Origin of the sequence: Bradyrhizobium sp. CCBAU 45389 (assembly GCF_028128625.1) — a bacterium.
In the GTDB taxonomy this organism is placed as follows: Bacteria; Pseudomonadota; Alphaproteobacteria; order Rhizobiales; family Xanthobacteraceae; genus Bradyrhizobium; species Bradyrhizobium liaoningense_B.
The window spans coordinates 144,509-186,451 of the sequence record NZ_LBIY01000086.1; the positions used below are offsets into that span (position 1 = coordinate 144,509).

The 41,943-nt window shown below is 65.1% G+C and carries 40 protein-coding genes (1 of these 40 running past the window's edge); 20 read left to right on the plus strand and 20 right to left on the minus strand.

Annotated elements, in window-relative coordinates:
* Positions 1–465: the final stretch of a CHASE domain-containing protein gene (locus tag XH79_RS16690; RefSeq protein ID WP_271582314.1), read on the plus strand. The gene continues 1,194 nt to the left of window position 1, outside the view; 465 of the gene's 1,659 nt are visible here — the last part of the coding sequence; its start codon lies beyond the left edge, outside the window; its stop codon occupies positions 463–465.
* Here the strand turns inward: XH79_RS16690 and XH79_RS16695 are convergent.
* From XH79_RS16695 to XH79_RS16715, 5 genes are all read right to left on the minus strand, one after another.
* A complete protein-coding gene (locus XH79_RS16695; RefSeq protein ID WP_271582337.1) occupies positions 462–1,070 on the minus strand; it encodes a TetR/AcrR family transcriptional regulator in 609 nt (202 codons plus the stop codon). The genes XH79_RS16690 and XH79_RS16695 overlap by 4 nt on opposite strands.
* 198 nt (positions 1,071–1,268) lie before the next feature.
* Entirely contained in the window at positions 1,269–2,411 is a 1,143-nt protein-coding gene (locus tag XH79_RS16700) for an OpgC domain-containing protein (RefSeq protein WP_212348724.1), read from the minus strand.
* A gap of 186 nt (positions 2,412–2,597) precedes the next feature.
* Positions 2,598–3,053: a hypothetical protein gene (locus XH79_RS16705; RefSeq protein ID WP_212348727.1), complete on the minus strand. Its 456-nt coding sequence runs from the start codon at positions 3,051–3,053 to the stop codon at positions 2,598–2,600.
* 87 nt (positions 3,054–3,140) lie between these two features.
* A complete protein-coding gene (locus XH79_RS16710) occupies positions 3,141–3,512 on the minus strand; it encodes a DUF883 family protein (RefSeq protein ID WP_212348730.1) in 372 nt (123 codons plus the stop codon).
* A gap of 79 nt (positions 3,513–3,591) precedes the next feature.
* Positions 3,592–4,704 (minus strand): AI-2E family transporter, encoded by a 1,113-nt coding sequence (locus tag XH79_RS16715; RefSeq protein WP_212348733.1) that lies wholly within the window; start codon positions 4,702–4,704, stop codon positions 3,592–3,594.
* 209 nt (positions 4,705–4,913) lie between these two features.
* Here XH79_RS16715 and XH79_RS16720 point away from each other — a divergent pair, with 209 nt between their 5' ends.
* Positions 4,914–5,702, plus strand: a complete 789-nt coding sequence (locus XH79_RS16720; RefSeq protein WP_212348737.1) for a L,D-transpeptidase — start codon at positions 4,914–4,916, stop codon at positions 5,700–5,702.
* A 19-nt stretch (positions 5,703–5,721) separates the two neighbouring features.
* The gene (locus XH79_RS16725) at positions 5,722–6,366 is read left to right on the plus strand and encodes a DUF2865 domain-containing protein (RefSeq protein WP_271582315.1); all 645 of its coding nucleotides are present in this window, start codon (positions 5,722–5,724) and stop codon (positions 6,364–6,366) included.
* Between the two features lie 171 nt (positions 6,367–6,537).
* On the opposite strand, the gene XH79_RS16730 is transcribed toward XH79_RS16725, so the two are convergent.
* Together XH79_RS16730 and XH79_RS16735 are read right to left on the minus strand one after the other, a co-directional pair.
* Positions 6,538–8,631 carry a methyl-accepting chemotaxis protein gene (locus XH79_RS16730; RefSeq protein ID WP_271582316.1) on the minus strand — a complete coding sequence of 698 codons (2,094 nt, stop codon included), beginning with the start codon at positions 8,629–8,631 and terminating at the stop codon, positions 6,538–6,540.
* Between the two features lie 249 nt (positions 8,632–8,880).
* Positions 8,881–10,974, minus strand: a complete 2,094-nt coding sequence (locus XH79_RS16735) for a methyl-accepting chemotaxis protein (protein ID WP_271582317.1) — start codon at positions 10,972–10,974, stop codon at positions 8,881–8,883.
* Between the two features lie 272 nt (positions 10,975–11,246).
* Here XH79_RS16735 and XH79_RS16740 point away from each other — a divergent pair, with 272 nt between their 5' ends.
* A complete protein-coding gene (locus tag XH79_RS16740) occupies positions 11,247–11,402 on the plus strand; it encodes a Thivi_2564 family membrane protein (protein ID WP_130363252.1) in 156 nt (51 codons plus the stop codon).
* Between the two features lie 56 nt (positions 11,403–11,458).
* Here XH79_RS16740 and XH79_RS16745 read toward each other — a convergent pair whose 3' ends face one another.
* From XH79_RS16745 to cysD, 4 genes are all read right to left on the minus strand, one after another.
* The gene (locus XH79_RS16745; protein WP_008546815.1) at positions 11,459–11,659 is read right to left on the minus strand and encodes a CsbD family protein; all 201 of its coding nucleotides are present in this window, start codon (positions 11,657–11,659) and stop codon (positions 11,459–11,461) included.
* A 147-nt stretch (positions 11,660–11,806) separates the two neighbouring features.
* On the minus strand, positions 11,807–13,972 hold the full coding sequence (locus XH79_RS16750) for a malate synthase G (RefSeq protein WP_271582318.1): 2,166 nt from the start codon (positions 13,970–13,972) through the stop codon (positions 11,807–11,809).
* A gap of 395 nt (positions 13,973–14,367) precedes the next feature.
* Positions 14,368–16,284, minus strand: coding sequence for an adenylyl-sulfate kinase (gene cysC / locus XH79_RS16755; RefSeq protein WP_271582319.1), 1,917 nt, complete (start codon positions 16,282–16,284; stop codon positions 14,368–14,370).
* A gap of 19 nt (positions 16,285–16,303) precedes the next feature.
* Entirely contained in the window at positions 16,304–17,098 is a 795-nt protein-coding gene (gene cysD / locus XH79_RS16760; protein WP_212344701.1) for a sulfate adenylyltransferase subunit CysD, read from the minus strand.
* 236 nt (positions 17,099–17,334) lie between these two features.
* Here cysD and cysG point away from each other — a divergent pair, with 236 nt between their 5' ends.
* The 12 genes from cysG (at position 17,335) to XH79_RS16820 (ending at position 28,645) form a co-directional block, all read left to right on the plus strand.
* Positions 17,335–18,759 carry a siroheme synthase CysG gene (gene cysG / locus XH79_RS16765; protein WP_271582320.1) on the plus strand — a complete coding sequence of 475 codons (1,425 nt, stop codon included), beginning with the start codon at positions 17,335–17,337 and terminating at the stop codon, positions 18,757–18,759.
* On the plus strand, positions 18,756–19,064 hold the full coding sequence (locus tag XH79_RS16770; RefSeq protein WP_211402763.1) for a DUF2849 domain-containing protein: 309 nt from the start codon (positions 18,756–18,758) through the stop codon (positions 19,062–19,064). Before cysG ends, XH79_RS16770 begins: the two co-directional genes overlap by 4 nt.
* Positions 19,065–19,094: 30 nt before the next feature.
* Positions 19,095–20,750, plus strand: a complete 1,656-nt coding sequence (locus XH79_RS16775; RefSeq protein ID WP_271582321.1) for a nitrite/sulfite reductase — start codon at positions 19,095–19,097, stop codon at positions 20,748–20,750.
* The gene (locus XH79_RS16780) at positions 20,737–21,252 is read left to right on the plus strand and encodes a DUF934 domain-containing protein (protein WP_271582322.1); all 516 of its coding nucleotides are present in this window, start codon (positions 20,737–20,739) and stop codon (positions 21,250–21,252) included. The genes XH79_RS16775 and XH79_RS16780 overlap by 14 nt, the downstream gene beginning before the upstream one ends.
* Entirely contained in the window at positions 21,249–21,974 is a 726-nt protein-coding gene (locus tag XH79_RS16785; RefSeq protein ID WP_271582323.1) for a phosphoadenylyl-sulfate reductase, read from the plus strand. Before XH79_RS16780 ends, XH79_RS16785 begins: the two co-directional genes overlap by 4 nt.
* A gap of 108 nt (positions 21,975–22,082) precedes the next feature.
* Positions 22,083–23,096, plus strand: coding sequence for a sulfate ABC transporter substrate-binding protein (locus XH79_RS16790; protein ID WP_433996660.1), 1,014 nt, complete (start codon positions 22,083–22,085; stop codon positions 23,094–23,096).
* Positions 23,097–23,133: 37 nt separating this feature from the next.
* Positions 23,134–23,970 (plus strand): sulfate ABC transporter permease subunit CysT, encoded by an 837-nt coding sequence (gene cysT, locus XH79_RS16795; protein ID WP_271582324.1) that lies wholly within the window; start codon positions 23,134–23,136, stop codon positions 23,968–23,970.
* Between the two features lie 11 nt (positions 23,971–23,981).
* Entirely contained in the window at positions 23,982–24,893 is a 912-nt protein-coding gene (cysW, locus tag XH79_RS16800; protein ID WP_212344719.1) for a sulfate ABC transporter permease subunit CysW, read from the plus strand.
* Complete coding sequence (locus XH79_RS16805; RefSeq protein WP_212344720.1) at positions 24,883–25,917, plus strand: sulfate/molybdate ABC transporter ATP-binding protein; 1,035 nt, start codon at positions 24,883–24,885, stop codon at positions 25,915–25,917. Before cysW ends, XH79_RS16805 begins: the two co-directional genes overlap by 11 nt.
* A gap of 166 nt (positions 25,918–26,083) precedes the next feature.
* Entirely contained in the window at positions 26,084–26,584 is a 501-nt protein-coding gene (locus XH79_RS16810; RefSeq protein WP_212344721.1) for a CAP domain-containing protein, read from the plus strand.
* Positions 26,585–26,679: 95 nt separating this feature from the next.
* On the plus strand, positions 26,680–27,855 hold the full coding sequence (locus tag XH79_RS16815) for a DUF3734 domain-containing protein (RefSeq protein WP_271582325.1): 1,176 nt from the start codon (positions 26,680–26,682) through the stop codon (positions 27,853–27,855).
* A gap of 1 nt (position 27,856) precedes the next feature.
* Positions 27,857–28,645: a 3-hydroxybutyrate dehydrogenase gene (locus XH79_RS16820; protein WP_271582326.1), complete on the plus strand. Its 789-nt coding sequence runs from the start codon at positions 27,857–27,859 to the stop codon at positions 28,643–28,645.
* 133 nt (positions 28,646–28,778) lie between these two features.
* Here XH79_RS16820 and XH79_RS16825 read toward each other — a convergent pair whose 3' ends face one another.
* From XH79_RS16825 to XH79_RS16845, 5 genes are all read right to left on the minus strand, one after another.
* Positions 28,779–29,603, minus strand: a complete 825-nt coding sequence (locus XH79_RS16825) for a sulfite exporter TauE/SafE family protein (RefSeq protein WP_212344724.1) — start codon at positions 29,601–29,603, stop codon at positions 28,779–28,781.
* Between the two features lie 163 nt (positions 29,604–29,766).
* Positions 29,767–30,093 carry a type II toxin-antitoxin system RelE/ParE family toxin gene (locus tag XH79_RS16830; RefSeq protein ID WP_271582327.1) on the minus strand — a complete coding sequence of 109 codons (327 nt, stop codon included), beginning with the start codon at positions 30,091–30,093 and terminating at the stop codon, positions 29,767–29,769.
* Positions 30,090–30,326 carry a hypothetical protein gene (locus XH79_RS16835; protein ID WP_271582328.1) on the minus strand — a complete coding sequence of 79 codons (237 nt, stop codon included), beginning with the start codon at positions 30,324–30,326 and terminating at the stop codon, positions 30,090–30,092. Before XH79_RS16835 ends, XH79_RS16830 begins: the two co-directional genes overlap by 4 nt.
* 11 nt (positions 30,327–30,337) lie before the next feature.
* A complete protein-coding gene (locus XH79_RS16840; RefSeq protein WP_271582338.1) occupies positions 30,338–31,738 on the minus strand; it encodes a flippase in 1,401 nt (466 codons plus the stop codon).
* An 843-nt stretch (positions 31,739–32,581) separates the two neighbouring features.
* Entirely contained in the window at positions 32,582–33,421 is an 840-nt protein-coding gene (locus tag XH79_RS16845; RefSeq protein ID WP_212344728.1) for a protein-disulfide reductase DsbD domain-containing protein, read from the minus strand.
* Positions 33,422–33,563: 142 nt separating this feature from the next.
* On the opposite strand from XH79_RS16845, the gene XH79_RS16850 reads away from it, so the two are divergent.
* Positions 33,564–34,208, plus strand: a complete 645-nt coding sequence (locus XH79_RS16850) for a YqgE/AlgH family protein (protein ID WP_212344731.1) — start codon at positions 33,564–33,566, stop codon at positions 34,206–34,208.
* 161 nt (positions 34,209–34,369) lie between these two features.
* Here the strand turns inward: XH79_RS16850 and XH79_RS16855 are convergent, their stop codons facing one another.
* Positions 34,370–35,257, minus strand: a complete 888-nt coding sequence (locus tag XH79_RS16855) for a TauD/TfdA dioxygenase family protein (protein WP_271582329.1) — start codon at positions 35,255–35,257, stop codon at positions 34,370–34,372.
* 98 nt (positions 35,258–35,355) lie between these two features.
* A complete protein-coding gene (locus tag XH79_RS16860) occupies positions 35,356–36,135 on the minus strand; it encodes an SDR family NAD(P)-dependent oxidoreductase (RefSeq protein ID WP_271582330.1) in 780 nt (259 codons plus the stop codon).
* A gap of 97 nt (positions 36,136–36,232) precedes the next feature.
* Between XH79_RS16860 and XH79_RS16865 the strand changes: the two genes are divergently transcribed.
* Both XH79_RS16865 and XH79_RS16870 read left to right on the plus strand, forming a co-directional pair.
* Positions 36,233–36,970 (plus strand): SDR family NAD(P)-dependent oxidoreductase, encoded by a 738-nt coding sequence (locus XH79_RS16865; RefSeq protein ID WP_212344739.1) that lies wholly within the window; start codon positions 36,233–36,235, stop codon positions 36,968–36,970.
* An 84-nt stretch (positions 36,971–37,054) separates the two neighbouring features.
* Positions 37,055–37,429 (plus strand): CsbD family protein, encoded by a 375-nt coding sequence (locus XH79_RS16870; protein WP_271582331.1) that lies wholly within the window; start codon positions 37,055–37,057, stop codon positions 37,427–37,429.
* Positions 37,430–37,587: 158 nt separating this feature from the next.
* On the opposite strand, the gene XH79_RS16875 is transcribed toward XH79_RS16870, so the two are convergent.
* On the minus strand, positions 37,588–39,285 hold the full coding sequence (locus tag XH79_RS16875) for an SGNH/GDSL hydrolase family protein (protein ID WP_271582332.1): 1,698 nt from the start codon (positions 39,283–39,285) through the stop codon (positions 37,588–37,590).
* A 181-nt stretch (positions 39,286–39,466) separates the two neighbouring features.
* Positions 39,467–40,852: a lytic murein transglycosylase gene (locus XH79_RS16880; protein ID WP_271582333.1), complete on the minus strand. Its 1,386-nt coding sequence runs from the start codon at positions 40,850–40,852 to the stop codon at positions 39,467–39,469.
* Between the two features lie 203 nt (positions 40,853–41,055).
* On the opposite strand from XH79_RS16880, the gene XH79_RS16885 reads away from it, so the two are divergent.
* Positions 41,056–41,934, plus strand: coding sequence for a UTP--glucose-1-phosphate uridylyltransferase (locus tag XH79_RS16885; protein ID WP_271582334.1), 879 nt, complete (start codon positions 41,056–41,058; stop codon positions 41,932–41,934).
* The last annotated feature ends 9 nt before the right edge of the window (positions 41,935–41,943 follow it).

Below are 41,943 nucleotides of genomic sequence, written 5' to 3' on the forward strand. Positions count from 1 at the left end.
CAGGGCGTCAAGCTGAAGGGCCTGTTCGAGGCGCGCGCGATTCCGCATGCCGATCGCATCGCCGTCACCGGTCCCGACATCGCGGTCAGCGCGCGCGCCGCGCAGAGCCTGTCGCTGCTGTTCTTCGAGCTCGCCTCGCATTCCGACGAGGGCCTGTCGCTGGTCGGCAAGCATCCGCATATCACCGCCAACTGGACGGTGACGGGCGATGCGCCCGAGGAGGTCTTCCATTTCCGCTGGGAGGAGTTCAACACCAGCGAGGCGACGCGCCGGCCCGATTCCGATTTCGGCCTGATTCTGCTCGACCGCGTCGCGCCCGAGGCGCTGGGGGGCACCGCCAAGCGCTTCTTCACCGACGTCTCCTACGTCTATGAATTGACTGCGCCGATGGAGACGGTGGTCGACATGACCGAGCGCGACCGCACGGACAAGATCTCGGCGCCGGTCCGGCCGGCGCGCGGCTAACCTTTCGGCCGCAACACCAGATCGACCAGATTGCGCGCGTAGCCAGGTGTGATCGGCGCGATGCCGAAGATGTAGCGGTAGAACAGGCTGCCATAGATCGCGTCGTAGAGATCCTCAGGGAGCCCCTCGGCCAGAATGCTGCCGTCCTTCTGGCCCGCGGCGATCATGTCCACCAGCGCGTCGCGGCGGAATTGTAAGTAGCGGGTGTAGAACAGCTCCGCCGAGCCGGTCTTGGAGATGCATTCGGAGATGACGGCGAGCTGGACCTTGCCGAACTCGCCCTGGAGCGCCTCGGCATAGGCGGTGGCGTGCCGCCGCGCCCGCGCCGCGGGCGTTCCGGTGCTCGCGGGCGGCAGCGGCAGCATCTGCGCGGCATGGTGGAGGAAGGCGTCGATCAGCAGCGCTTCCCGCGACGGCCACCATTTGTAGATCGTCATCTTGGAGACGCTGGAGTGGCGCGCGATCGCATCGATGGTGGTGGTGGCAAGGCCCGTGGCCGCCATCAGCGCATAGGCGCTTTCGAGGATCGCGTGGGTGGTCTCGATCGATCTTGGCCGGCCGCGCCGGGGCGTGCTCTCCGCCTCATCACCCCCGCCTTTCGCCATCGCCACGCCGGTCTCCTCACGCAGAGTCCCGGCATAGCGCAGCGGCTGCTTTCGGCCTAGCAGAATCGCACGATTTTGTAGCCGGAGCGATTTGGCTCCAAAGCATGGTCCGGAAAAGTGCGAAGCGGTTTTCCGGAAAGATCATGCGCAAACAACAACCTAAAGCGCGATGACGATTCGTCCAAATCTCATCGCGCTCTAGGCCTGCTGCCGCAGGGCGGCCGGCAGGTCCTGCCGTTTCGACCAGGCGATGTAGTAGGCGAGACCGGTCATCGCGGCGAAGCCAGTGATGCTCACCGCGACCTGCATCAGCACCAGGTTCGGCCCGGTGATCAGGATGAGGTGGCCGGCGAAGGACAGGAACACGGCGACGCAGAATACCGCGAGCCATTCCTCGCCGCATGCGATCACCGCCTGCAGCGGTCTCCATGTCAGGCCGGGATGATCGGCCGGGATGAGATGGGTCGCAATGAACGCGAGGGCGAGGAAGTGGAGCACGCGGTAGGGCGCGAGGTTTTCCTTGTCGGTCGGCGTGATGCTGTTGAGGAGGAAGTCGGGCAGGTAGGCGGACAGCGCCGGCGAATGGCGCATCAGGGTGACGGCCATCGCGAAGACCAGATAGGCGCCTGCGAGGATCCGCAGCCAGGACATGCCATGCAGCGCACGCCCCGGTGCGCCTGTGACGGCGAACCAGCCGCCCAGCACCATCAGCATCTGCCAGCACAGCGGATTGAAGGTCCATTCCTGATCCGGATAGATCCGGAAATTCCAGTCGAACCAGCGTGCCGCGACGTACAGGGCGACCGATGCCGCCAGCGTCAGGTTCGGCCGCCGCAGCAGCCCCCACAGCACGAACGGGAAGAACGCCATCAGCGGGATCATCAGCTGCAGCAGGTCGAGGTTCAGCGGCTCTTCCTGGAGCACGAGGCCGCGGATCAGGATGCGCAGCGGGTGCTCGAGAATCCCGGAGATGTTGTATTCGTGGATGATCTCCGGCGCCATCGACTGCGAGGCGACATAGGCGATGGCGTCGATATAGATCACGAACAGCACGACATAGGCGGCATAGAGCCGCCAGACCCGGCGAAAGATGCGCGTCGCCGCGACCACGTAGCCGCGCTCCAGCGCCATCCTGCCGTGGATGATGGCGACGCCGTAGCCCACCACGAACACGAACAAATCCGCCGCGCCGCTGAAGCCGAAATTCCGCAACGTCAGCAGGTTGACGACGTTGTTCGGAATATGGTCGACGAATACGGACCAATTGGCGATGCCGAGCGTCAGATAGAGCCTGGCGTCGTGCTGAAATGCGGCGAGGTTCGCCTTGACGGACGGTTTCATTGAGTAAAATAGCTTTGGGAATCAGGGTGATGCTTTTACCGGCAACAGCCTGCCTATCCGAGTAGCGATTGCGTGAGCAGGACCGGTTTGTCCCAAACAGCGCAGATACGCACAAGCTACCGTCTATTGAATTCCAATAGATGCGTTTGAGCGGCTTGCGACGAAATTATCTAACCTACCGCGCCGTTACTCGGCGGGCTCTGGCGACGCTTCGTCGGGGACGCCGGCGCGGCTCGCCATGATTCCGAGCGCGACGCCGCCGATGGCCAGGATCGGCAGCAGCCGCTTGACCCCGATGGCACGGACGATCTGCAGCCCGGTGGCGAGCAGCATGGGGTCGGTGAGCATGCTCTGCGCCGTCGACTTCGCGGCGCGCTCGGCCGCGATGCGGGCCTCCTTGCGCAATTGCCGCTTGTAGGCCCAGTAGCTCACCGCCGCGGTCAGGGTCAGCAGAAAGAAGATGCCGGCACCCGCGAGGCAGGCCTGCACCGGACCGTATTTCTCGAGGACTGCGATGAAGGCTGCGGCGCAGAGGAAGCATGTCGTGATGAAAAGCGCGAATGCAGCGCCCGCGGCAAGCGACGTCAGCCGGACCGTCGTGCCGGTCGATGCACTGATGCCGTCGATGATGCGCTGAAACATGGCCTTGCTCCTCGGGTCCCCACAAGCCTGGTCGTCACAAGCCCACATCGGCGGCGCCGCGGCGCCGCTTCAACTCGCTGGGCATCCTTACCGGCGCCAGGCGATTCCGATCAGGAAGCCGATGCCGAGTGCGAGCCCGACGGTCGCCAGCGGCCGCTGCGTGATCGCCTCTTCCAGCGTCTCCTCGATCGATCCATAGGCATCCTGTGCCGCACCCATCATGGCGCTGCCGCGGTCCGACATGTCGTCGATCGCCGAATCCATGTTCTCGCGCGCCTGGCGATAGCCACGCCTGGCCTGCTTGCTGGTGGAATTGGCAAAAGTGTTGAGCGCGTCGGTGATCTGATCGGTGAGGGCGGCGATATCGCTTTTCACGGCTGCTACATCCTTCTCGAGGCGTTCTCTGGTGGCTTTGTCGGTCCAGTCTCTCATCCCGGCTTCGGCATCGCTCGTTGACATCTGGGGCTCCGAACTGTTTGCGGCTGAGATCGCCGGAAAAACGTTTCGTCGTCGGGTAAGTTCCGATCGGGGAAACCGGTTACTCCTGCGGCAACTGCGGCGCATCCTCCGGCAAAAGATGTTCCTTCAGGATCAGCCCGACGATGAGTAGCGGCGACGACAGGAAGGCGCCCATCGGCCCCCACAGCCAGGTCCAGAATGCCAGCGCCAGCAGTACCGCCAGCGCATTCAGCGCCAGGCGGCGGCCGATGATGGTCGGCGTGACGAAATGTCCCTCCAGGAACGTGATGCCGCCGAAGGCGATGGCGGCAGCCAGGCCGCCGCCGATGGTCGGGAAGGCGACGAGCCCCACCACGACCAAAACGGCGAACATCGCGATCGGCCCGATGATCGGGATGAAGTTGAGAGTTGCTGCGAGTGCACCGAGCCCGGCCGGGTTGGGCATGCCGGTCACGGCGCAGACGAGGCCGGTGGCAATGCCGACGCCGATATTGATGACGGTCACCGTCAGCAGGTAATTGCCGAGATGGACCTCGATCTCATTGAGGATGCGCAGCGTGCGCAGCCGCGCATCGCGGTTGCTGAAGGTCATGATCAAGGCCCGCCGCAGATCGCGCCAGCTCGCGATGAACAGGATCAGCGTGACGAAGAACAGCAGGAATTCGGTGAAGGTGGGCGAGAGGAATTCCAGCGTCGGCTGCACCCATTCAAATTTCGGCAGCTGGAAGCTCGGCAGCCCCTCCGAGCCCCCGAGCATGGCTTGCAGCTCACGCCACAGCGCCAGCGGCCGGTCGAACACGTGCAGCTTGTCCTTCAGCTGCGCGCCGAGCTCCGGCAGGCGCGAGCTCCATTCCATGACGGGCGAGGCGATGAGGGCGACGACGAAGGCGACCATGGTGGTCACGGCAATCACGATTAGCACGGCGCCCGGCCCGCGCGGCACCTTGCGGTTTTCCAGGAAGGTCGCAGCCGGGGACAGCATCGTGCCGATGACAAAGGCCATCACCACGGGGAGGAAGAACGCCCTGGCAACGTAAAGCACCGCGACCACTGCGATCAGCAGCAGGCCGGCGAGCGCGAAGGCGACGAACTCGGTGCGGCGGATGACGGGCGGCAGGTCAGCATGGCTGCCGGGGAGCGGGTCACCTTCGCCGTTGCCGGCAATCAGACGTTCATTGGGAAGGACGCGCACAATACCTCTCCCGCACGGAAGTTCTTCCGCGCGCCCATTGATGATCTCACAACGTCCGAGGCGGCGGTGAGGTTCCATCGCGGCTTCGTGAAGCTGCGCTCGCTTGACTGTGACGTCGCCGCAGCACTGAGGCGCGGAACTTGAGTCGCTCCGGCTGCGTTTGTTGACGAGCCGCATCACCCTGATGCGCACATCCAACGGGGCAGCACATGACAATGGTCTCTTCAGCCCGCCGCCGCTTCTCGCCGCGCGCCGCCACCACTCTTGTCTTCGCGACCGCTCTGCTCACCGTGCCCTTCGCTCGCGCAAATGCGCAGATGCTGGGTTACACACCGATGCAGCCGCAGGCGTATCAACAAGATCCGAGCTATTCGCGTGGAGCATATGCGAGCGAGGCGCCGCAGACGGCCGACGAAGATGCCCAATTGCCCGACCGGCTGCGCAAGCAGATCGTCAGTTTCGACCGCAGCGAGCCGGCCGGCACGATCGTGATCGATACCGGCAATACATACCTCTATTACGTGCTCGGCAATGGCCGGGCGATCCGCTACGGCGTCGGCGTCGGCCGCGAGGGTTTTACCTGGTCGGGCGTCCAGAACATCAGCCGCAAGGCGGAATGGCCGGACTGGCACCCGCCCGCCGAGATGATCGCGCGCCAGCCCTACCTGCCGCGCTTCGTCGCCGGCGGCCCCGGCAATCCGCTCGGCGCCCGCGCGATGTATCTGGGATCGAGTGAGTATCGCATCCACGGCACCAACGATCCCACCACCATCGGCAAGTTCGTCTCCTCCGGCTGCATCCGCATGACCAATGAAGACGTCACCGACCTGTTCAGCCGCGTCAATGTCGGCGCCAAGGTCGTCGTGCTGCCGAAGAACGCCCCGCTGATGGCGAAAGGCGGCGACAAGGGGAGCGATTCCTGGCGCAAGCGCCCCGCGGCGGCGACGCTGCCGTCGGGCCGGCAGGCGCTGACCATCTCGACGTCTGCCGTGAACTGAAGAGCTTGAGTGAGGTGATATGAAGAGACGCCTGATTGGCAAGCTGGCTGGCGGTGCGGCAGTTCTGGTCGCTATCTCGGCCGGTCCAGGATTGGCGCCGTCGGCGCATGCGCAGGATTTTTTCTCGGCATTGTTCGGTGCGTTCGGAGCGCGGCCTCCACAGATCCGCACGCCGTTCCCGAATGACGACATGCCGCGCTACGACGCGCCGCGACAGCGGGCGGCCTATGGCGGCACGGCCTATTGCGTGCGCGGCTGCGATGGCCGGTATTTTCCGGCGCAAGGGAATGATGCCGAGAGCAAGGCGCAATCCTGCAAGAGCTTCTGCCCGGCTTCCGAGACCTCGCTGGTCTATGGCAGCAACATCGACGACGCCACGACCGAGAGCGGGAAATCATACTCCGACCTGCCGAACGCATTCCGCTACCGCAACGAGATCGTTGCGGGCTGCACCTGCAACGGCAAGGATCCGGTCGGGCTGGCCCAGGTCAAGGTCGAGGACGACCCCACCTTGCGCAAGGGCGACATCGTCGCGGGCAGCGACGGCCTGGTGGTCGCAAGCCGCAATGCCAACGACCGCCGCGGCGTCGCGATGAATTTCTCGCCGCTGCCGGCTTCGGTCCGAGCCAAATTCCGCCAGGTGCCGGTGGTGGCGAAGGAGTAGGGTTCTCCACGTCGTCCTGGCGAAAGCCAGGACCCATTACCCCGAATGCGAGTTTGGCGGCACGCAGATAACCGCCAGCCTGCCCATTGCAGAGGCCGGTGGCTATGGGTCCTGGCTTTCGCCAGGACGACATCGAGAGGTGGTTGCCGCCTCTACTCCAACCCCGCTTCCCTACGCCGCGCGGATCTTGCCCAGGAAGTCGCTGACCTGCCGGCCGAGTTGGCGGCTCTGCGTCTCCAGCGTCTCCGAGGCCTGCTTGACGTTCTCCGCGGCGCCGGCCGCGGTGTCGGCGTCGGCCTTGACGCCGGTGATGTTGTCCGAGACGTTCTTGGTGCCCTGCGCCGCGTATTGCGTGCTGCGGGTGATCTCTTGCGTCGCCGCGCCCTGCTCCTGAACGGCGGCGGCGATGGCAGTGGCGACCTCGTTGACCTCGCCGATGATGCCGCCGATCGCCTGGATCGCGTTGATGGCATCGCCCGCGACCTTCTGGATGTCGGCGATCTGCTCGGAGATTTCTTCGGTTGCCTTCGCGGTCTGGCTCGCCAGCGACTTCACTTCTGACGCAACCACGGCGAAGCCGCGTCCGGCCTCGCCGGCGCGCGCCGCCTCGATCGTGGCATTGAGTGCGAGCAGGTTGGTCTGCGCCGCGATGGTGTTGATCAGGCCGACGACCTCGCCGATCCGCCCGGCGGATTGCGCCAGCCCCTGGACGGTGCTGTCGGTCTCGCGGGCCTGGTTCACGGCGCGGCTGGCGATGCCGGCGGCATGTGCCGCCTGCTGGCTGATGTCGTTGATCGAGGCCGAGAGCTCCTCGGCGGCAGCGGCCACGCTGTCGACGCTCATGGAGGCGTCGTTGGAGGCCTTGCCGGCGATCTCGACGCGCTCATTGGTCTGGCGCGAGACCGCGGAGAGGTCGCCCGAGGTCTTGCGCATCTCGCCGGAGGCTTCGCTCAATTCGCCCAGCGACTTGCGCACCACGCCCTCGAACTCGCCGACATAGGCCTCCATCGCGCGCTGGCGCGCCGCGGCGCCGGCGTTGCGCTCGCGCTCCTGTTCCTCGATCTTGAGCTTGTCGATCGCCTGTTGCTTGAACGTCTCCAGCGCGCCCGCAAGCGAGCCAATCTCGTCGTGACGGTCGAGATAGCCGCTGTCGACCGTGAGGTCGCCGCCGGCAACCTTGAGCATGGCGTCGCGGATCCGGTGCAGCGGCGTGATCACGCGGCGGCTGACCGCCAGCATGGCGGCACCGGTCAGGACGATCGCGGCAACGAGCAGGGCGATGTTGACGAGCAGCCATTGCACGGCGCCCGCGCGTTGGGCGGCGGAATGATCCCTGGCCGCCTGCAGCGCCGCATCGGCAAGTCTCACCGCGCTCATCATGCGGGGCACCGAATAGGGGCTCCACTGGTTGGCGGTCATCGACGGCTTCTCGCCCTTGGCGATCGTCGTGATGACGCCGTCGCGCGTCGCGGCATATTGCTGGTCGAAATAGGTCGTCTTGGTCTCGCTGATCGCAGCCGAGAGCGCCGGGGGCAATTGCATGCCCGATGCGGCAAGCTCGATCGCGGTCCAGGCCGTGTCGGTGCCACCGACCAGCTTGGTATAAGTGAGCTGCACCTCGGGGGCGATCTTGCCGGCGTTGAGGGCATTGCCGACGATCTGCGAGGATTCGCCGGCGGTGTTACGCAGCAGCCAGGCCATCTGCTTGATGGTCAGGAGCTGGTCGATGGTCGCATCCTGGTGGTTGACGCTGGCGGCGAGCACGCCTGAGAGCTTTTCGAGCTGCGCCATCAGCGCGTCCTCGGTCGCGACATATTCCTTGGCAAGGCCTGCGCGGCGCTCGGCCTTCGGCTTGACCACCTCGGTCCAGAACTCGGCCTGCTTTGCCAGCAGCGTCGTGTTCAAGGTGCCGAGGTCGGCGAGGAACGTTTCACGCTGGGCGATGTCGGTCGTGGGCAGGATCTCGAGCGTACGCGCCAGCGCCGGCATCAGGGCCTCGCGAACCTCGCGGATGTATTTCTCGATGTCCTTGTCCATCGCGACATCGGAGTTGAGCTGGCGGCCGCTGGTCGAGCGGTCGGCGCGGATGTTCGCCATCGCCTTGAACATTTCGGCCGAAGCGCCGGACACCGCAACGATCCGGTTCGCCTGCTGCAGCCGGGTCCATGAGCTCCATGCGCTGATCGAGAAGCCGATGACCACAACGAGCGCGGTCGAGAGGATCACCGCTTTCAGCAGCGTGGATACGGTCAGGCGGTTGAGCATCGGACACCCCGGTACGCATTTCGAAGTTCGTGGCCCCGAACGGCAGCCCCCCAAACGAACTTCGAAAGACCAAAGGGTTGCACGTGATACATGCGCCGGCCTCGCAGCAGGCTTGAAGCGCATTTGGCCCGAAAAGGGTAAAAACTTAGACAGTGCCTCTGCCGTAAAATTACGGGCGCTGTGTTGGGGAGCGACCTATCAATCTCTGCCTTCGCCGGGACGACACCGAGCGAGTGGACCCTGCGTGCCCTACGCCGCGCGGATCTTGCCGAGGAAGTCGCTGACGTCGTGGCCGAGCTGGCGGCTCTGGCTCTCCAGCATCTCGGAGGCGTGCTTCACATTGTCTGCGGCCGCGGCGGCGGCATCCGCGTCGGCCTTGACGCCGGTGATGTTGTCCGAGACGTTCTTGGTGCCCTGCGCCGCATATTGCGTGCTGCGTGTGATCTCCTGGGTCGCCGCGCCCTGCTCCTGCACGGCGGCGGCAATCGCGGTCGCGACCTCGTTCACCTCGCCGATGATGCCGCCGATGGTCTGGATGGCATTGATGGCATCGCCAGCGACCTTCTGGATGTCGGCGATCTGCTCGGAGATTTCCTCGGTGGCCTTCGCCGTCTGGCTCGCCAGCGACTTGACCTCGGAGGCGACCACCGCGAAGCCGCGGCCGGCGTCGCCCGCGCGCGCGGCCTCGATCGTGGCGTTGAGCGCGAGCAGATTGGTTTGCGCCGCGATGGTGTTGATGAGGCCGACGACCTCGCCGATGCGCCCTGCGGATTTTGCCAGGCCCTGCACGGTGCCGTCGGTCTCGCGCGCTTGCGTGACGGCGCGGCCGGCGATGCCGGCGGCGTGGGCGGCCTGCTGGCTGATGTCGTTGATCGAGGCCGAGAGCTCCTCTGCGGCAGCGGCGACGCTGTCGACGCTCATCGAGGCGTCGTTGGAGGCCTTGCCCGCGACCTGAACGCGGTCGTTGGTCTGGCGCGACACCGCGGACAGATCGCCGGAGGTCTTGCACATCTCGCCGGAAGCTTCGCTGAGCTCGCCGAGCGTCTTGCGGACCACGCCCTCGAACTCGCCGACATAGACCTCGATCGCGCGCTGGCGCGCGGTGGCACCCGCATTGCGCTCGCGCTCATGCGCCTCAATCTTGAGCTTGTCGGTGGCCTGCTGCTTGAAGGTTTCGAGCGCACCGGCGAGCGCGCCGATTTCGTCCTGGCGGTCGAGATAGCCGCTGTCGACCGCAAGGTCGCCGCCGGCGACCTTGAGCATGCTGTCGCGAATGGTGTTGAGCGGACGGATGACACGGCGGCTGACCAGCATGATCGCGCCGACGGCAAGGGCGACGGCGAGCGCGAGCAGCACGAGCTGCACGACCAGCGCGCGCAGCGCAGCACCGCGCTGTTCCAGCGTATGGCTCTTGGCGGCGTCGAGCGCCGTCTCGGCGACGGCAACCGCGCTGGACAGGCGGCCCACCGTCACCGGCGTCCACTGGTTCGCGGTCATTTCGGCCTTTTCGCCATTGGCGAGCTTGTTGGCCAGGCGATCGCGAAGCGCCAGATATTGCGGATCGAAATAGGCGGTCTTGGCAGCAGTCATGGCGGACGACAGTGCCGGCGGCAGCTCCATGCCCGAGGCCGACAATTCCAGCGCCTTCCACATCGCGGCCGTTCCGCCGACGTATTGGGTGTAGGCGAGGCGCGCCTCCGGCGCGATGCGGCTACTGTTGAGTCCGAGGGAGATGATCAGCGAGGCTTCACCCGCGGTGTTGCGGAGCAGCCAGGCATTCTGCTTGATCGAGAGCAGCTGGTCGATCGCCGCGTCCTGGTGATTGACGGTCGCGGCCAGGGCGTTCGAGAGCTTGTCGAGCGTCTCGAGCAGGCCCTGCGTCGTCTCCATGTATTCCTTCGGCAGGCCGGCGCGGCGCTGGTCCTTGGGCTTGGCGACCTCCTCCCAGAACTGCTTCTGCTGCTCGCTCGCCGATTTGTAGAGGCGCGCGAGCTCCGGCACCAGCGTTGCGGACTGCGGAAACTCCATCGTCGGCAGCAGCTCCAGCGCATGTGCCATTGCCGGCATCTCGGCGTCCCGGATCGCGCGCAGATATTTCTCGATCTCGGCATCCATCGGCTCGGTGGCGTTGAGGAGCCGGTTGGTGGTCGAACGGTCGGTGCGCAGATTGTGCATCGCCTTGAACAGGTCGGCGGACGCGTCGGCGATCTGCGAGATGCGGTTGGCGGTCTTCAAGCGGTCCCAGGAGGCATAGGCCGTGAGCGAGAGCACAACGACCACGCAGATCGACGTGATCGCGATCACTGCCTTGAGCAGCGCGGATACGGTCAGACGATTCAGCATCGAGGTCCCCCAATTCCCATATCGAAGTTCGTGGCGGCGCCCCGGCAACATCGAAAAGGAGGGGCCCGCTAGAATCGGCAATCACATGCCGTTGGCGCCTCATGGCCAGACGGTTTCTGCATGTGAGAGGAAAAGGGTAAAGTTTTAGGCAGCCAGCCTGCTGGTAGAAATACGCATTTACTAGAAGTTGCAATGGGTTGCTGGAATGGAACCGGCGCGCGAGACGGGCGTTAGGACACCGTTAGCAATTTGCCAGAAGGGGGGTCCCTGCAATGCTGATCGGCGTCCTCGTCACCTTTCTCGTCGTCATCCTCGTGCTCTATCTCATCAACATGCTGCCGATGGACGGCCGCGCCAAGCAGATCGCGCGCGTCATCGTCATCATCATTGGCGTGGTGTCGCTGTTGAAATATTTGACGGTGTTCTAGCGACGGCTCCCTAAACAAAAAGCCCCGGCCTGAGCCGGGGCTTCGTTCGTGCCGTGCTAGTGCAGCGACTTCAGCCAGTCGTCGACGTCCTGACGAACCTGGTCCTTGGCCTTGCCATAGCGTTCCTGGAGCCGGCCCTCGAGTTGCTCGCGGCGACCCTCGATCAGTTGGAGATCGTCGTCAGTGAGCTTGCCCCATTTCTCCTTGGCCGATCCCTTGAACTGCTTCCAGTTTCCTTCGATCCGATTCCAGTCCATGACCATCTCCCATGGGTTGATGGCCGGACAACGCGAGGCGCGCGCAGCCGTTCCGCAAGCCGTCGCGACGTTTTCGCCCAACAAAAAAGCCCCGGCGCAGGCCGGGGCTTTTGACGTTTCTGTGACTTCGCTCAGCCCAGCGCCTAGTTATCCAAGAGCCTTGGCCTCGCGGCGGCGCGCGGTGAGGATGTATTCGGTGTAGCCGTTCGGTTGCTCGCGGCCCTTGAAGATGAGGTCGCAGGCCGCCTTGAAGGCGACGCCGTCGAAGGCAGGCGCCATCGGCTTGTAGATGGGATCGCCGGCGTTCTGCTTGTCGACGACGACGGCCATGCGCTTCAGCGATTCCATCACCTGCGCCTCGGTGATCACGCCCTGGTGCAGCCAGTTGGCGAGATGCTGGCTGGAGATGCGCAACGTCGCGCGGTCTTCCATCAGGCCGACATCGTGGATGTCGGGCACCTTGGAGCAGCCGACGCCCTGGTCGATCCAGCGCACGACATAGCCGAGGATGCCCTGGCAGTTGTTGTCGATCTCCTGCTTGACGTCATCAGGCGCCCAGTTCGACTTCGACACCGGAATGGTGAGGATGTCCGACAGCTTCGCGCGCGGCCCGCCCTTGGTCAGCTCCTGCTGGCGCGCGATGACGTTGACCTGGTGATAGTGCAGCGCGTGCAGCGTCGCAGCCGTCGGCGAGGGCACCCAGGCGGTGGTGGCGCCGGCCTGCGGATGGCCAAGCTTCTGCGCCAGCATGTCCGCCATCTTGTCGGGCGCGGCCCACATGCCCTTGCCGATCTGGGCGTGGCCGGGCAGGCCACAGGTCAGGCCCATGTCGACGTTCCAGTCTTCATAGGCCTTGATCCAGGCCTGCGCTTTCATTTCGTTCTTGCGGATCATCGGACCCGCTTCCATCGACGTGTGGATCTCGTCGCCGGTGCGGTCGAGGAAGCCGGTGTTGATGAACATGATGCGCTTGGAGGCGCGCTGGATGCAGGCCTTGAGGTTGACGGTGGTACGCCGCTCCTCGTCCATGATGCCGACCTTGAGCGTGTTCTCGGGCAGCGAGAGCATCTTCTCGACGCGGTCGAAGATCTCGCAGGTCAGCGACACCTCGTCCGGGCCGTGCATCTTCGGCTTGACGATATAGGCCGATCCGGTGCGGCTGTTCTTGACCTTGGAGTTGCCCTTGAGGTCGTGGATCGCGAGCAGGCCCGAGACGGCGGCGTCCAGGAGGCCTTCCGGCACTTCCTCGCCCTTCTCGTCCAGCACCGCATCGGTGAACATGTGGTGACCGCAGTTGCGCATCAGCAGCAGGCTGCGGCCGTGCAGCTTCACTTCGCCCTTGCCGTCAGGCGTCTTGTAGACGCGGTCGGTGTTGAGCGAGCGCGTCAGCGTCTTGCCGCCCTTCTCGAAATCGGCCGACAGCGTGCCGTTCATCAGGCCGAGCGTGTTGCGATAGACCAGCACCTTGTCTTCGGCATCAACCGCAGCGACCGAGTCTTCCATGTCTAGAATGGTGGAGACGGCGGCCTCCATGATCATGTCGGCGACGCCGGCCGGATCGTCCTTGCCGATCGCGCTGCTGCGATCGATCTTCACCTCGACATGCAGGCCGTTGTCGGCGAGCAGCACCGCGCTCGGCGCAGCGGCATCGCCCTGGAAGCCGGCGAACTGCGCGGCATTCTTCAGCGCGGTCGCATTGCCGCTCTTCAGCTTCACCGCGAGCTGGCCCGCGACGATGCTGTAGGCGGTGACGTCGGTGTGGCTGCCGGTCGCGAGCGGCGCGGCGGCGTCGAGGAACGCCTTGGCCTTGGCGATCACCTTGTCGCCGCGCGCCTTGTTGTAGCCCTTGCCGCTCTCGGACGGATCGTGCGGGATTGCGTCGGTGCCGTAGAAGGCATCATAGAGCGAACCCCAGCGCGCATTCGCCGCGTTCAGCGCATAGCGCGCATTGGTGAGGGGAACAACCAGCTGCGGACCGCAGATCTTGCCGATCTCCTCGTCGACATTGGCGGTCTCGACCTTCTGCGTCGCCGGCTCCGGGACGAGATAGCCGATCTCCTTCAGGAAGGCGGTGTAGGCATCGAGGTCGAACGCCTTGCCCTTGTTGGCGCGATGCCAGTCGTCGATCTTGGCCTGCAGCGTGTCGCGCACCGCCAGCAGCGCGCGGTTCTTCGGCCCCAGGTCCTTGATGATGGCGGCAACCCCGGCCCAGAACGCATCCGGCGCGATCCCCGTTTTCGGGGCCGCTTCCTTGGCGATGAAGTCAAACAGGACGGGAGCGATCTTCAATCCGTGGGCGTCGACGCGTTTCATGATGGGCTTTCTTGTTGGAAATGGCTGTTTTTGGCTGCTTTTGACCCGACAGCAGCAAAATGCGCCCACGAGGGGCGGCTTTCCGGACCTATTAGCCCCAAAATCGGGGCGGTGAGAAGACCCCCGGGGGTTTGTCAAAATGTCAAGGTGATGTGGGCTGGCGCGTTTTACAAAGCCGATTGAGCCCGACTTCGCGTCATGCGCACAACTGCGCTCCCTCCCCCCTTGCGGGGGAGGGTGGGGGAGGGGGGTAGCCCAGGAAAAGGTGTGTCGGAATTCGACGGAGCGGTGTGCTCATATTGATGGAGAGAGTCCCCGTGTGGACCCCTCTCCCTAACCCTCCCCCTCCCGCAAGGGGGGAGGGGACGCGGCGGTGCAAGCGGATGGAGCCTGCCTCAAATATTCGCAGCGAGGTCCACGAGTTCGTCGAACAGCACGCCGGTCGATTTCAGCATCTGCTCGATCTCGTCCGCCGCCTCGGCCACCGTCCGCTTCGACGTGTCGATCACGAGCTCGGCGGCCTGCGGCGCCTCATAGTCGTTGAGGATGCCGGTGAAGGATTGCAGCGTGCCGGCGCGCGCCTTCTTGTAATGGCCCTTGGGATCGCGGTCCTCGCAGACGCCGGCCGGCGTCGCGACATGGATCTCGCGGAACGCGGTGTCGGCGATGCGGCGTGCGGCGGCGCGGTCCTCGCGGGCCGGCGACACGGCCGCGACGATTGCGATGTGGCCGTTGCGGGCGAGGTGTGTCGCGACCTCGGCAAGGCGGCGGATGTTCTCGCTGCGATCGGCGGCGGAGAAGCCGAGATCGCTGTTGAGGCCTGCGCGCAGCGTGTCGCCGTCGAGCAGGATCGGCGAGCCGCCATTGGTGAAGAGACGTCGCTCCAGCGCCTTTGCCAGCGTCGACTTGCCGGAAGCCGGAAGGCCGGTGAGCCAGACCACGGCACCGTTGTGCTGATAGCGCGCGGAGCGCTCGTCGGGACGGAGTGCCGATTCCACCGGCACGATGTCGACGGGCACGGCGCGCTGGCCGGCATCGACCGACAGCACGAGACCGCCGCCGGCGATGCGTCCGGACACCTCGATCACGAGACGCCCGGTGCGCGGATTCTCGGTGTAGGGATCGGTTGCGATCGGATTCGAAAGAGAAATGTCGATCTCGCCGACATGGTTGCGGCCGATCGCCTTGTTCTCGCTGCTCGAGAGCTCGCCGGGATCGACCGCCTTCTCGATGGCGACGACGGTGGCGCGGCTTTCCTTCGGTCCGCAGCGCACCAGCAGCTGGTCGCCCTTGGCGAGCGGCTTGTCGTGCAGCCAGAAAATGCGCGCACGCAGGCGGCGCGTCTCGCGCGGGGCGGTGCCGGCATGCGCGACGATGTCGCCGCGCTCGATGAACAATTCGCGGTCGAGCGTGATGCCGACCGAGCGGCCGGCGCCCTGACGTCCCGCCACCGGCGTCGCCGGCCAGCTCTCGACCGTCTTGATCTTCGCGATCTTGCCGGCCGGCATGATCACGATCTCATCGCCGGCAACGAGGCTGCCGGATTCGATGCGGCCGGCGACGATGCGGCGGTCATCGAACTTGTAGATCGCCTGCACCGGCAGCCGCAGCGCCAGCGCTTCCAGCGGTCGCGCGGGTTCGAGCCGGTCGAGCGCCTCGACCACGGTCGGTCCCTTGTACCAGCCGATGCGGCCGGTGCGCTCGGCGACGCCGTCGCCGTCGCGCGCGGAAATCGGGATCACGGCCGTCGGCGTCACGCCGAGACCGCTCAGATGCGCGGAAATCTCGTCGCTGATGTCCTTGAAACGCTCGGCGGAGAAGTCGACGCGGTCCATCTTGTTGACGACGACAGCGACCTGCTTCACGCCGAGCAGATGCAGGAGATAGCCGTGCCGCCTGGTCTGGTCGCGCACGCCTTCCAGCGCGTCGATGATCAGCACCGCGCCGTCGGCCTGCGAGGCGCCGGTGATCATGTTGCGCAGGAATTCGGCGTGGCCGGGTGCGTCGATCAGCACGATGTCGCGCGAATTGGTGCGGAAGCGGATTTGCGTGGTGTCGATGGTGATGCCCTGGTCGCGCTCGGTCTGCAGCGCATCGAGCAGGAACGACCATTCGAACGGCATGCCGCGCCGCGCGCTGACGGCTTTGAGCATTTCGAGCTTGCCGTCGGGCAGGCTGCCGGTCTCGTGCAGCAGGCGGCCGACCAGCGTCGACTTGCCGTGGTCGACATGGCCGACGATGACGATGCGCACTTGCGGACGCGTGGTGCCGTTCGGAGTGGCCGGCGAAGCGGGAGTGACGATCATGTTCATAGCCACAAAGCGTCCTTGATCAGAGATAGCCGGCGACGCGAAGGCGCTCGAAGGCGTCCTCGGTCTCGTGGTCGAGCGCGCGCCCGGCGCGTTCCGGCACCTTGGTCTGTTCGAGCTCGATCAGGATCTCGTCGATGGTCGACGCCGTCGAGTTCACGGGATTGGTGATGTCCTGATCGCCCAGCGAGCGATAGCGCTTGCCGTTCTGCGAGAGATAGAGCGGGATGATCGGGATGTTCTCGCGCTTGGTGTAGGCCCAGATGTCGGCCTCGGTCCAATGCAGGATCGGGTGGATGCGCAAATGCGCGCCCTGCGGCGGCGAGGCGTTGAAATGATCCCAGAACTCCGGCGGCTGGTCGCGCACGTCCCAATTGCCTTCGAGGCCGCGCGGCGAGAACACGCGCTCCTTGGCGCGCGTCGCTTCCTCGTCGCGGCGGATGCCGGCGATCAGGCCGTCGAAGCCGTATTTGGCGAGTGCCATCTTGAGCCCTTCCGTCTTGCGCGCGGCGGAACGGGCGGCCGGCGGCAGCGTTGGGTCGACGGCATCGATGGGCGGGCAGGGCTCGACACGGAGATCGAGATCCCACTCCTTCCCGTAATGATCGCGAAAGCGATACATCTCCGGAAACTTCTTGCCGGTGTCGACATGGAGGGCCGGGAACGGCATCTTGCCAAAGAAGGCCTTCCGCGCCAGCCAGATCATGACGTTGGAGTCTTTGCCGAGCGACCACAGCAAGGCGATCTTCTTCAGGCGGGCGAAGGCCTCGCGAAAGATGTAGATGCTCTGCGCCTCGAGCTGGTCCAAATGGTCCATGCTGGGGGCGGTCAGCCCGATTGGAATTTGCTCGGAAACGGGGGCGCGGGAGTCGTGCCCATCTGCACCAGAATCGGTCCTGAGAAGATGCATCTCTGCCACTTTGCGTTTGGAGGCGAATTTTCTATAGTTGCGGTGCAGAAGAGAAGAAAAAATTTTCTCTTTGCGCGCTCGAAACGACACATATATAGAAAATAATTCCAGTCAACCCCGGATGTGGGGGAAGCGAGTATCGCATGCGGTTCTTGCCGGTGTTTCTCGATCTGAAGGCCGGTCCGGTGGTCCTCATCGGCGCGGGTGAGCTTTTGCGCGCCAAGTTGCGCGTGCTCGCCGCTGCCTGCGCGCGCCTCCGCGTGCATGCGATCGACGGCAATCATGACTTTGGTTTCGGCTCTGAGGGCGCGTCGCGTATCGAAATCGCGGCCGACGATCCGCTGACGGCTGATCTCTCCGGCGTCATCGCCATCGTCTGCGCAGGCGCGGGCGACGTCGGCGTTGCCATGTCGGCGCGCGCCAAGGCGCTCGGCCTGCCCGTCAACGTCATGGACGATCTCGAGCATTCCAGCTTCATCTTCCCGGCCATCGTCGACCGCGGCGATGTCGTGGTCGCCGTCGGCACCGGCGGCACCTCGCCGGTGGTGGCGCGGCGCGTGCGCGAGAAGATCGAGGCGCTGCTGCCGGCGCGCATCGGCGAGCTCGCCGAGTTCATCGGCGCCTTCCGCAAATCCATCAACGAGCGCATCGTCGAGTTTCCGCTGCGTCGCCGCTTCTGGGAGCGCGTCATCGACGGCCCGATCGGCGCCGCGGTGCTCGCCGGCCGCAAAGGCGAAGCCGACGCATCGCTCAAGGCGATTTCCGATCCGTCCGCATTCGCGCGTGCCGACAAGCCGGAAGGCTCGGTCGCGCTTGTGGGCGCCGGTCCCGGCGACCCGGACCTTCTCACCATCAAGGCGCTGCGCGCACTCCAGGACGCCGACATCGTCTTCCATGACGAATTGGTCTCGCCCGAAATTCTCGACCGCATCCGCCGCGACACCACGCGCGTGCCGGTCGGCCGCCGCGTCGGCAAGCCCGGTATCGGCCAGGACGCCATCAACAAGCGCATGATCGAGGCCGCACAAGCAGGCCAGCGCGTCGTGCGGCTGAAGGGCGGCGATCCCTTCGTGTTCGGCCGTGGCGGCGAAGAGGTCGAAGCCTTGCGCGCCGCCGGCATCGCCTATTCGATCATCCCCGGCATCACGGCGGGGCTCGGCGGCGCCGCCGATTTCGAGGTGCCGCTCACCTATCGTCACGAAGCGACCCGCATCACCTTCCTCACCGCGCACAAGGCGCGCGATGCCGAAGCCGTGGACTGGTCGACGCTGACCGACACCAAGATGACCGTTGTCGTCTACATGGGCATGACCGCTGCGCCAGCCGTGCGCGCAGGTCTGTTCGCGGCCGGCCGTTCGCCGGAGACGCCGGTCGGCGTGTTCGCCCGTGTCACGCGGCCCGATGCGCAAGGAGCGATCGGTACGCTGCGTGATTTGCCCGAGCTCGTGCGGCGGATCCATGGTGGTCCCGCCATCCTCATCATCGGCGACGTGGTCCGGCATGCCGGCTCGCTTCGCCGCCAGACACCCAAAGAAATCATCTCTGACCTATTGGATGCAGCTGAATGACCTCCCCTCTGCAACAAAAACTGAAAATCACGGGCCCGTCCGTTGTGACCGCCAACCGCACCTGGGACGGCGTGGTGGTCTATCGCACCGCCGCCAAGGGCTGGTCCGTGGAACTGACCGATGCCGCGATCGTGCGAAACTCGGATGAGGCGAAAGCGTTGCTTGCCGAGGCCGTTGCCGATGACGTCGGCGCAATCGGCCCCTATATCGCGCCGGTGCAGGTCGATGATGCCGGCAAGATCCTGCCGGGCAATCTGCGCGAGCAGATCCGCCGCGACGGCGTGACAATCGGCTTGCCGGTCTGATCGCAGGTCGAGCTGTAAGGCACTCTAATCATGTACGCTTACGACGAAATCGACCGCACGCTGGTCAACGAGCGCGTCTCTGAATTCCGCGACCAGGTGCAGCGCCGTCTCTCGGGCGAGCTCACCGAGGACGAATTCAAGATGCTGCGCCTGCAGAACGGCGTCTATCTGCAGCTGCACGCCTACATGTTCCGCGTCGCGATTCCCTACGGAACGCTGGCGTCGAACCAGTTGCGGGCGCTTGCCCATGTCGCGCGCAAATACGACCGCGGCTACGGCCATTTCACCACGCGCCAGAACATCCAGTTCAACTGGATCAAGCTGTCGGACCTGCCGGATGCGCTCGCCGATCTCGCCGAAGTCGGCATCCACGCGATGCAGACCTCCGGCAACAACATGCGCAACGTCACCTCGGATCAGTGGGCTGGCGTCGCGCCGGGCGAGATCGAGGATCCCCGCATCTGGTCGGAGCTGATCCGCCAGCATACCACGCTGCACCCGGAATTCTCGTTCCTGCCGCGCAAGTTCAAGATCGCGATCACCGCGTCGGATCACGACCGCGCCGCGATCAAGGTTCACGATATCGGCCTGCGTCTGATCAAGAACGAGAAGGGCGAGACCGGCTTCGAGGTTCTGGTCGGGGGCGGCCTCGGCCGCACGCCGTTCATCGGCAAGACCATCAAGCACTTCGTCCACGGCCGCGATCTGCTCAGCTATATCGAGGCCATTCTGCGCGTCTACAACCAGTACGGACGCCGCGACAACATCTACAAGGCGCGGATCAAGATCCTGGTGCACGAGCTCGGCATCGAGAAGTTTTCGCGCGAGGTCGAGGAGGAGTGGCAGCACATTCGCAACTCCTCGCTCCAGATCGACGACGAGGTGATCGAGGACATCCGCTCGCGCTTCATCTATCCGTCTTACGAGAAACTGCCGCATATGCCGGACGAGCTGCGGCAGGCCGCCGCCGATCCCGAGTTCGAGGCCTGGCGCAAGAACTCGGTCGCCGCTCACAAGAACCCCGGCTACTCCATCGTCACGATCTCGCTGAAGCCGATCGGAGCGCCTCCCGGCGATGCCACCGCCGAGCAGATGGATGCGCTGGCCGATCTCGCCGACAAATATTCCTTCGGCGAGATCCGCGTCGGTCACGAGCAGAATCTGGCGCTGCCGCACGTCGCCAAGCGCGACCTGCCGGCGCTGTGGAAGGCGCTCGACAAGCTCGGGCTGGCGACGCCGAACGTCAATCTGATCACCGACATCATCGCCTGCCCCGGGCTCGACTATTGCTCGCTGGCGAATGCGCGCTCGATCCCGATCGCGCAGGAATTGACGCGGCGCTTTGCCAATCACGAGCTGGCCAACCTGATTGGCCGGCTCCACATCAACATCTCCGGCTGCATCAATGCCTGCGGCCATCACCATGTCGGCCATATCGGCATTCTCGGCGTCGAGAAGAACGGCGAGGAGGTCTATCAGATCACCATTGGCGGCCGCGCCGACGAGAGCGCCGCACTCGGCAATCTGATCGGCCCCGGCGTCAAGTTCGACGAGGTCGCCGACGTCATCGAGGACGTCGTGGAGGCTTATCTTGCGCTGCGCGAGCGGCCGGAGGAGCTGTTCGTCGACACGGTGAAGCGCCTCGGTGTCGAACCCTTCAAGGAGCGCGTCTATGCCACTCGTTAACGGCGGAAAGATCGCCGACGACAGCTTCGTCAAGCTCGCCGTCGACACCCCGCTGCCCGAGGGCGGCGACATTCTGGTGCCGGCCGAGCGCTTTCTTGGCGAGGCCGTTGCGCTGCTCAAGCGTTCCGGCAAGGTCGGCGTGATCTGGCCCAACAATCGCGACATCGCCGAGCTCGTGCCGTATCTCGGCAGGATCGCCGCCGTAGCGCTGGTGTTCCCGAGCTTCCGGGATGGGCGCGCCTATAGCCAGGCGCGGCTGCTGCGCGAGCGCTACAACTACCGCGGCGAGCTGCGTGCGACGGGGCAGGTGCTGCGCGACCAGTTCGTCTTCATGCTGCGTGCCGGCTTCGACTCGTTCGAGGTCAAGAAGCAGGCCGACGCGGAAGCCTTCATGCAGACTGCCAAACGCTATTCGGTGTTCTACCAGCCGACCGGCGATGGCCGCATCACGGCGCTGCACCGGCGCATGCAGCTGCGTCACTCCGAAGGTGTCGGCACGTGAACGCGATCGCGCCTCAGGTCTCGTCCGTGTCTGCGCTGCCTTCGGCGGAGGAGCTCGCTCGCGCCTTGCGCGATGCCTCGCCCGCGGAGGTCATCGCCGCGGCGCTGGAGACGGTCGGGCGCGAGAAGCTTGCGCTCGTGTCGTCCTTCGGCGCGGAATCGGCGACGCTGTTGAAGGTGATGGCGGATGTCGATCCTGCGATCCCCGTGATCTTCCTCGACACCGGATGGCTGTTCGAGGAGACGCTGGCCTATCGCGATACGCTGATCGAAACGCTCGGCCTGAAGGACGTCCGCTCGATCAAGCCGGCCGAGGAGGCGCTGTCGCGCGACGATCCCGACCGCGATCTCTGGTTCTCTGATCCCGACGCCTGCTGCCGCATCCGCAAGGTCGAGCCGCTGGCGCGCGCGCTGAAGCCGTTCGACGCCTGGCTCAACGGCCGCAAGCGCTTTCAGGGCAATGCACGCGCCGATATTCCCGTCGTCGAGGACGACGGCGCGCGGTTGAAGTTCAATCCCTTCGCCAATGTCTCGCGCGAGGAACTCGAAGCGATCTTCGTCCGCGCCAAATTGCCGCGTCATCCACTGGCTGCCTCCGGTTTCCTGTCGGTTGGGTGTATGCCTTGCACCAGCAGAACGGCCGAAGGCGAGGATGCGCGCGCCGGTCGCTGGCGCGGCCGGGCGAAGACAGAATGCGGCATCCACACGATGAAGATTTCGTAGCACAGCTGCGCTGCCCGGCTTCGAACAAGAAAATCCGGTTCCGTTGACTTAAGCGCGTTTCGCCACGAGTTATGCCTGCCATCGATGACGCCGATGTCGTCGAGGTGAATGGAGATGGACATGATGCGCCGTATCGTTCCGCTCGCGGCAGGACTGCTCGTAACGGGATTCTTGGCAAGCTCGGCTCTCGCCGCTGACATCAATTTGTTGAACGTGTCGTACGATCCGACGCGTGAGCTCTATGCCGAGTTCAACAAGGCGTTCGCGACCGCCTATCAGAAGGAGACAGGCAAGAGCGTCGAGATCAAGCAGTCGCATGGCGGCAGCGGTTCGCAGGCGCGTAGCGTGATCGACGGCTTGCAGGCCGATGTGGTGACGCTGGCGCTCGCCTATGACATCGACGCCATCGCGAACAAGGGCCTGACCGCGGCCGACTGGCAGAAGCGGCTGCCGCAGAATTCATCACCCTACACCTCGACCATCGTGTTCCTGGTGCGCAAGGGCAATCCCAAGGGCATCAAGGACTGGGACGATCTGCTCAAGTCCGGCGTTGCCGTGATCACGCCGAACCCGAAGACCTCGGGCGGGGCGCGCTGGAATTATCTCGCCGCCTGGGGCTTTGCGCAGAAGAAGTACGGCTCGGCCGACAAGGCCAAGGACTTCATCGGAAAGCTCTATCAGCAGGTTCCGGTGCTGGATACCGGCGCACGTGGCGCCACCGTGACCTTCGTCGAGCGCGGCGTCGGCGACGTGCTGCTCGCCTGGGAGAACGAGGCGTTCCTCGCGCTGAAGGAGTTCGGCGCGAACAAGTTCGAGATCGTGGCGCCGCCGCAGTCGATCCTCGCCGAGCCGCCGGTCGCGATCGTGGACAAGGTTGCCGACAAGAAGGGCACCCGCAACGCGGCCGATGCCTACCTTCAGTACTGGTACACCAAGGAAGGCCAGGAGATTGCGGCGCGCAACTTCTACCGTCCGCGCGACGCCGAGATTGCCAAGAAGTATGAAAACTCCTTCGCGAAGGTCGAGCTGTTCACGATCGACGACGTCTTCGGCGGCTGGACCAAGGCGCAGAAGGAACATTTTGCCGACGGCGGCGTTTTCGATCAGATTTACAAGAACTGATCGGGCGCTGTCGTAGGAGGCTTTAGCAGGGGGCCTGGTGAGCGCACTCGCAGCACGACGACGGACATTGCCGGGCTTCGGTCTCACGATGGGACTGACGCTTTCCTGGCTGTCGATCATCATCCTGATTCCGCTCGCCGGCCTGTTCCTGCGCACGCTTGAGCTGAGCCCCGAGCAGTTCTGGGCCATCCTCTCCAGCCGCCGCACCCTGAATGCGCTCCGGGTCTCCTTCGGGCTCGCCTTCGCGGCGGCCTGCGTCAATCTGGTGATGGGCAGCATCATCGTCTGGGCGCTGGTGCGCTACCGCTTCCCCGGTCGGCGCATCTTCGACGCCATTGTCGACGTGCCGTTCGCGCTGCCGACGGCGGTGGCCGGCGTCGCGCTGACCGCGCTGTTCGCCGAGAAGGGCTGGCTGGGGGCGCCGCTCGCCGCGCTCGGCATCAAGGTGGCATTCACGCCGGTCGGCATCTTCGTCGCCATGATCTTCATCGGCATCCCCTTCGTGGTCCGCACCGTGCAGCCGGTGCTGCAGGACCTCGACCCTGAGATCGAGGAGGCTGCCGGTAGTCTCGGCGCGAGCCGCTGGCAGACCATTATCCGCGTGATCCTGCCCTCGCTCGCGCCGGCGCTGCTCACGGGTCTCGCGCTCGCCTTCGCCCGCGCCGTCGGCGAATACGGCTCGGTGATCTTCATCGCCGGTAATCTGCCCAACGTCTCCGAGATCGCCCCGCTCTTGATCGTGATCCGGCTCTCCGAATTCCGCTATGCCGATGCGACCGCCATCGCGGTGGTCATGCTCGTCGTATCTTTCGTCATCATCTTCGCCGTCAACCGGCTCCAGCGCTGGGCGCAGAGCCGGATTCCGGCGCGTTGAGGAGGGATGCGATGACGATGCAGATCGCAGATACCGTGTCGCTCTCGGCCTCCGACGCCAAGACGCGCGCGCATGCGGCGGCCGCGCGCGACAACCTGCGCACCGAGCCGCGCGCGGTGCGCATCGCCATCATCACGCTGGCGATCATGTTCCTCACCGTCTTCGTCGTGCTGCCGCTGGTCGTCGTGTTCGCGCAGGCGTTTTCGCGCGGCATCCTCGCCTATCTCGCTGCACTCGCCGAGCCGGAGGCGATGGCGGCGATCAAGCTGACGCTGATCGTCGCGGCGATCTCGGTCGGTCTCAATCTCGTGTTCGGCCTCGTCGCCGCCTGGGCCATCGCCAAGTTCGAGTTCAAGGGCAAGACCTTCCTGATCACGCTGATCGACCTGCCGTTCTCCGTGAGTCCGGTGATCTCGGGCCTCGTTTTCGTGCTGCTGTTCGGCGCGCAAGGCTATTTCGGCAGCTGGCTGCGCGACCATGACATCCAGATCCTGTTCGCGGTGCCCGGCATTGCGCTTGCGACCACCTTCGTGACCTTCCCGTTCGTGGCGCGTGCGCTGATCCCCTTGATGCAGGAGCAGGGCACGCAGGAGGAGGAGGCCGCGATCTCGCTCGGCGCCTCCGGCTTGCAGACCTTTTTCCGGGTCACGCTGCCCAACATCAAATGGGGCGTGCTCTACGGCGTCCTGCTCTGCAATGCGCGCGCGATGGGCGAGTTCGGCGCGGTCTCGGTCGTCTCCGGCCACATCCGCGGCGAGACCAACACCATGCCGCTCTTGGTCGAGATCCTCTACAACGAATACCAGTTCGTCGCCGCCTTCGCGATCGCCTCGCTGCTGGCGATGCTCGCGCTGATCACGCTGATCGCAAAAACCGTCCTCGAACGTCATCTCGACGAAGGAGAAGACGCAAGTGACCATTGAAGTCAGGAATCTCGTCAAGAAGTTCGGCAGCTTCGCCGCCCTCGACGGCGTCGACCTCAAGGTCGACAACGGCGAATTGCTGGCGCTGCTCGGGCCCTCCGGCTCCGGCAAGACCACCTTGCTGCGGATCATCGCCGGCCTCGACTGGCCTGATTCCGGCGAGGTCTCCTTCAACGGCGAGGATGCGCTGGCGCAGGGCGCGCGCGAACGAAATGTCGGCTTCGTGTTCCAGCACTACGCGCTGTTCCGCCACATGACCGTGTTCGAGAACGTCGCCTTCGGCCTGCGCGTGCAGCCCCGCGCGGTCCGCAAGGACGAAGCCACCATCCGTGCGCGCGTCAAGGAGCTGCTCGATCTCGTGCAGCTCGACTGGCTCGCCGACCGCTATCCGAGCCAGCTCTCCGGCGGCCAGCGCCAGCGCATCGCGCTCGCCCGGGCGCTCGCGATCGAGCCGCGCATCCTGCTGCTCGACGAGCCCTTCGGTGCGCTCGATGCGAAGGTGCGCAAGGAGCTGCGCAGATGGTTGCGCTCGCTGCACCACGAGATCAACGTCACCTCGATCTTCGTGACCCACGACCAGGAGGAGGCGCTCGAAGTCGCCAACCGCGTCGTGGTGATGGACAAGGGCCGGATCGAGCAGATCGGCTCGCCCGACGACGTCTATGAGACCCCGGCGACCGCCTTCGTGCACGGCTTCATCGGTGAGTCCATCGAGCTGCCGGTCCAGGTCGACGGCGGCGTCATCAGGCTCGGCGACCGGCCGCTTCAGCTCGCGGCCGAGGGCCTAGCGCCTGGCGCGTCAAAGCTGTTCGTACGGCGACATGACATGCTGGTCGGCCCGCCCGGCACCGGAGCCTTCGAGGGCGCGGTCCAGCATGTCCGCAATTTCGGCCCGGTGCAGCGGGCCGAGGTCGCGCTGTCAGGCGGCGAAACCATCGAGATCGACGCCCCCCGCGACAAGGAACTGCGCGCCGGCGACACCATCGGCCTCAATCCCCGCCGCTACCGGATATTTGCAGGCTGAGGTTGCTGTCATTCCGGGATGGTCCGAAGGACCAGACCCGGAATCTCGAGATTCCGGGTTCAGTGCTGCGCACTGCCCCGGAATGACAGCTACGATTTTCCTCAAAATTCACCTTTCAGCCACGGTTGGTATGCAACAACGGCCCCTCATTTGGGGGCCTCGATTCATGCGCGCTGCGGCCGCAATTCTCATCACTTTGCTGCTCGCCGGCTGTGCCGGCAACGAAGCACCGGTCCAGCAGCCGTCGATGTATACCGACATGGCGGTCCCGGGCGCCAAGCTCGACGCCCAGGCCGCCGCGGTGATGATCTCGCAATACCGCCAGAACAACATGCTCGGCACGGTCGTGATCGATCCTGACCTGATGCGGCTCGCCGAATCCCAGTCCCAGGCCATGGCTGCGGCCAACAAGATGGACCACGACGTCCGCGCGCCGCTGGCCAAGCGCCTTGCCACAGGCGCCTATCCGGCCACGGTTGCTGTCGAGAACGTCTCGGCCGGCTATCATACGCTGGCGGAAGCGTTTTCCGGCTGGCGCGACTCGCCTCCGCACCGCGCCAACATGCTCAAGAGCGGTGTCACAAAATTGGGCATTGCGGCCAGCTATGCTCCGGGCACCAAGTACAAGGTGTTCTGGACCATGATCCTGGCCTCGACCGAGCGATAAGCCAGACTTGATCCCGGGATGCATTGACGCCGCGGCCGACTGTCGCCACGGTGGCGCGCCATTTGCTATTGTTCCCGCATGACCGATGTTCCCTTATGACCGATCATAGCCCGGAATCCGCCAGCGTCCCCGCGAATGCACAACGCGTCCTGGTCCTGCAGGGCGGCGGCGCGCTCGGCTCCTATCAGGCCGGCGCCTATCAGGCGCTGTGCGGCTACGGCTTCGAGCCGGAATGGGTCGCCGGCATCTCCATCGGCGCCATCAACGCCGCCATCATCGCCGGCAATGAGGGCCACACCCGCGTCAAGCGGCTGAAGGAATTCTGGGAAATGGTGTCGGCGCCGGTGCCGTGGAAGCCGGTCGGCAAGAGCGATCACAGCCGCGAGCTGTTCAACTCGACCAGTGCCGCGCTGATCGCCACCTTCGGCGTGCCCGGCTTCTTCGTGCCGCGCGTCCCGCCCGCGCCGATGTGGCCGCCGGGCCATCGCGAAGCCGAGAGCTATTACGACACCGCGCCGCTCAAGAAGACGCTGGAGCGGCTGGTCGATTTCGACCGCATCAACGACCTCAAGACGCGCTTCTCGGTCGGCGCGGTCGGCGTCACCTCCGGCAACTTCAAATATTTCGACAATTACGAGTTCAAGAAGCTCGGCAAGAAGATCGGCCCCGAGCACATCATGGCCTCCGGCGCGCTGCCGCCGGGCTTCCCGTCCGTGATCATCGACGGCGAGCATTATTGGGACGGCGGCATCGCCTCCAACACCCCGCTCGACTACGTGCTCGACGCAGAGCTCGCGCGCGACATGCTGATCTTCCAGGTCGATCTGTTTTCCGCGCGCGGGGATCTGCCGAATTCGCTGCTCGAGGCCACCGAGCGCGAGAAGGACATCCGCTTCTCCAGCCGCACGCGCATGAATACGGACAAGAACAGGCAGATCCACAATGCGCGCCGGGCCGTGCGCGACCTCATTTCCAAATTGCCCGATTATCTCAAGAATGACCCTTCCGTCGAATTCCTCGCCAAGGCATCTCGTGAGAGCACCGTCACGGTCGTGCATTTGATCTATCGCAGCAAGAACTACGAATCCTCGTCCAAGGATTACGACTTCTCGCATGTCGCCATGGTCGAGCATTGGGAAGCCGGCGTGCGCGACGTGCATCTGTCGATGCGCCACAAGGACTGGCTCGAGAAGCCGCAGTCCGGCGAGACCATGGTGGCTTACGATCTCACGGGGGACGTCACCGCGCCCCCGGCAAAAAGGAGCGAATAACATGGGTATTCTGTCAGGCAAGAACGCCGTCGTGACCGGTTCGACCAGCGGTATCGGGCTCGCCTATGCGCGCGCTTTTGCCGCCGCCGGTGCCAACGTCGTCATCAACGGCTTCGGCTCCCCCGAAGACATCGAGAAGGAGCGCGCCAAGATCGAATCCGACTTCGGCGTCAAGGCGGTCTACTCGCCCGCCGACATGACCAAGCCGGCCGAGATCGCCGGCATGATCGCGCTCGGCGAGAAGTCGTTCGGCTCGGTCGACGTCCTCGTCAACAATGCCGGCATTCAGTTCGTCTCGCCGATCGAGGAGTTCCCGCCGGAGAAGTGGGACCAGATCATCGCGATCAACCTGTCCTCGGCCTTCCATGCCATCCGCGCCGCGGTGCCCGGCATGAAGAAGAAAGGCTGGGGCCGCATCATCAACACGGCGTCGGCGCACTCGCTGGTCGCCTCGCCCTTCAAGTCGGCCTACGTGTCGGCCAAGCACGGCATCGCCGGTCTCACCAAGACCGTGGCGCTGGAAGTGGCAACCCACAAGATCACCTGCAACTGCATCAGCCCCGGCTATGTCTGGACCCCGCTGGTGGAGAAGCAGATCCCCGACACCATGAAGGCGCGCGGCCTGACGCGCGAGCAGGTCATCAACGACGTGCTGCTCGACGCGCAGCCGACCAAGGAGTTCGTCACCTCCGAGCAGGTCGCGGCGCTGGCGCTGTTCCTGTGCAGCGACGACGCCGCGCAGATCACCGGCACCAACCTGTCGATCGACGGCGGCTGGACCGCGGAGTAAGCACTCGGTACCGTAGGTTGGGCAAAGGCGCGTCAGCGCCGTGCCCACCATTTTTCGCTATTGAGCAAAGAGCGGTGGGCACGCTTCGCTTTGCCCACCCTACGAGAGCGGGAGCGAGGCGGCAGCTTTCCGCCTAATGCGTCCAGGCCAGCGCCGTCACGATCGCCGACGACAGGTTCAGCTCCGCGAACATGATCTTGCCGGCGACCACGAACAGCACGCTGGCAAGCGTCAGGCGCAGCACCGTCTCGGGGACGCGCGTCGCGCTGTAGCTGCCGACGATGATGCCGGGCAGCGAGCCCAGCAGCAGCACGCCCATCAGGCCCCAGTCCACATCGCCGAGCGCCCAGTGCCCGATGCCGGCGACCAGCGTCAGCGGCACCGCATGGGCGATGTCGGAGCCGACGATGGTTGCCATCGGCAGGCGCGGGTAGAGCAGCAGCAGCACGGTGACGCCGACCGCGCCGGCACCGACCGACGAGATCGACACCAGCACGCCGAGCACGATGCCGGTGATGACGGTCGCAACCGCCGTGGTGCGTTCGTCGACGCGCTCCAGTGTCCTGCGGTAGCGCTCCATGATCGCCTTGCGGAAGATCAGCGAGGTCGCGGTCAGCAGCAGCGCGAAGCACAGCACGAGATTGACCAGGCTGCGCTCGGCATCGCTTCTGAGGTCGAGCTTCCACAGCAGCAGCAGCGTCAGCGCGCTCGCCGGAATGCTGCCGCAGGCGAGCCGCAGCACCGCCGGCCAGTGCACGCTGCGCGACCAGCCATGCACGAAGCTGCCGCCGGTCTTGGTGGCGGCGGCATAGAGCAAATCGGTGCCGACAGCGGTGGAGGGATGGACGCCGAACAGCAGGATCAGCAGCGGCGTCATCAACGAGCCGCCACCGACGCCGGTCATCCCGACAAGCAGGCCGACGCCAAATCCGGAGGCGACGTAGAGTGGATCGATCATGGTCTGGGGAAGCTTAGGTTTATCTCGTCGGTTGGGCAATACGACGTAGAATAAACTTTCCCTGGAGCGCAACTACTTGGGCGGAATAAGAAAAATCATGCTGCAACGGAAGGCTCGAGGGGTGTTTCACCTCTTTCCCGGGCCTGCTGCGAAACAGCCGTCCTCAGGTCCGAGGTGAAGCATATTGCCTTTCCGGCTCGTTCAGCCCCGCGAGGGGCCGCCGTGACGTGTGGCGGATGTGGACGATATGAATGACCTCGCCACTGACACGGTAAAATATCCGAAACGGATAGCGGACGACCGTTACCACGCGGACCTGGGAACGTTGTGTGACCCGTGGCGATGAGAAAGGCGCAGCCCGGATGCGCTCGATGACGCCAGAAAATCTTCGTCCGACGGCCTCGGCGATCGCTGGGCTGGCGTTGCTGGCAAAATAGGTCGCGATGTCTTCGAGGTCAGCAAGCGCCTCTCGGGTCCAGGCGACCCTCATCCGCGCCGAAATTTCGCGAAGACCTCCGCGACCTCGGCGTCCGTGGCGACCTCTCCGCGATCTATTGAGGCTAAGGCCGCGTCGATGCTCCGCAATTCTTCTTGCGTCGCCTCATATTCGCCGCCGAGCAGTTCGCTCTCGATTTCGCTAGCAATCGCAACCAGCTCGTTCTGGGCCTCTTCAGGCCAAGTCTGGGCACGTTCCAGAAGGTTTCGCAGATCGCTTGCAGCCATGCCTGACTATATCAGGTGCCGAATTGCTTTCCAATTGCCTCAAGTCGATGGCTGAACGCCAGCACGTGCAGTCCCAGCCGCTGCCGCACGATCCAGAACAGCAGGACCGTCTCGAAGCTCAGCGAGATCGAGGTCGCGGCCGCCGCGCCGTGGCCGCCGAAGCGCGGCACCAGGATCACGCAGAGCACGAGGTTCATCACGAAGGCGAGCGCATAGGCCAGCGCGCAGATCTTCTGCTGGCCGAGCATGTTGAGCAGGCGCTCGACCGGGCCGATCGCGGCGCGCACCACGAGGCCGATCGCGGCGACGAACATGATGTCGTAGCCGACCACGAATTGCGGCCCGAACAGCCAGAGCAGCGGCTTGCCGAGCGCGAGCAGCACGATGGTCGCCGCCAGCGACGGCCAGAACGTCCAGTTGATGGCGTGCGCGACATAGGCCGACAGCCGCGCCTTGTCGCCGCTGGCATTGTATTCCGCGAAGCGATGCGCCGTTGTCGCCGACATCGCGTAGTGGATGAACGAGACCAGCGCCAGCGTCTTCACCACGGCGAAATAGACGCCGACCTCGTCGGACGGGCGGAACTGCTGCAGCACCAGCACGTCGGTGTAGGAGAGGAGCAGGTAGAAGCTCTCCACCAGCAGGATCGGCAGTGAGACAGCGAGCCAGCCGCTGACATCGTAGGCCTTGGGGCCCGGCTCGATGTGATCGGCGAGCTTGCGGTTCAGCACTACCATCTGCCCGGTCATCGCGATCCACACCGCGCCCAGGCTTGCGACCATCGCGGCGACCGCGCCGAGATGATAGCCGAGCAGGAAGGCAGCGCCCGTGATGCCGATGATCAGCGCCTGACGGATGATGAATTGCGGCATCAGGCCGAGCTGCATCCAGTCATGCGAGCGCGCGATGCCGTCCTGGGTGTTGGCGACGACGAAGGCGGGCAGCGTCATGCAGCCGATATAGAGCGGCAGCACCTCGGCCGGATCGATCCAGGGCGACAGCAGCCTGACGATGCCGGCAAGGCCGAGCGATACCAGAGTGGAGACGGCAAAGGTCAGCCAGCGGCTGCCGGAGAGGAAGCCGCGCAGCAGTGCATGCTCGCCGCCGGCGCGGTACTCCGGAATGATCTTCTGCGCGGAGGCCGAGATACCGAAATCCATCATGCTGCCGAGCAGCAGCACCCAGGTCCAGACATAGACATAGATGCCGTAGTCGGACGTGCCCATCCAGCGCGCCAGCAGCACCTGCGAGACATAGGCGAGGCCTGCGCTGATGACGCGGATGATGAAGATGGTGCCGGCCAGTCGCCGCGTCAGCGACGCCTCGCTCGATCCGCCCGTGAGCTTGGCCCGCAGCCGCACGATCAGCCCGGCCGGTCCGGTCGTTGCGGGTTGTGCATCCATCACGGCCAATTCGAAGATCCCCAAGCGCCCGCATCAGGCGTCCCGCATGCTGCGGCAGCCTTCGACCTAGCAACCATTCGTTAAGATACGGTTGGACCACCGATGTTGTCCCGGCCTGGGACGTGTACGCATGAACTGGCGCGGCGTCAGGGCGCGGCATGCAACAGGCGGCCCTTTGGGGCCGCCTGATGTAACTTCAGAGCAGATGGGCTATTGGCAGAGATGCTGGCGACCGTCAGCACCCTTGTAAAGGGTGCCAGGCCTGCAGACGATGCCGTTGCGGGCGGCATATTGAGACCAGCTGCCGTTCCAGCCGTAACCGCCGCCGCCACCGCCATACATGGCGTAGGAATTGCCCCAGCCGCCGGGATTGCCCCAGCTGCCGGCGGCGGGAGCGCCTACTGGCGCCGGCTGTTGAGACGCTGCTCGCCGAGATACTTGCCGATACCGAGGGCTGGTGGGGGGACTGCCGGTCCCAAGACCCGTGCAGTTGGCGAATTCAGCTTGGCAGAGGTCCGGATTGGATTGGGCCCACTGCGCTGGTGCAGCAGAACTGAACAAGGCGGCTGCCGCAACCACGGCCGCGCCAAGAATCCTTGGATTCATCATGGCTTGCTCCTTGTGGTTTGACGTGGCGCTGAATGCCACGTTTGGCGGAGCCTATACGACGCTTGCGAGCCTGACCATGCTGCTTCGGCATCGCCAAAATTGGGACTGCTCTGGGTCTAGGAACGGTAATGCTCTGGCTGATCGTAAGATTTCCGCTTGAGCGTCAGAGGCTGACGTCTGCGCCTTCTCGATTACACGTTCTCGTGTGCAATGTTGCACGGGAGCCGGGACGATCGGGAAACATCATTCCAGATTCGTATTGAACTCGTACGACTTCTCGGGCCCGACCAGCGTGAACTTCAGCGCGGCCCCCTCGGGCTTGGCGCCCGGCGGCAACCCGTCGAGCTCGAACGTGAAGCGCTTCACTCCGGGCGCGCTGTGCGCGACCGGCGCCGGGATCGGCAATGCCCAGTCGGGCGTCGGCCCTTCCACGTACAGATTGACGTTGCGGCCGTCGGGCACGACCACGTCGACCACCACGTTCTTGGGGCCGTCGCGCTTGACGTCGCGAATGGTGAGCGGATTGGGATCGCCGATCGTGGCGGGCTTCGGCACGGTGTCGAGCGCCGCACGCAAATTCGCGTCTTCGGTCGAGGCGACGCTGTTGAAGCCGAGCTCGGCATTGGCCTCGACGGGAATGCAGAGTTTCTCGCACACGGCGTAGTTGATCTCGGCGCGCAGCGTCACCGGCTTGTCGGCCGACTTGGCGACGATGCGCAGCGGCAACACGATCTGGTCGTGATAGCCGATCGAGTGGCCGCCGGCGCCGTCGTCGAACTTCAGCGGCGCCGGCCACATCACCGTCACCGCTTCGACATTATCGGATTTCGAGAAGTCGAACCGCGGCGGAACGCCGGAATCGCCGGGCATGCGCCAATAGGTCTTCCAGCCCGGCTGGAGCTGGAAGGCGATACCGCCGAGCAGCACGGCGCCACTGCGCGATCCCGCCAGCAGCCGCACCGCGGAATGTCCGTCGCGCTGCCACGGCGAGGCGTCGTCGGCATAGGCGGTGATGGCCAGCGCTGACGCGAACAGGGCTGTCGCGACGCCGATCGCCGCACGCGGGGGAACTTGTGTGAGCATGGCACGTCTTTACAGGGTCGCCCTGGGGCAAACCATTGAATTGCTTGTGATGGATGCACTCGAATCTAATCTCTGCAAGCCTTGATTTGACAGCGGCTAGGTCCGACATCAGGATAGGAATTGAAACCGGAGTGCTTCACCGATGGCTCCCACTGGCAAGAGGACGGGCGAAAGCACCCGCAACGCGGGCCCCACGCCTCCCAATTCAGCCGGCTATCTCGACGGCCGCCTCCTGATCGCGATGCCCGTGATGGGCGATCCCCGCTTCGAGCGCTCGGTGATCTATCTCTGCGCTCATTCGGCGGAAGGCGCCATGGGCATCATCGTCAACCATCCCGCCGGCAGCATCGACTTCCCCGAGCTGTTGCAGCAGCTCGGCATCATCAAGAAGGGCGAGCACATCAAGCTGCCGGAGAATGCCGAAAGCATGAAGGTGCTGCGCGGCGGGCCGGTCGATACCGGCCGCGGCTTCGTGCTGCATTCCAGCGACTTCTACATCGAGAACGCGACGCTGCGGATCGATGACGGCGTCTGCCTCACCGCGACCGTCGACATCCTGCGCGCGATCGCCAATGGCTCCGGCCCCAAGCACGCCATCCTCGCGCTCGGCTACGCCGGCTGGGCGCCGGGCCAGCTCGAGACCGAGATCCAGAGCAATGGCTGGCTGCATTGCGATGCGGACACCGACCTGATCTTCGGCGACGACGTCGACGAGAAATACGGCCGCGCCCTGCGCAAGATCGGCATCGACCCCGGCATGCTCTCGAACGAGGCCGGGCACGCGTAGCTGGCGCGGCATCCACCGCTGTCGCGAGTCACCCTCTGCTGTCATGCCCCGGCTTGACCGGGGCATCCAGTACGCCGCAGCCTATCGTTTCTATCACGACCGTCTCGGAGTACTGGATCGCCCGGTCAAGCCGGGCGATGACACCCGTTGCTATGCCGCGCCTACTCCGCCGCCTGCTGCTGCACCGTCGGCTCGGTCCCCGCGACCGTCGCCCTGCGCATGTCGCGCGGTTGCGACTGGTCGTAGCGGCGGACGCGGTGCATGGTCTGGCGGTTGTCCCACATCACAAGGTCATGCAGCTTCCATTTATGGACGTAGACGAACTCTGCTTGCGTCGCGTGCTCATTCAGATCGCGCAGCAGCAGGCGTCCCTCCGGCACGCTCATGCCGACCACCTTGCCGGCATGTGATGACAGATAGAGCGACTTGCGGCGATGCACGGGATGGGTCCGCACCAGCCGTTGCAGCACCGGCTTGAACATCTCCTTCTCGTCGTCGGTGTATTCGGTGAAGCCGAGCGATCCGCGCGAATACATCAGCGAGTGTTCGCAGACGAGGTTCTCGATCTCCGTCTTGGTGTCGTCGTCGAGCGCGTCATAGGCCGCGCGCATGTCTGCGAATTCGGTGTTGCCGCCCTTCGGATTCACCACCCGCGCCGACAGTAGCGAGAATTTTGCCGGAATCGGGCGGAACGAGCTGTCGGAATGCCACAGGCAGTTGCCGAGGTTGAACAGATGCGCGCGGCTGTCCTTCGCCAGCGGCTTGCCGTCCTTGCCGAGATTGGAGACGTCGTTCAGGCCGGACTGCAGCCGGTAATCCTTCTCCTTGGTCACGGTGCCGCCGCGTGCATCCTCGCGCTGGCCGAAGTTGAGGGCGAAGGCCATCTGCTGCTCGTCGGTGATGTCCTGGTCGTGGAAGACAAGCACCGCATATTTGTCCATGGCAGCCTCGACCTCGCGCGCCTCCGCCTCGGTGAGGGGCTTGCGCAGATCGAGGCCGGACACCTCGCCGACAAAATGTTTCTGAAGCTGCCGGATGGCGATCGTCATGACGTTCTCTCCCGCGTGCCGCGAACGGTTGGTCCCGTTCTGTCGGTGAAAAAGCTACTCCTGCACTCGCAGTTGTCAACGCGCGACGCGCATGCCTCTTACGCGTTGCGCGCCATCAGGCCGCCATCGACCGGGATCACCGCGCCGGTGAGGAACGACGCCGCCGGCAGGCACAGGCTCAGCGTCATATGCGCGACCTCCTCGGGGTCGCCGTAACGGCCGAGTGCGGTGCGGCGCTTGGCGTAGATGGTCTTGTGCTCCTCGGAAATGCGCTCGGTGATGGCGGTGCGGATCGGGCCCGGGCAGATGCAGTTGACGGTGATGCCCTCGCGGCCGAGCTCGACCGCCAGCGAGCGGGTGAGGCTCGCGACGCCGCCCTTCGCCGCCGAATAGGGGCTGTGCAATGCGGTGGCGCCGAGCGCCTCGGTCGAGGCGATGTTGACGATGCGCGGGCTCTTCGACTTGCGCAAATGCGGCAGCGCGGCGCGGATGATGCGGGGGTGCGCCGTCAGCATCACGGCGATGCCTTTGGCCCAGGCGTCCTCGTAAGTCTCGTCGTCGATCGCGACGCGCACGGAGATGCCGGCATTGTTGACGACGATATCGAGGGTGCCGAAATGCGCGGCGACATCGCCGACCACGCGCTTGATCTCGCCGCCGTCGGCGACGTCGAGCTTCCACGCCTTCGCCGCGCCGCCGCTCGCCGCGATCTCCTTCGCGACAGCATGCGCGCCTTGCTCGTCATAATCGGTGACGGCGACGTTCGCGCCCTCGCTCGCGAACACGTGCGCGGTCGCACGCCCCATGCCGCTCGCTGCGCCCGTGACGAGAACGGTCAGGCCCTTCACGGACCGGCTGAGCTGCTTGAACTCGGACATGCTGTTTCCTCGCGGCGTGTTGTTCGTTGTTATGATTGACAAGGCTGGCATCGATCCGCAGACAGGTCAAACAAGCAAAACAAAAGGGGAGGCCGTGATGGCGAACGAGCTGGATTTTTCGGGCAAGCAGGTGCTGGTCGTCGGCGGTTCCAGCGGCATCGGCAACGGCATCGCACAGGCCTTTCGCGCCAGGGGCGCAGCTGTTGCCGTTTGCGGCACGCGTGCTCACGCAACGGAATATTCAGCTGAAGAGGGCTCCGATCTTAACGGTCTTGCTTACGCGCAGCTCGATGTCAGCAATGCCGCTGCGATCGAAGCGTTCAAGCCGTCGTTCGATCGCCTCGACATCCTCGTGCTCGCGCAGGGCGCGGTGATCTATCGCCGCGGCGAATTCGAGATGAGCGGATTCCGCAAGGTTGTCGAAGTCAACCTGATGAGCCTGATGGCCTGCGCGACGCGGTTTCATTCCATGTTGCGGGATGCGAAGGGCGCGCTGATCATGGTGTCCTCGACCGCGGCCTATCATTCCACCATGGGCAATCCCGCCTACAACGCCTCGAAGACCGGCGCGGTCGGATTGACGCGCACGCTGGGCGAGGCCTGGGCCGAGGACGGCATCCGCGTCAACGGCATCGCGCCCGGCCTCGTCGACACCAAGATGACGAAGGTGACGACCGACAATCCCAAGCGGCTCGAAGCGGCGCTGTCGCGCATTCCACTGCGGCGACTGGGCACGCCGGCCGACATGGCGGGCGCAGCCTTGTTCCTGGCCTCGCCGCTGTCGTCCTACATCATCGGCCAGACGCTGGTCGTCGATGGTGGGCTGATCTTGTAGATCATCCGGGCTACACTTTCGTCGACACTTGGAACTGCGCCGCTCCTGATCGGTTACTTGGGCTGACCCCCGAGGAGGAGCATCATGGACACGGATCGGATTGTCGGATCAGCCAAGGAATTCGCCGGACGCGCGGAAGGCGCAGTCGGAGACATGGCAGGCGATGCCAAGACGCAGGCGTCGGGCAAGGCGCGCGAAGCTGCAGGCACCGTGCAGAATCTTTACGGCCAGGCCAAGGATGCCGTGCGTGATGCCGCGGATACCGCGACGGGCTACGCCAAGGACGCCTATGAGAGCAGTGGCGACACCTTCCGCGACGGCACGCAGGCGCTGTCGAAGAAAGTGCAGGACAACCCGCTCAGCGCGCTGCTCGTTGCCGGCGGCATCGGATTTGCGCTCGCGCTGCTGATGTCGCGCCCCGCCCGCCGTCCGCCGCCGCGCTGGCGCTATTACGGCTAGGAACCGCAAACACGTACCTCTCGTGCCCCGGACGCGCTGCAGCGCTAAAGCGCTGCTGCGCAGAGCCGGGGCCCATTCTTTTTGAAGTAGATGTTGGGTCCCGGCTCTGCGTCGCATCACCAAGAGGTGCTGCGCCGCGTCCGGGACACGAGATTCAACTACCGGACTTCCGCCGATCGCCCGACATTAGCCGGCGGCCGCGGGATCGCAGGGTTCTGCGCCGGATTGCGCGGCCCGGGCGCGGGTGCGAATTGACGCGGCGCCGGCGGCGGCGAGCCGAAACCAAAGAAATCCCGGAACGACGGCGTGGCCTGCGCCGGCTGCTGCGGTGGCGCGACCGGCGGCTTCTTCGGCGCGAGCTTGGGCGGGGCGATCGCAGCGGCCGCACCCGATGCAGTGGGAGAGGCGGCGTTGCCGTCGGGCGTCGTCGCCGCCATCGGCGTATCGCCCTTGGCCTGCTCGCGGCCGACCTCGCGGCGCGGCCAGGCATAGTCGTCGGCACGGCCGGCGGGGGCCGTCAGCGGCTCGCCCTTCACCATCGTCTTCGCAGCGAGCGCATCGACGGCGGCGGGACGCGAGCCCGGCCCGCCCAGCAATTGATCGGTCGAGATCGAGGCCGCGACCAGCGGCACGATCGGGCCGGCCAGCGGCCGCGGCGCCGGCTTGCCGGGCTCGGCGCTGGTGTCGGGGGTCGCAGGCTCGCTCGGCAGCGCGATCGGTCCGGAGCGCCCGGCCAGCAGGCGCGTGATCTCGCGCTCGACATAGTGCGCGAGCTTTCGCGCGCCGGGCTTGGTGAAATAGACGCCGTCGGAGCTGCGGAGCTGGCGGATCTGGCCTTCGAAGTCCGGGCCCTTCTGCAGGAAGCGGCCGGCCTCGTCGACAAAGCCGTCCCAGACATCGACATAGGTGATGCCGGCCTTGGCCGCGCCCTCGCGATAGAGCGAATCCAGGAACAGCATGTCGGCCGTCCCCTTCTGTCCGCGGATCGCGGGCAGGCCGACCCAGAGCACCGGCACGCCCTTGGCCTTGAGCAGGTTGGCCAGCTCCTCGACCTTCTTGGTGTAGAGCTCGACCCAGCGTTCGTCGCGGAATTCGTAGAGGCCGTTCGGATTGCGCGCGGTCTTTTCCGGCGCGGCCGCAGGCGTGTCGGCATTGTCGGCGTCATCCTGCGGCAGGTCGGCATCCGCAGGCTTGTCGTCCGGCTTGGCGGCGGTGTCGGGCTTGGCGTCGCCGGGCTTCGCCGGTTGCTTGGCGCGCGCGCCCTTGTCGTTCTTCTTGTCCTTGTCCGAGGCCTTCTCGGATTTCTCAGTGACGGGCTCGCGGATCGCGATACGGTCGTTGAGGCCGAGCATGACGACGATCACGTCGGGCTTCTCGGTCTCGAGGATGCCCTTCGCCGCTGCCGTCCAGTCCGAGGGCTCGCCCTTCGGCTGGTACTTGATCAGGCCGGACGTCGTCTTGTGCTTGCGGATCACGCCCATGTCGGGCTGCTCGCTATAGGCATCTTCCAGGCCGTAGGCGAGCCAGTCGGCCATGGCGTCGCCGATCACCAGCACGTTCTTGTCAGGCGTGGTGTCGCGCTTGGCTGGCGCCGGCGCGCGCGAAAAATCCTGGCGCGGGGCCTGCTGCTGTTGCTGCTGGAACGGTGCGAAGAAGTCGCCGCCGAACCATCCACCGCCGCCTCCGCCCTGGCGCGGCGGCGGGGCCGAGCGTTGCGGCGGGCCGCCGAAGCCGGGGAAGTTGAAGAACTGTGCGGAAGCGGGCCCTGCGACCGAGACCAATATCGCAAGCGCCGTCCCCAGCGCGATCAACGGGCCGGTCTCGGTCAGCGCCTTGAACAGGGACTTCTTCGACATGCGATCTCGGCCGCGCGCAATGGGGTCTGGAATAGTCTCGATATAATAACGGAATCGGGCGCCAAACGGGCAGATTCCGTTGCGGATTTTTGACGGATTCTTGCGCCATACACCGGGGAACAGCCGCCCCCGTCAAGGCCGCCGGGCAAAATCCCTGTTCAGGGTTACTTTCGGGGCGATTTTACCGCCCGCGCAGCCGGTCCAGCACGTCGGAGGAGGCAAAACCGTCGGCGGGCACCCCGATCGAGGCCTGGAAGTTGCGGAGCGCCTCCCTAGTCTGGCCGCCGAACTGGCCGTCCGGGGTGCCCTTGTAGAAGCCGCGCTGGGCCAGAAGCTGCTGCAGTTCCAGCCGCTCGGTACGGGACAGCTCGCGTTCCTGGCGCGGCCAGGGCTGCACGAAGGGCTGCCCGCCACGCAGGCGGTCGGCGAAATGGCCGATCGCCAGCGCATAGGCCTCGGCCGGGTTGTACTTCATGATGACGCGGTAGTTCTGCAGCATCAGGAAGCCCGGTCCTTGCGCGCCCGCCGGCGCCAACAAATAGGCTTTCTCCGCCGGGTGCGGGAAGGGCTGGTTGGTCGGGCGCTTCAGCCCGAGCTTCTCCCACTGCGCGATCGTTTGCGCCTTGGCGCGGTCGGCCAGCATGTAGTTGAACCCTTGCGGCACCACCACCTCGAAGCCCCAGGTCTGGCCGGACTGCCAGCCGTCCTTCTTCAGGTTGTTGGCGGTCGACGCAATCAGGTCGGTGGGATTGTCGACGACGTCGCGCCGTCCGTCGCCGTCGCCGTCGACCGCAAAGCGCTTGAACGCGGTCGGCATGAACTGGGTCGGGCCGAACGCGCCGGCCCAGGAGCCGCGCATCTGCTCCGGGCGCAGATCGCCGCGGTTGAGGATCTCCAATGCGGAGAGGAATTCGTCCTTGAAATAAGCCTGGCGGCGGCCGATGCAGGCGAGCGTCGCGGTCGATTGCAGCACGCTGCGGTCGCCCATCTGCGTCGAGTAATTGGACTCGATGCCCCAGATCGACGCGATGATGTAGCGGTCGACGCCGGTGGCCTTTTCCGTGGCGTCGAACTGCGCCTTGTATTTGGCGAGCACCTCGCGGCCCTTGGCGAGGCGATTGTCGTTCACGAGGATGTCGAGATAATCCCAGATCGATTTTGTGAACTCCGGCTGCGAGTCCATCAGGTCCATGATGCGCAGATCGGGCGCAAGCCCGGCGGTGAAGCGCTGGAAGTTGTCCTGGGTGATGCCGCGCCGTGCGGCATCGGGCCACATGCCCGCGACGCAATTGTCGAAATTGCCGGCGGCCTCGCGGATCGCGGCGGCCGTCATCAGCGGATGGCCGGAGGCACCGTCCTCGCCGCTCCAGGGCTGCGCGCCGCCGGGGCCGGGCGCGGGTTGTGATGGCGCGGGATTCCCGCCGGAGAAAATGCCGCCGAACAGGTTCGACAGCCCGTTCTGCGCCTGGGCGTGTGCGTGAACCGGCAGCAACAAGACGGCCGCAACGATTGTTGCGTTGGTCACAAATCCAGCACGTTTTGCCAACACTGCCACCGATTGCATCATGTCCCATCCGTCCGGCCAAAATCCGCCATCAGGAGGCCCGGTACCGGTTGCCAATAGCTTAACAAAGGTGAAATTTTAGTGGCTGCTTTTTTCTTAACTCGGCACGCGCGAGGCCCCACATCCGCCTTTGTTAGCGGCTGCAAACAGGCTAGCAAGATGCCATTGCTCCCGTCACGCATGCCCTCAGGTATTCGATCAATCCCATGAAAATTCGCAAAGCCGTATTCCCCGTCGCCGGCCTCGGCACCCGCGTCCTGCCCGCCACCAAGGCGATGCCGAAGGAGATGCTGACCATCGTCGACAAGCCGCTGATCCAGTACGTCTATGACGAGGCGCGGGAAGCCGGCATCGAGCACTTCATCTTCGTCACCGGCCGCAACAAAAATGTCATCGAAGATCATTTCGACAAGATGTTCGAGCTCGACGCCACGCTGGCCGCGCGCGGCAAGAAGGCCGAGCAGGACATCCTGGCGCAGAACCAGCCGGAAGCCGGTGCCGTCAGCTTCACCCGCCAGCAGGCGCCGCTCGGCCTCGGCCACGCGGTCTGGTGCGCGCGCGACATCGTCGGCAACGAGCCGTTCGCGGTGGTGCTGCCGGACGAACTCGTGCTCAACACGCCCGGCTGCCTCAAGCAGATGATCGAGACCGCCGCAACGCTCGGCGAGAAATCCAATTTGATCGCGGTCGAGGCGGTGCCCGACCATCTCACCCATCAATACGGTATCTGCGGCGTCGGCAAGCGCACCGGCAAGATGTTCGAGGTCGACGGCATGGTCGAGAAGCCGGCCAAGGGCACCGCGCCCTCCAACCTCTCGATCACCGGCCGTTACATCCTGCAGCCGGAGATCTTCAAGATCCTGGAGACGCAGGAGCGCGGCGCCGGCGGCGAGATCCAGCTCACCGATGCCATGATCGGCCTCGCCAAGTCGCAGAAGTTCTACGGCGTCGAGTTCGAGGGCGAGCGCCATGATTGCGGCTCCAAGCCCGGCTTCCTCCGCGCCAACATCGCCTACGGCCTGAAGCGGCCGGAGCTGCGTGACGGGTTGATCGCGGAGATGAAGAAGTATTTGGGGCAGTCATAACCCCACCCT

Coding starts and splice junctions, on each gene's coding strand:
- XH79_RS16695 (WP_271582337.1), bottom strand. CDS start 1,070: ATGGCGAAAGGCGGGGGTGATGAGGCGGAGAGCACGCCCCGGCGCGGC.
- XH79_RS16700 (WP_212348724.1), bottom strand. CDS start 2,411: ATGAAACCGTCCGTCAAGGCGAACCTCGCCGCATTTCAGCACGACGCC.
- XH79_RS16705 (WP_212348727.1), bottom strand. CDS start 3,053: ATGTTTCAGCGCATCATCGACGGCATCAGTGCATCGACCGGCACGACG.
- XH79_RS16710 (WP_212348730.1), bottom strand. CDS start 3,512: ATGTCAACGAGCGATGCCGAAGCCGGGATGAGAGACTGGACCGACAAA.
- XH79_RS16720 (WP_212348737.1), top strand. CDS start 4,914: ATGACAATGGTCTCTTCAGCCCGCCGCCGCTTCTCGCCGCGCGCCGCC.
- XH79_RS16725 (WP_271582315.1), top strand. CDS start 5,722: ATGAAGAGACGCCTGATTGGCAAGCTGGCTGGCGGTGCGGCAGTTCTG.
- XH79_RS16730 (WP_271582316.1), bottom strand. CDS start 8,631: ATGCTCAACCGCCTGACCGTATCCACGCTGCTGAAAGCGGTGATCCTC.
- XH79_RS16735 (WP_271582317.1), bottom strand. CDS start 10,974: ATGCTGAATCGTCTGACCGTATCCGCGCTGCTCAAGGCAGTGATCGCG.
- XH79_RS16740 (WP_130363252.1), top strand. CDS start 11,247: ATGCTGATCGGCGTCCTCGTCACCTTTCTCGTCGTCATCCTCGTGCTC.
- XH79_RS16745 (WP_008546815.1), bottom strand. CDS start 11,659: ATGGACTGGAATCGGATCGAAGGAAACTGGAAGCAGTTCAAGGGATCG.
- XH79_RS16750 (WP_271582318.1), bottom strand. CDS start 13,972: ATGAAACGCGTCGACGCCCACGGATTGAAGATCGCTCCCGTCCTGTTT.
- cysC (WP_271582319.1), bottom strand. CDS start 16,284: ATGAACATGATCGTCACTCCCGCTTCGCCGGCCACTCCGAACGGCACC.
- cysD (WP_212344701.1), bottom strand. CDS start 17,098: ATGGACCATTTGGACCAGCTCGAGGCGCAGAGCATCTACATCTTTCGC.
- cysG (WP_271582320.1), top strand. CDS start 17,335: ATGCGGTTCTTGCCGGTGTTTCTCGATCTGAAGGCCGGTCCGGTGGTC.
- XH79_RS16770 (WP_211402763.1), top strand. CDS start 18,756: ATGACCTCCCCTCTGCAACAAAAACTGAAAATCACGGGCCCGTCCGTT.
- XH79_RS16775 (WP_271582321.1), top strand. CDS start 19,095: ATGTACGCTTACGACGAAATCGACCGCACGCTGGTCAACGAGCGCGTC.
- XH79_RS16780 (WP_271582322.1), top strand. CDS start 20,737: ATGCCACTCGTTAACGGCGGAAAGATCGCCGACGACAGCTTCGTCAAG.
- XH79_RS16790 (WP_433996660.1), top strand. CDS start 22,083: ATGGAGATGGACATGATGCGCCGTATCGTTCCGCTCGCGGCAGGACTG.
- cysW (WP_212344719.1), top strand. CDS start 23,982: ATGACGATGCAGATCGCAGATACCGTGTCGCTCTCGGCCTCCGACGCC.
- XH79_RS16810 (WP_212344721.1), top strand. CDS start 26,084: ATGCGCGCTGCGGCCGCAATTCTCATCACTTTGCTGCTCGCCGGCTGT.
- XH79_RS16815 (WP_271582325.1), top strand. CDS start 26,680: ATGACCGATCATAGCCCGGAATCCGCCAGCGTCCCCGCGAATGCACAA.
- XH79_RS16820 (WP_271582326.1), top strand. CDS start 27,857: ATGGGTATTCTGTCAGGCAAGAACGCCGTCGTGACCGGTTCGACCAGC.
- XH79_RS16825 (WP_212344724.1), bottom strand. CDS start 29,603: ATGATCGATCCACTCTACGTCGCCTCCGGATTTGGCGTCGGCCTGCTT.
- XH79_RS16830 (WP_271582327.1), bottom strand. CDS start 30,093: ATGAGGGTCGCCTGGACCCGAGAGGCGCTTGCTGACCTCGAAGACATC.
- XH79_RS16835 (WP_271582328.1), bottom strand. CDS start 30,326: ATGGCTGCAAGCGATCTGCGAAACCTTCTGGAACGTGCCCAGACTTGG.
- XH79_RS16845 (WP_212344728.1), bottom strand. CDS start 33,421: ATGCTCACACAAGTTCCCCCGCGTGCGGCGATCGGCGTCGCGACAGCC.
- XH79_RS16850 (WP_212344731.1), top strand. CDS start 33,564: ATGGCTCCCACTGGCAAGAGGACGGGCGAAAGCACCCGCAACGCGGGC.
- XH79_RS16855 (WP_271582329.1), bottom strand. CDS start 35,257: ATGACGATCGCCATCCGGCAGCTTCAGAAACATTTTGTCGGCGAGGTG.
- XH79_RS16860 (WP_271582330.1), bottom strand. CDS start 36,135: ATGTCCGAGTTCAAGCAGCTCAGCCGGTCCGTGAAGGGCCTGACCGTT.
- XH79_RS16865 (WP_212344739.1), top strand. CDS start 36,233: ATGGCGAACGAGCTGGATTTTTCGGGCAAGCAGGTGCTGGTCGTCGGC.
- XH79_RS16870 (WP_271582331.1), top strand. CDS start 37,055: ATGGACACGGATCGGATTGTCGGATCAGCCAAGGAATTCGCCGGACGC.
- XH79_RS16875 (WP_271582332.1), bottom strand. CDS start 39,285: ATGTCGAAGAAGTCCCTGTTCAAGGCGCTGACCGAGACCGGCCCGTTG.
- XH79_RS16880 (WP_271582333.1), bottom strand. CDS start 40,852: ATGATGCAATCGGTGGCAGTGTTGGCAAAACGTGCTGGATTTGTGACC.
- XH79_RS16885 (WP_271582334.1), top strand. CDS start 41,056: ATGAAAATTCGCAAAGCCGTATTCCCCGTCGCCGGCCTCGGCACCCGC.